This is a genomic window from Paractinoplanes maris, assembly GCF_023544465.1.
In the GTDB taxonomy this organism is placed as follows: Bacteria; Actinomycetota; Actinomycetes; order Mycobacteriales; family Micromonosporaceae; genus Actinoplanes; species Actinoplanes maris.
Map to the genome: position 1 here is coordinate 56,810 of NZ_JALPVL010000018.1, position 56,577 is coordinate 113,386.

The window sequence follows — 56,577 nt, forward strand, 5'->3', positions numbered from 1 at the left end:
ACGGATGGCGTGACCGGGGGCGGCGGCGCGCTGGAGGGTGGCGTGGTCGATGGCGGATCGCTCGGGAGCGCCGAGGACGGCGGAGCGAGGCTCGGCGTCCGGCTCACCACGGGGGCCGGCCCGGGGCCGCTGCCGGTCGGCGGCGACGCCGACTGCCCGCCGTCCGCGTTCGTCACCGCCCACCCGGCGCCGAGCGCGGCCGCGACGAGCACCGCGGTGGCCGTCGCGGTCAGCCCGGCCCGGCGGGACCGGCGGCGCTCGGCCTGGTATCGCAACTCGGGTCCGGTCAGCAGCAGGCCGCGCTCGCTGTCCGACGAGAGCGCCGCGAAGGCGCGCTGCAGGTCGTCGGGCACCGGTCAGCCTCGCCAGTCCCCGAGCCGGGTCGCGGCCCGGCCGGCCAGCTGCTTGGTGAAGTCGGCCCGGCTGGCCCCCCAGCCCTCGTAGCCCTGACCGTCGACCAGGGTGACCGCGTCGCCGACCCGGATCGCCGCGATGTACGTGTGGTTGCGCGACCCGTTGTTCATGGGCTCGCCCGCATCGTCGCGGGCCTCGTAGGAGCGGTCGATCAGGATCGACTCGTCGCCCACGCCCAGCGACCCGAGCGAGTCGAACTCCGCCTCGGAGTCACCGGTCTTGCCGGTCGGGCAGGCCTGGACCGCCTTCCGCAGCTCGGCCAGGTAGCTCTCGGCCCCGTCGCCGCGATAGACGGTGACGGTGTTGCGGACCGAGTCGTCCGGAACCGAGCTGGGTTCCGACTCGGGTCCGCGGTAGAACATCCGCACCGTCGACCGCACCCCCACCTTGTCCTCGCTCGGGAACTTCGCCTTCGAGCAGAACTCGAGCTGCCGGAAGGGGTCCTCGACCGGGGCCACATCCGAGATGCCGGCGTCGGCGTCGGAGAGCAGCGCCCGGGCCGGGATCGATTTCGGGATGGCCGGCGGCCGGCTGGTCGGCGGCGTGGACGACGGGGTGGTGGTCGGCGGGGTCGTGGTGGGCGCCGAGGACGGAACGGGCGCGCTCGTCACCGGGCCACCCAGGTAAGCCGAGCCGGACGGCGTGCCGGGGCCACTGGCGGCGGGCGGCAGCACCGACGGCTGACCGTCGCCGGCCATCGCCCAGCCGGTGCCGATGGCCGCCACGACCAGCACGGCCGCGGCCGAGACGGTCACCGCGACGCGGCGGGAGTGGCGGCGGGCGGCCTGGTGGCGCAGCTCGGGACCGGAGAGCAGCAGGCCCCGCTCGGTGTCGGCGGAGAGGGCGTCGAAACTCCGCTCGATCTCATTCGGCATTCTTGACCTCCGGCGTGCGGGACGCGGGGGTGAGCATCGCGGCCAGCTCGGTGCGGCCGCGGGACAGCCGCGAGGTGACCGTGCCGACGGGGGCGCCGGTCTCGGCCGAGATGGCCGCCACCGGCAGGTCGAAGAGGTAGTGCAGCGCGACCGCCTGCCGGACGGGCGCGGGCAGCCGGCGCAGCGCCGCGGTCAGCCAGACGGCGTCCTCGCTGGGCGGGCCGACCGGTTCGGGTGGTCCGGCCCGGCGTACGGCCGCCCGCCACCCACTCAGCCGGCGCCACCGGTCAGTGGCCAGGCGCGAGACGGTGAGCCGCAGCCACCCCTCGGGCGTCGGGTGGGCCGCCACCGTCCGCCAGTGGCGCCACGCTCTCGTGTACGCCTCCTGCACCACATCCTGAGCTTCGGCGAGATCCCCGGTCAGCGCGTAGCCGTAGCGCAACATCCTGGCGGACGTGTCCCGGTAGAACTCGTCGAAGCTGTCCGCATCGCGCATCCGCGAACTCCCCGCTCGTCTTCGTTGTGCACCGGTAACGTCCGGCGCCGCAAGAATGCTGCATGAGCGGAAAACTTTCTTCCCCGATTCAGGCCAAGTGCCCGAACAGCCCGCAGACGGCGGAAGGCCGGCACCCCCTCGACGGGAGTACCGGCCTTCGTGAGCCGCAGGATCAGGCGCTCTGCTCGACCTGCTCGGCGTCCAGCAGATAGAGCAGCGTGTCACGGTGCATCGAGGCGATCGGCTCGAGCAGGTCGGGGTGGCGCAGCAGCACCGCCGCGTCCAGGTCACGGGCGTCCGGCTCGAGCAAGCGGCGGAACTCGGCCGGCGCCGTCCCGGCCCGCGGGTAGGGCAGCGGCCGGTCCTGGGCCAGCGGCACCGCCGCGATCACGGCGTCGACCCCGCGCCGGGCCAGCTCCGGGTCGGCCAGCAGGCAGGCGGCCCAGCTGACCACGACCTCGTCGACCCAGGTGCGCCAGCCCTCGTCCTCGGCCTCCTCGTCCTCGGGCTCGCTGCCGGCCCGCCAGTCGAGGACCGCCGAGCCACCCGGGCCGGCGATGGCGACCAGCGCCGCGTCGACCTCGGTCGGGTAGCGCAGCCACGCCGCGACCGTCACGGCCTGACGGGCCTGCAGCTCCGACAGGGTGTGCGCGATGGTGTCGGCGCTCCCCGAGGGGTAAGCACGCGACAGCCAGTGCGTGCTCGCCGCGATGACAGGCGACAGCTCGACAGACGGTCCGGCCACGTGGGTACTCCTCCGCTTCGGCGCGGCACCAGGTCGGCCCGCGTCACACCGGATCACTCGGCGGCCGGGGAGGGGTATCTGAGAAGGGTCACCGAGATGGGACCGCCGAGCAACCGACACGCTCCCGTGCACGCTGCCGGGCCGCCGGACGGGAAACATTATTTTGCCGACCGGTAACGTTCCGATGATCAGACTCGGTAATCATGAACGGATGATCGTCGCGGCCGAATTGGCGGATTTCGCCGGGGGCGCACCGCCTCGCCTGGATGAGCCCGGCTGACCGGACTCCGGTAGGTTGAGCGCATCGGCACGCCATCGTTTGCGGCGCCTCCACAGCGGAGAAGTATGCCCTGACGGCGGTCTGTATTCGCCGAACCCGTCCGCGCCCTCAGATTACGGTGGAGATCATGACCGGTCGCTTTCCCATCGAAGACGTGACGCCCTCGGTGTCGTGTGGCCGCTATCCGGCAAAGGCGGTCGTCGGCGAATTGGTGCCGGTTTCCGCGGTGTCCTATCGAGAAGGACACGACGCCCTCGGCGTCAACGTGGTATGGCGCGGTCCCGACGGCGAATCCGAGCCGTTCACCCGCCTGCGACCCGGTGAGCCCGGCCTCGACCAGTGGCACGGCGTGATCCGTCCCGACCGGGTCGGCCGGTGGACGTTCACGGTGGAGGCGTTCGACGATCCGTACCGGACCTGGCGCAACGCGGTGGTCAAGAAGATCGGCGCCGGCCAGGGCCTGGAGGACCTGGCCAACGACCTGGCCGAGGGCGCCGAGGTGCTCGACCTGGCGGCCAAGATCGTGCTGCAGCACGATGAGGAGCGGGTCCGCTCCGCCGCCGCCGCCCTGCGTGACGAGCAGCGGTCACTGTTCGCCCGGGTCTCCCCCGCGCTCGACCTGGAGGAGCTGCTCTGGCACCACCCGGTGCGCCAGCTCGTGACCACCACCCGGTCGTACGCGATCTGGGTCGACCGCGAGCGGGCGCTCTACTCGGCGTGGTACGAGTTCTTCCCGCGCTCGGAGGGCGCCGAGATCGGCCCCGAGGCGACCCCGATCAAGCACGGCACGTTCGCCACCGCCGCCCAGCGCATCCCGGCCGTCGCCGGCATGGGCTTCAACGTCCTCTACCTGCCGCCGATCCACCCGATCGGCAAGATCAACCGCAAGGGCCGGAACAACACGCTGGTGGCCCGGCCCGAGGATGTCGGCTCGCCGTGGGCGATCGGCTCCGAGGAGGGCGGCCACGACGCGATCCACCCCGAGCTGGGCACGCTGGAGGACTTCAAGACCTTCATCGCCACCGCCGAGGAGCACGGCCTCGAGGTCGCCATGGACCTGGCCCTGCAGGCCGCACCCGACCACCCGTGGGTCAAGTCGAACCCCGAGTTCTTCACCCGGCGGGCCGACGGCAGCATCGCCTACGCCGAGAACCCGCCCAAGAAGTACCAGGACATCTACCCGATCAACTGGGACAACGACTACAAGAAGCTGCGTGAGGAGGTCTACCGCGTCGTCATGCACTGGGTCGGCACCGGCGTCAAGATCTTCCGCGTCGACAACCCGCACACCAAGGCGATGAACTTCTGGCAGTGGCTGATCGCCAAGGTCAAGGAGACCAACCCCGAGGTGCTCTTCCTGGCCGAGGCGTTCACCCGGCCGGCCGTCATGAACGGGCTCGGCAAGGTCGGCTTCACCCAGTCGTACACGTATTTCACCTGGCGCACCACGGCCTGGGAGATGCGTGAATACATGGAGACGCTGCTGACCACGATCGACTGGATGCGGCCCAACTTCTGGCCCAACACGCCCGACATCCTGCACGAGTCGCTGCAGCACGGCGGCCCGCCGATGTTCAAGATTCGCGCCGTCCTGGCAAGCATGCTCACGCCGTCCTGGGGCATGTACTCCGGATACGAGCTCTTCGAGCACGTCCCGCGGCCGGGCGCCGAGGAGTACATCGACAACGAGAAGTTCGAGCTCAAGCCGCGGGACTGGGCCACGGCCGAGCGGACCGGCCGGTCGCTGGCGCCGTACATCACCCGGCTCAACCAGATCCGCGACGAGAATCCCGCTCTGCACTGGCTCCGGAACCTGAGATTCCACGACATCGACAACTCGTCCCTGCTGTGCTTCTCGAAGCGTGACCCCGACACGGGTAACACGGTTCTTGTCGTCGTCAGCTTCGACTCGACGAGCGTGCAGTGGGGCAACACCGTGCTGAACATGCCGGAGCTCGGCATGGACTGGCACGAACGGTTCACGGTGACCGATCAGATCACCGGGGCCACGTACGAGTGGGGACAGCACAACGCCGTGCGGATCGATCCGTACGTCGAGCCGGCGCACGTGTTCGTGATCCAGCCGGCTAGTTAACAAGTACCTGCGGGTGGGTAGGTGGGGAACCTGATGGACCAGAACGAACTCAGCGTCGATCCCGCGGAGGGCAGCCACGTCGAGCAGGGCGTGGTCGAGCACCCGAACGCGGAGGACTTCGAGCACGCCCGGACCCTGCCGGCCGACCGGACGTGGTTCCAGCGAGCCGTCTTCTACGAGGTTCTGGTCCGGGCGTTCTACGACTCCGGCACGGACGGCTCGGGCGACCTCCGCGGCCTGATCGAACGCCTCGACTATCTGCAGTGGCTCGGCGTCGACTGCCTGTGGCTGCCGCCGTTCTACGAGTCGCCGCTGCGCGACGGCGGCTACGACATCAGCGACTTCTACAAGGTGCTGCCCGAGTTCGGCACGGTCGAGGACTTCGTAGCCCTGCTCGACGCGGCTCACAAGCGCGGCATCCGGGTGATCACCGACCTGGTCATGAACCACACCTCGGACCAGCACCTGTGGTTCCAGGAGTCGCGGCGCGACCCCGAGGGGCCGTACGGCGACTTCTACGTCTGGAGCGACACCTCCGAGAAGTACGAGGACGCCCGGGTCATCTTCGTCGACACCGAGGAGTCGAACTGGACGTTCGACCCGGTGCGCCGGCAGTTCTTCTGGCACCGCTTCTTCTCGCACCAGCCCGACCTCAACTACGACAACCCGGCCGTGCAGAACGCGATGCTCGACGTGCTGCGCTTCTGGCTCGACCTGGGCATCGACGGCTTCCGGCTGGACGCGGTGCCCTACCTGTTCGAGCGCGAGGGCACCAACGGCGAGAACCTGCCCGAGACGCACGCCTTCCTCAAGCACTGCCGCAAGGTGATCGACGACGAGTTCCCCGGGCGCGTGCTGCTGGCCGAGGCCAACCAGTGGCCGGCCGACGTGGTCGAGTATTTCGGTGACTCGAAAGCCGGCGGCGACGAGTGCCACATGGCGTTCCACTTCCCGCTGATGCCGCGGATCTTCATGGCGGTGCGCCGCGAGTCCCGCTTCCCGATCTCCGAGATCATGGCGCAGACGCCGGCCATCCCGGACAACTGCCAATGGGGCATCTTCCTGCGTAACCACGACGAGCTCACGCTCGAGATGGTCACCGACGAAGAGCGCGACTACATGTACTCGGAGTACGCCAAGGACCCGCGGATGAAGGCGAACGTCGGCATCCGCCGGCGGCTGGCCCCGCTGCTCGAGAACGACCGCAATCAGATCGAGCTGTTCACCGCCATGCTGCTGTCGCTGCCGGGCTCGCCGGTGCTCTACTACGGCGACGAGATCGGCATGGGCGACAACATCTGGCTCGGTGACCGCGACGGCGTGCGCACGCCGATGCAGTGGACCCCGGACCGTAACGCCGGCTTCTCGACGGCCCACCCCGGGCGGCTCTACCTGCCGGCCAACCAGGACCCGGTCTACGGCTACCAGGCGGTGAACGTGGAGGCCCAGCGCGACAGCTCCACGTCGCTGCTGAACTGGACGCGTACGATGCTGGCGGTGCGACGCCGCCACGAAGCGTTCGCCGTCGGGACCTTCCGCGAGCTGGGCGGATCCAACCCGTCGGTGCTGGCGTACCTGCGCGAGGACGGCGACGACGTCGTGCTCTGCGTGAACAACCTGTCGCGCTTCCCGCAACCGATCGAGCTGAACCTGCAGCACTGGAACGGGTACACACCCGTCGAACTGACCGGGCACGTGAACTTCCCGCGCATCGGCCAGCTGCCGTACCTGCTCACGCTCCCCGGGCACGGCTTCTACTGGTTCCAGCTGTGCGGGTCCGAGGAGAAGCAATGACGTTGCCTTTCGCCGAATGGCTGCCCCTGCAACGGTGGTACGCCGGCCGATCCCGCACCCTGTCCTCGGTCAAGGAGGCGTCGAGCACCGCGCTCGACGACAACCTCGACCTGGTGCTGATCGACGTGGAGTACACCGACGGCAGCTCCGAGCGGTACCAGGTGGTCGTGGCCTGGGAGTCGGGTCCGATCGTCGAGTACAGCGAGGTGGCGACGATCGGCACCGACGGCGACCGGACCGGCTACGACGCGCTCTACGACACCAACGCCGCCCGCAAGCTGCTCGCGCTGATCGCGGCCGGCGGCACCCGCGGGGACGTCTCCTTCGAGCCCGAGCCGGGGGCGACCTTCCCGATCGAGGCCTGGCCGCGGGTCTTCGACTCCGAGCAGAGCAACACCAGCGTCATCTTCGAGCAGGACGCGATCCTCAAGGTGTTCCGCCGCGTCTCGGCCGGCATCAACCCCGACGTCGAACTCAACCGCGTGCTCGCCCGCCAGGAGAACCCGCACGTGGCCCGGCTGCTCGGCTCGTTCCAGACGACCGAGAGCGGCGAACCGTGTCCGCTGGGCATGGTGACGGCGTACGCGGGGAATTCGGCCGAGGGCTGGGCCATGGCCACCGCCTCGGCGCGTGACCTGTTCGCCGACGCCGAGATGCGCGCCGACCAGGTGGGCGGCGACTTCCAGGGCGAGTCCTACCGGCTGGGCGAGGCGGTCGCGGCGGTGCACGCCGACCTGGCCGCGGCCCTCGGGGCCGGCCCCTCGGTGTTCCCGGTCGACTCCGTCCTGGCCCGGTTGCGCAGCACGGCCCAGGCGGTGGCCGAGATCCAGCAGTACGTCCCGGCCATCGAGGCCCGGTTCCGCGAACTCGACGGCACACCGATCGACGTGCAGCGGGTGCACGGCGACCTGCATCTGGGCCAGGTGCTGCGGGTGCCCGAGGGCTGGCTGCTGATCGACTTCGAGGGCGAACCGGGCCAGCCGCTCGACGAGCGCCGGATGCCCGACTCGCCGCTGCGGGACGTGGCCGGGGTGCTGCGCTCCTACGAGTACGCGGCCTATCAGTTGCTGGTCGACCAGGACGACGACGAGCACCTGGCCGCGCGGGCCCGCGAGTGGGTCGACCGCAACCGGGCCGCGTTCTGCGACGGCTACGCGCACGTCTCCGGCACCGACCCGCGTGAGCAGGGCTCGCTGCTGGCGGCCTACGAGCTCGACAAGGCGGTCTACGAGGCCGCGTACGAATCCCGGCACCGGCCCGGATGGCTGCGCATCCCGTTGCGCTCCATCTCGCGCCTCGTCAGCTAAGAACCCGAAGGAGATCCCCTCGTGATCGGCCACTCCGCCACCCCGCTCGCCGCCGACCAGCGCGCCATGAACAGCGTGGTGGCCGGTGACACCCATGATCCGCACGGCATCCTCGGCGCTCACCCGAGCGGGGGGAACACGATCATCCGGACGCTGCGCAAGGGGGCCAAGGCGGTCACGCTCGTCCACGAGGGTGAGCGCGTCGAGATGACCCCGGTGCACCCGGACGGCCTGTTCGCCGCGGAGGTCCCCGGGCTGGTGCTCGACTACCGCCTCGACGTCGACGGTGATCTGGTCGACGACCCCTACCGGCACCTGCCGACGCTGGGCGAGCTCGACCTGCACCTGATCGGCGAGGGCCGGCACGAGAAGCTGTGGAAGGTGCTCGGCGCGCAGCCGCGGGAGCAGGGCGTCGGGTTCGCCGTGTGGGCCCCGAGCGCCCGCGGCGTGCAGGTGATCGGCGACTTCACCGGCTGGGGACCGTACGACGGCTGGCCGATGCGCTCGCTCGGCTCCAGCGGCGTGTGGGAGATCTACCTGCCCGACGCCGAGGTCGGCAGCAAGTACAAGTTCAAGGTCCTCGGGCGCGACGGGGTGTGGCGCGAGCACGCCGACCCGATCGCCCAGCACACCGAGGTGCCGCCGGCCACCGCGTCGGTCGTCTACCAGTCCTCGTACGAGTGGGCCGACGACGCCTGGATGACCGAGCGGGCGGCCAAGCAGTGGCACCAGGAGCCGATGAGCGCCTACGAGGTGCACCTCGGCTCGTGGCGGCCCGGCCTGTCCTACACCGAGCTGGCCGACCAGCTGGTCGAGTACGTGGTCGAGATGGGCTTCACCCACGTCGAGCTGATGCCGGTCATGGAGCACCCGTTCGGCGGCTCCTGGGGTTACCAGGTCACCGGCTACTACGCGCCGACCTCGCGTTTCGGCTCGCCCGACGAGTTCCGCCACCTGATCGACAAGCTGCACCAGGCCGGCATCGGCGTGATCTTCGACTGGGTGCCGGCGCACTTCCCGAAGGACGCCTGGGCCCTCGCCCGCTTCGACGGCACCCCGCTCTACGAGCACGGTGACTGGCGCCGCGGCGAGCACCCCGACTGGGGTACGTACGTCTTCGACTTCGGCCGCACCGAGGTCCGCAACTTCCTGGTGGCCAACGCGCTCTACTGGTGCGAGGAGTTCCACGCCGACGGCCTGCGGGTCGACGCGGTGGCCTCGATGCTCTACCTGGACTACTCGCGCAAGGACGGCGAGTGGACCCCCAACCAGTACGGCGGCCGGGAGAACCTCGACGCGATCAGCTTCCTGCAGGAGATGAACGCGACCGTCTACAAGAACTACCCCGGCGCGATCACCATCGCCGAGGAGTCGACCGCGTGGCCGGGCGTCACCCGCCCCACCCACCTGGGCGGCCTCGGGTTCGGCTTCAAGTGGAACATGGGCTGGATGAACGACACCTTGTCCTACATGGAGAAGGAGCCGATCCACCGCCAGTGGCACCACCACCAGATGACCTTCGCGACGGTGTACGCCTGGAGCGAGAACTACATCCTGCCGATCAGCCACGACGAGGTCGTGCACGGCAAGGGCTCGCTGACCGGCAAGATGCCCGGCGACCTGTGGCAGAAACTGGCCAACACCCGCGCCCTGCTCGGCTTCATGTGGGCCTTCACCGGCAAGCAGCTGCTGTTCATGGGTGGCGAGATGGGTGACCTGCGCGAGTGGAGCGAGGAGCGCGGGCTCGACTGGGAGCTGCCCGAGGACCCGCAGTTCGGCGGCGTGCAGTCCCTGGTCAAAGACCTCAACCGGGTCTACAAGGACACGCCCGCGCTGTGGACGCAGGACACCTCGGCCAGCGGCTTCCGCTGGATCACCAGCGAGGACTCGCAGCACAACACGTTCTCGTTCGTGCGGTTCGCGCCGAACGGCGACCCGCTGGCCTGTGTGGTGAACTTCGCCGCCGTGCCGCACGAGGGCTACCGCATCGGCCTGCCCCGCCCCGGCCGCTGGGAAGAGGTCATCAACACCGACAGCGAGCTGTACGGCGGCTCCGGGGTCGGCAACCTGGGCGAGGTCCAGACCGACGACCTGGCCTGGCACGGCTTCGACCAGTCGGTGTCGCTGCGGGTGCCGCCGCTCGGTGCGGTCTGGCTCCGCCTCGCCCCGGAGACACCTCTTGAATCGGTCGACATTCGTCAATAGGTTCTAGGAGAGCCCGCCGGGGATTCGTCCCCGGCGGGCCGGAACCCGACGGAGGTGCGCCCATGGAGAGCCCCGCGCTGGAGACCACCGGCCTCGACCAGGCCGACGACGACCTTCTGGCCGAGCTCAGCCCGGCCCTGCGCGCCGCCGTCGAGCGCGTGTACTCCCCGGAGGACCAGGAAGGCCCCGGCGGGTTCACCTCGTTCGTGGACGCCGATCTCTAGTCGCCGCCCCCACCATGGACGTCCGATGGCCCGACGGCCTCGACGTGACGGCGCTGACGGCCGACGGGTGGCAGCCCAAGCGCTTCAACCAGTTCGTCGTCAAGATTCACAGCCGCGAGTGCGCGATCCACGAGGTGTGCGGGGCGGGCAACTACACCCACCGCTTTCACGAGGACACCGGCTTCCTCAACCCCTCCGTCTACTGCGCGGACCTGGCCCTGTTCATCGGCCACATCCAGGACCGCGTGTCCGGCGAGCTGGCGACGATCCGGACAAGGAGGCCGCCGGGTGCAGACCGGGATTGACCCGCTGGTGCGCGATCTCGGCACCGGCTTCGGATCGGCCGAGGGCCTGGCCCGGCTCGCGGCGGGTCAGCGGCAGAAGCGGCGGGTGCTGCTGCGCATGCTCCTGAACGACGCCGGCGGCATCGAACGGTCCGGTCTGGCCGAGGCGGCCCGGCACGTCACCGACGAGATGCTGGACCACCCCAACCTCGGCGTCTGGCTCGTACGCTGCCTGCGGCGGCTCAACCACCCCGGCGGGGAGGTGCCGCTCTGGGCCGACCTCGGCTATCTGGGCTGGTTGCGGGCCGCGCAGTTCATCACGTCGCGACAGGCCGGCAGCGTCGAGGTCGTGGTGCGCGACGGCGCGGTCATGCTGCCGGGGCTCGGCCTGGCCCGGCTCGCCCCGCCCGGCACGCACGGGTTGGCGACGCTGTCGGGACGGTTCGAGTTCACCATGGGTGACACCCGGCTGCTGGTGCGCGACCCGGGCAGCGAGGCCGACGAGCGGTGGCTCCCGCTGCGCAAGCTGGGTGCGACGTATTCAGATCTGCGGACGGTCCTCCTCGACGACCTCGACCCGTTCCGGGACTTCTCCGACCCGTACACGAAAGCGCAGTTGACCGCTCCGCCCCCGCGACTGACCGCGGCGCAGGCGGCGGCCTGGTCCCGGGCCTTCCTCGGCGGGCTCGAGATCCTCCGGCGGCAGTACGAGGACTACTCGGCCGGGATCGACCAGGTGCTGCGGTCAGTGGTGCCGCTGACCGCGGAGCCGGTGGCCAACGGGGTCAGCAACACGTCGCTGTACGCCTACGGCGGGGTGAACATGAGCGCCGCGGGCGGGCCGCACCAGTTCGCGCTGACGCTCATTCACGAATGCCAGCACGCCAAGCTCAACGCGCTCACCGACCAGGTCGAGCTGCAGAAGCCGTCGGGCGTCAAGGATCTGTACGCCCCGTGGCGCGACGACCCGCGGCCGTTGTCCGGTCTGCTGCAGGGCATCTACGCGCACATCGGGGTCACCGACTTCTGGCGCACCTATCGGCACGAGGCCGGAGCCAAGTCGGCCATGGCCGACGTCGAGTTCGCCCGCTGGCGCTCCCAGGTGCGGCAGGCGCTGCTCGTGGCGGCCGCCTCGCCGCTGCTGACCGAGGCCGGGACGGCCTTCGTCGACGCGATGGGCACGGCTGTCCGGCACTGGTCGCACGAGACCGTACCCGGCCGCCTGGAGTCGCTGGCCCGCGAGGCCTCGGCCGGTCACCTGGTCGCGTGGCGGGTCCGCAACATGACCGTCGACGTCTCTGACCTGCACCAACGGCGGCTGGCCGGGCTGAGTGCGGGTCCCCTGCCCGAGTCGGCCGTGGTCCCGGCGCCGACGGTCCCGTCCCGCACCCGGTTGCCGGTCGGCTACCTCAAGATGAACCAGGCGGCCGGGGTGCGACCGGACGCCGCGATCCCGGCCTCCGACCTGGCCTACACCGAGGGCGATCACGAGCGGGCGCTGACGCTCTACACCGCGGAGATCGCCGAGTCGCCGGACAGCCCCGAGTCGTGGGCGGGCCTGGCCCTGAGCCTGCGGCACCTGACCGACGAGGAGTCGGTCAGCGCGCTGTTCCAACGGCCCGAGGTGGTCGTGGCGCTGCACCGAGCCGCGCCGGGCGACATCGTCGAGCTCACCGCCTGGCTCTCCGCTTGATCCTGGCCAACCGGCGCTTCCTCGCCTTGTGGAGCGGCAACGCCCTGCTGCTGATCGGCACCTCCGGTGTCCGGCTTGTCCCCTGCTGGCACCGGCCCTGTTCGACTCGCCGCCGCCGGCCGGGTGTCCGATGAGGACAGCGTGCGTCCGGTGGAGGAACTAGTCTGCGAGGCGCCGGGCTCTCGGGGGCCGGCGGAAAGGGGCGACGGTGCCGCATGTGAGTGGTGGGCGGATCGGGTTCGGGGCGATGCAGTTGCCTACGTCGGCGGGTGAGCGGGCGGCGTCGGTGGCTGTGCTGCGGCGGGCTGTCGAGCTCGGGGTGCCGCTGATCGACACGGCCTACCTCTACGGCGGCGGCGCCAACGAGGAGCTCATCGCCGAGGCCCTCCACCCGTACCCGTCGACCGTGACGATCACGACCAAGGTCGGCGTCACCGGCTCGGGGGACCTGAGCGACTGGCGGCTCGACGGCCGGCCCGACTCGTTACGCCGTCAGGTGGACGGCTGCCTGAGCCGCCTGCGCGTCGAGCAGATCGCGCTGCTGCAGCTCCACCGGATCGACCCCGACGTGCCCCTGGCCGACCAGGTCGGCACGCTGGGCGAGCTGGTCGCCGAAGGCAAGGCGGCCCGGATCGGCCTGTCCGAGGTCTCGGTCGCACAGCTGGACGAAGCCCGCGCCATCACCGACGTCGCCACTGTCCAGAACCGCTACAACATTGCCGACCGCACCCACGAGCCGGTCCTGCGGGCGTGCACCCGGCTGGGCATCGTCTTCCTGCCGTGGCGCCCGCTGGCCCACGCCGGGGGCGAGGTCGAGACCGTCGCGGCCGAGCTCGGCGCCACCCCCGCCCAGGTCGCGCTGGCCTGGTTGCTGGCCCGCTCCCCCGTCATGCTGCCCATCCCCGGCACCGCCCAGCTCGCCCACCTGGAGCAGAACCAGGCCGCCGAGCGGCTGAGCCTCACCGCCGGCCAGAAGTCCCGCATCGACTAGCTCGCGCCTTCCGTCATCATGGACGACATGGACACCCCTCCCGCCGAGCTGACCGCGGCCGCCGAGGCCTTGCGCCAGGATCTGGGCACCGAGCACCAAGGCCTGCTCAAGATCGTGTCGGAGTTCGACGGCCGCCTGATGATCGTCAAGGGTTGGTCGGTCACCCTGTCCCTGGCCGGGCTCGGGCTCGGCTTCCAGACGGGGCATTACGCGCTCTTCGCCATAGCGGCGGCCACCGCGCTGGGGTTCTGGTTCATCGACGCGCAGGTGAAGCGCCACCAGATGCACTATTACGCCCGGATGCGCGACATCGAGGTCGCGGCCTACCACCTCAACCATCAGACCGTCGACGGCGTGGGAGTGTCGGCCCCGCTGGTCGACTGGTACTGGGGTTACACCGGCGCCGGACCGGACTTCCGGCTCGACCCTCCACAGCGGAGGACGCCGGAGGAGGTCCGAAAGATGCTGGCGCAGGCGCCGTGGATGCCCCACGTCTTCCTCCCGCACGCGGTGGCGGTGCTGCTGGGGATCGTGCTCTTCTTCGGTGCCCTGATGGATGTCGACGGACTGTCGACGCTGACGCCGTAGGCCGGGTGGGCACGCAGCTGACACTGTGTGGGCATGAGCGAGTTGCCGCCCGTCACGTTGGTGCCGTTCACCGAGGACCTGCTGCCCGCCGTGCAGGTGTGGTTCGCCCACGCCGAGGTGCAGCGGTGGCTCGGCGGCCCGGACTGGCCGGCCCGGGCGTTACGGCTGCGGGGCCACGGCATCGGCGAAATCTTCCGCGGCCGGCGAGTGCTGCGCGACCACACGTGGGTGGCCCTCGACACCGACGGCAAGCCGGTGGCCCTGATCGGCGGCGACGTCTACACCTCCGGACCCGAGCTGGGCCCCGCCCACGCCGCCGGCAACGGGTCCGAGATGGGCTTCGCCTACGTCGTCGACCCCGGGCGGTGGCGGCAGGGATACGGCACCGCGACGCTGCTCGCGCTGATCGCGCACCCCGCGGTGGCCGACGTCGTGCTCTTCACGGCCGGCATCGAACCGGAGAACGCGGCCAGCACCCGCTGCGCCGCGGCCGCCGGCTTCCACCCCGACGACCCCGCGCCCGACGAGGAGGGCATCGTCCACCACCTGCTGCGTCGCGGCTAACCCCAGCTGGTGGCCAGTCGGTCGAAGGTCTCGTCGTCGCTGTGCCGGGGGATCACGCAGGCCAGCTGACCACCCGGGACGCGCAGGATGTGGCAGTCGAGCCACTGGTCGATCTGCTCGGCGCCAAGCGCGATCAGCCGCGCGGTCTCGGCCTCGACGTCGTCGGTCTCGAAGTCGAAGTGATAACGAGCCGTGCCGTCGATCGACTGGATGGCCAGACTGAGCCCGGGCAGCACGCCAGGCAACGACGTGAACTGCGGCTCGTCGGGCACCGGTTTCGCCTCCACACCCAGCGCACCCGACCAGAACGCGGCCGCGCGGCCGGTCTCCTCCGCCGGTACGTCGATCAGAATGGTGGACAGGCGACTGCGATGGGCCACGCTCAACACTCCTCCGTGCTCGAATCTCTCCGGCGCCGACTCAACCACACCGGTACGACATCGTCGTCACGGTGCCGGGATCAGCCACTCCGCGGACAGCAGGCCGTAGAGAAGGTCGTCGGTCCACTCACCCTTGATGTAGGTCTGCTGCCGCAGCAGGCCCTCGCGGGTGAAGCCGAGCCGCTCGAGCAGGCCGGCCGACGCCACGTTGCGGGCGTCGCACTCCCCCGCCACCTTGTGCAGCCCCTGCACCCGGAACAGCCGATCCAGCACGGCGCTGACCGCCTCGAAGGCGTACCCCTGCTTCTGGTGCTCCTTGGCCAGGGTGAAGCCGATCTCGGCCTGCATCAGGTTGTCGTGCAGGTGGACGGCCACGTCACCGACGAGCGCGCGGTCGGCGGTACGTTCGATCGCGTACTGGAACCAGCCGGGTTTGCCGGGATCGGAGGCGATGAAGTTCGCCACCGCGGTCTCGGCCCGCAGCAGCGGGAACGGGGCGTCCCACGACTGGTAACGGGCGATCTCGGGGTCCGATCGGTACTCGGCCAGCCGCCCGGCGTCGGCCTGGCGGAAGCGCCGCAGCACCAGCCGCTCGGTCGCGATCAACATTCGCCGAGGATAAACCCCGACAGTGACAGCGAACGCCGGGACACCACCCGATACAGTGACGGCTTCTTATTTCTCCGGGACTGGGGGCGGTCATGCGTCCGGAGCCACTACGTTCGCACGATCCGGCCCGGCTGGGCTCCTACGAGCTTGTCGGCCGGCTCGGCGAGGGCGGCATGGGCACCGTCTATCTGGCCAGGACGGCGGCCGGCACGCAGGTGGCTGTCAAAGTCGTGCGGGCCGACCTGGCGCCGGACGACGAGTTCCGCCGCCGGTTCCGCAGTGAGGTGGCCCGGGCCCGGCAGGTGCCGCCGTTCTGCACGGCCGAGGTGCTCGACGCCGACCCCGACGCGGAGCACCCCTATCTGGTCGTCGAGTACGTCGACGGTCCCACGCTGGCCGAGGTGGTCGACGAGCGCGGCCCGCTGACCGCGGCCAATCTGCACAGTGTCGCCATCGGCGTGGCGACCGCGCTCACCGCGATCCACGGCGCGGGCGTCATCCACCGCGATCTCAAGCCGCGCAACGTGCTGCTCGCGCCGGGCACGCCCAAGGTGATCGATTTCGGTATTGCGCGGGCGGTCGGGAGCACCGCCACCGGCAACACGTCGCCCGAGTTCATGATGGGCACGGTCGCCTACATGGCGCCGGAGCGGTTCGGCGAGGCCGACGTCCCGCTCACCGCGGCGGCCGACATCTTCGCGTGGGGCGGCGTCGTCATGTATGCGGGCACCGGCCGCACCCCCTTCGAGGGCGACTCGCCGCTGGCCACCGCCGGTCGCATCCTCACCCAGGATCCCGATCTGTCCGGCCTGGCCGATCCCTTGCGCGAGCTGGTCTCGTCCGCGCTGAGCAAGGAGCCGGCCGACCGGCCCTCGGCCCGTGAGCTGCTGGATCGGCTGGTCGCCGGTCCGTCCCGGCCCGCCGCCACCGCCGCCGCGCTGGCCGGTCAGCCCGATCTGCGGGCCGCCGCCAGCCGGGCCCAGTCGGTGACCGGTCTGGTGGCCGTGCCACCGTCCGACGATCCGATCGTGGAAGTGCCGGCCATCCCGGGCATGGACGAGCCCGACTCTCCGAGCCGTCGCCGCCGCTGGTTCCTGCCGGTCGCGATCGCTCTGCTCGTGCTGGCCGTGATCACCGGCTCCATGATGATCGTTTTCGGTCCGCCGCCGGCCACGACGACGGCCGAGGCGGGTCAGTCGTCACCGGTGGCCACCCCGGCCACCTCGACCGCTCCGCCGGGCCCGCTGCTGCTCGCCGACGACCTCGACAAGGACCGGCTGTGGCTGGCCAAGACCGAGCCCGACGGCCGCTCGTCCTGCGTCTTCACCGGCGGTCAGCTGCACGTGCGCATCGACGCCAAGCCCCTCTACAAGTGCCGCGGCCCGCAGGACACACTGCCCGACGACCTGAACATCGAGGTCGGCGTGCGGCTGATCAGCGCGGGCGCCTGCGCCGCCGTCTGGTTCCACTTCAAGCTGCCGCGCGGCGGTCACCTGATCCGGGTCTGCCAGGGCAACATCTTCGTCGGCACGCACCAGAGTGCCGACGTCTCGGTCAGCCGCACGCTGCCGCTCGACAACCCGATCGCGGTCGGCGGCCCACCCGTCCGCATCGGCCTGCGCGTCCTGGGCGACATGGTGACCGTGAGCCGCGACGGCGTGCCGCTCGGCGACGCGCCCCTGGGCGAGGCCGAGATCAGCGGAAACCGGGTGCTGCTGGGCGTCTTCCTCGACCGGGACGCGCTCGACACCGGGAGCGCCGAGGTCGCGTTCGACCACATCGAGGTGCGGGGGCCGGCGACCGCCGGCCCCCGCTGAGTCCCGATCAGTCCTTGGTCAGGCCGGCCCGGCGCAGCGCGTCGGCCATCGCGCCCCCGTTGAAGCTCGACTGAGACTGCGACTGCTGCCGCTGCTGACCGCCCTGCCGCTGCTGACCGCCACTCTGACGCTGCTGACCACCGCCCTGACGCTGCTGACCACCCTGGCGCGGCTGGCCACCACCCTGGCGCAGCTGACCACCACCGCCCTGGCCACCACCACCCTGGCCACCACCGCCCTGGCCACCACCACCCTGGCGCGGCCGGCCGCCCTGGCCACCCTCACCCGGCGCCCCCGGCCCACGGTCCTCGCGCGGCTTGCGCACCGGCTCGTCGGTCAGCCGCATGGTCAGCGAGATCCGCTTGCGCGCCTCGTCGACCTCGACCACCCGCACCTTCACCACGTCACCCGACTTCACGACCTCGCGCGGGTCCTTGACGAAGGTGTTCGACAGCGCCGACACGTGCACCAGGCCGTCCTGGTGGACGCCGACGTCGACGAACGCGCCGAACGCGGCCACGTTGGTCACCACCCCCTCGAGCACCATGCCCGGCTTGAGGTGGCCGATCTTCTCGATGCCCTCGGCGAACGTGGCCGTGGTGAACTCGGGGCGCGGGTCCCGGCCCGGCTTGTCGAGCTCGCGCAGGATGTCGGTCACCGTGAGCACGCCGACCGTGTCGGTGACGAACTGCTCCGGCCGCAGCGCGCGCAGCAGCGGGCTGTTGCCGATCAGCGCCTTGATGTCGGTCTTGGCCTCGGCCAGGATCGTCCGGACCACCGGGTACGACTCCGGGTGCACCGCCGACGAGTCGAGCGGATCGTCACCGTCCGGGATGCGCAGGAAGCCCGCGCACTGCTCGAACGCCTTCGGCCCGAGCCGGGCCACCTTCTTGATCTCGTTGCGGTTCTTGAACGGGCCGTTCCCGTCGCGGTGCAGCACGATGTTCTCGGCCAGGCCGGTGGTGATGCCGGAGACCCGGGACAGCAGCGGTGCCGAGGCGGTGTTGATGTCGACGCCGACCGCGTTCACACAGTCCTCGACCACCGCGTCGAGCGACTTCGACAGCTTCGACTCGGACAGGTCGTGCTGGTACTGCCCGACGCCGATGGAGCGCGGGTCGATCTTGACCAGCTCGGCCAGCGGGTCCTGCAGGCGGCGGGCGATCGACACCGCACCGCGCAGCGACACGTCCATGCCGGGCAGCTCCTGGGCCGCGTAGGCCGAGGCGCTGTAGACCGACGCGCCCGCCTCCGACACCATGACCTTGGTCAGGTTGGCCTCGGGGTGCCGCTTGATCAGGTCGGCCGCCAGCTTGTCGGTCTCGCGCGAGGCCGTGCCGTTGCCGATCGCGATCAGGTCGACATTGTGCTTGCTGGCCAGGGCGGCCAGCCGGTGGATCGACTCGTCCCATTTGTTCTGCGGCACGTGCGGATAGATCACGTCGGTGGCGACGACCTTGCCGGTCGGGTCGACCACGGCCACCTTCACCCCCGTACGGAAACCGGGGTCGAGGCCCATGGTGGCCCGCGTGCCGGCCGGGGCGGCGAGGAGCAGATCGCGCAGGTTGGCCGCGAAGACCCGGACGGCCTCCTCCTCGGCCGCCTGCCACAGCCGGACCCGCAGGTCGGCGCCGAGGTGGATGAGGATCCGGGTCCGCCAGGCCCAGCGCACCGTGTCGAGCAGCCAGCGGTCGCCGGGGCGCCCGTGATCCGAGATGTCGAAACGCCCGGCGACCCGCGGCTCGAAGGTCGACTCGTCCTCCGGCTCGGGCTCCATGGTCAGGTCGAGCACGTTCTCCTTCTCGCCGCGGAACATGGCCAGGATCCGGTGCGAGGGCAGCTTGGCGAACGGCTCGGCGAAGTCGAAGTAGTCGGCGAACTTGGCGCCCTCGGTCTGCTTGCCCTCGCTGACCTTGGCGATGAGGCGGCCGCGGGTCCACATCCGCTCGCGCAGCTCACCGATCAGGTCGGCGTCCTCGGCGAAGCGCTCGATGAGGATCGACCGGGCCCCGTCGAGAGCGGCCTGCACGTCGGCCACGGACTCGTTGACGAAGGCGGCCGCGGTCTCCTTGGGGTCGAGCGCGGGGTCGCCGAGCAGCTGATCGGCCAGCGGCTCGAGGCCGGCCTCGCGGGCGATCTGCGCCTTGGTCCGCCGCTTGGGCTTGTAGGGCAGATAGATGTCCTCGAGGCGGGCCTTGGAGTCGGCGGCCAGGATGGCCTGCTCCAGAGCGTCGTCGAGCTTGCCCTGCGTACGGATCGACTCCAGCACGGCGGCCCGCCGGTCCTCGAGCTCCCGGAGGTAGCCGAGCCGCTCCTCGAGCGTGCGCAGCTGCGTGTCGTCGAGCGCGCCGGTCACCTCCTTGCGGTACCGGGCGATGAACGGCACCGTGGCCCCGCCGTCGAGGAGGTCCACCGTCGCGGTGACCTGGCCCTCACGGACGCCGAGTTCGGTGGCAATGCGCTGATGGATGGCAGTCGTCACGGCAACGATTGTCACCGACGCGCCCGCGGCTTGTCCCGCCGCCCCGCGCGAGGTAGTCCTCCGGTGTGGCGCCGCCCTGGTCTTTGCCCAGTTCCTGACGTTCCGACCACTTGTAACACAAACTCGTGAGCGCACTACCTAGGAGGTACTAGAGACATCTGATCGGGGCTTTGGCAGTCTTGTCACATGACGCTTGTTGTCCGGGCGGTCGCCGCCACCGATCAGGGCCTGGTCCGGTCCAACAACGAGGACGCGGTCTTCGTCGGGAACCGGCTCCTCGTGGTCGCGGACGGCATGGGCGGTCTGCCCGCCGGTGAGCTCGCGAGCGACATCCTGGTGCAGGCGCTGAGCGTCGTCGACACGAAGCCCGACACCGGCGAGCCGCTGCAGGACCTGATCGCCGCGCTGGGGACGGCGAACGAGCGCATCGAGGCGGCGGTGGCCGACGACGACGCCCGCGACGGCATGGGCACGACGGTCACCGCGATCATGCTGGCCGACGACCGGGTGGCCGCGCTCAACGTGGGCGACTCCCGCTGCTATCTCGTCCGCGACGGCGAGCTGACCCAGCTGACCAGGGACGACACGTACGTCCAGGCCTTGGTCGACCAGGGTGTGCTGAGCGCCGCCGACGCCCGCCGCCACCCCCAGCGGGCGCTGGTCACCCAGGCCGTGCAGGGCGGCCCGTTCCGCCCGGCCGGCCGCATGATCCCGGTCCGGCCCGGCGACCGTTTCCTGCTGTGCAGCGACGGCCTCTCCGACTACGTCGAGGACAGCGTCATCGCCGAGACCCTGCTGGCCAACGCCGACCGCAAGACCGCCGCCGCCGAGCTGGTCCACCGCACCCTGGAGAACGGCGCCCCCGACAACGTGACCGTCATAGTCGCCGACATCACGGAGAGCTGACCGCCTCGGGCAGTTCCCGCATCGTGCGGATCGGGGAGAACCACACCCACAGCGTGCCCAGCACCGCCCCGACGGTGGCGATCCACAGGGACGGGCGGACGCCGATGGTGGCGCCCAGGGCACCGCCGAGCAGGGCGCCGATCGGGCGGATGCCGTAGTTGACGGTGCGTTTGAACCCGGACACCACGGCCAGCATCGACGGCGGGGTGGCCGCGGTCTGGACGGAACCCACGGTGATGTCCAGGACCATCACGCCCAGGGCGGCGAAGAACTCCGCGGTGACCAGGGCGGTGAAGATCAGCCACTGCGGGCCGGAGGCCCACGGGATCAGGATCAACGGGGCCGGGAAGAGCACGAAGCCGACGATCACCGACGGGCCGATGCCGATGCGGCGGCTGAGCGGTCCGGTCACCGCGGCGCCGAGGAGGCCGCCGATCGAGCCGAGGCCGATGACCAGGCCCAGCGAGCCCGCGGAGAGGTGCAGCTCGGTGGTCACGTAGAGGACGAACAGCGCGGCGAAGATGTAGTTGAACAGGTTGAGCGTGGTCGCGCCGAGCAGGGCCGCGCGGAGGACGGCGGAACGAGCGACATACCGTACGCCGGCGGTCATGCCCTTGATCTCCTCGCCGGTCCCGGCGGGGGCTTCGGGGACGCCCACGCGGGTCAGGAAGAGCGCCGACACCAGGTACGTCACGACGTCGGCGAGCAGGGCGACCGGGGCGGTCAGCCACTGCACGAGGACACCGCCGAGACTCGGGCCGGCCACGAACGACGCGGCCCGGCTGCCGTTGAGCAGGGTGTTGGCGTCGACGTAGTCGGCCCGGCGCACCAGCGTGGCGAAGAGGCTGGCATGCGCCACCTCGAACAGCAGCGAGAACGAGCCGACCAGGAACGCCACGGCGCACAGCAGCGGCAGGGTCAGCGCGCCGGCCCACCACAGCATCGGCACGGTGAGCAGCAGGACCGCCCGGCTGACGTCGGCCACGACCATGACGAGGCGCTTGTCGCGGCGGCGATCGGCCCAGGCCCCGGCGGGCAGCGACAGGAAGAGGTTGGGCAGCAGGGAGGCCGCGGTCAGATAGCCCATCTGCGCGGGGCCGGCCCCGACGGCGAGAACGGCCAGCAACGGTACGGCGATGAGGGTGACCTGGTCGCCGACGAGCGACACGGTCTGGGCCGACCAGTAACGCCGGAACGCCGCCTCGCGCAGCAGCCGCACCGGCCCGCCGCCCCGGGTGCCGACGGCGGCGGTCATCGCGAACCCATCGGACCGCGCGGTATCGCCAGCTGGATCAGCTGGACCGGGCGGGAGCCCGCGGGGCGCGCCGCGGGGTCGGTGCCCCGGTCGGCGAACCGGGCCGTCAGGGCCTCCATCTGCTCGACCAGCTCGCGCAGCTCGGCCGCCGTGACGTGGACCAGCGCGTCGCCGAAGCCGGCGGCCGCGCGCCACTCGGTGGGCTCGTCACCACGGGACGCCAGATAGTCCTGGGCGCGCTGGGTGAAGACGCCGAGCAGGACGCTGTTGAGCTGGTCGGTGGCGGCCCGCATGGCCGGGTCGTCACTGTCGTCGTCCCACGCGGTCATCCGGGCGGTGGCGCGCCAGGGCCGCTCGCGGGCGTCCGCCCCGGGCACCCGTTCGGCGAAGCCGTACTTGGCCAGCTGGCGCAGGTGGAACGAGCAGTTCGGCACGTTGTCGCCGAGCGCGGCGGCGGCCCGGGTCGCCGTCATCGGCCCCTCGGAGCGCAACAGCCCGATCAGCCGGATGCGCAGCGGATGGGCGTAGGCCCGGAGGGTCCGCGGATCGGAGACCTTCAGCACGTGCGGCGTCGTCATTCCTAGAGAATGCTTTAGAAAGAGTTCTCTAGCAACCCCGTCGCCGGGGCCGAGCCTCAGGGTCGGTGGATCAGGGTCGAGCCAGGGCAGATCCCGATGCCGCGGGGCGGGCGGACCGCCGACCATTGATGCATCAGGCCGAACGAGCCAGAAGGAATGAGAGAGACACCCATGAACGCCGTGCACGACAGCATGTCCCGCCAGGGCCTCACCCGGCCGCGCGAGGGCCGGCTCATCGCCGGTGTCTGCGCGGGGCTGGCCCGCCGCTTCGGGATCGACCCGTGGCTGGCCCGTCTGCTCTTCGTCGTGATCCTGCTGGCCATCCCGGGCAGCCAGATCCTCGTCTATCCGGTCCTCTGGATCCTGATGCCGTCGGAGAAGCCGGCGTTCGCCGCCACTCCGTACCCGCCGGCCGTCTGACCCGCTACGTCGCCTGAGGCGGCCGGCCGCCCACCGACTGCCCGGCGACTTCGCCCGAGACCCTTTCGCTGGAGAGCGGCCCGCCTGGTGCGGGCCGCTTTCGCGTGAGCACGACCAGGGCCGCCACCACGACGACCGCGAACGGGATCGCGCCGGCCGACGACACCGCGTCGCTGAGCCAGCGCTGGGCGACCGCGGCCGCGTTGATCACCGGGTCGGTGCCGGCCAGGCGCAGGTTGCCGGCCAGCCGCAGCTCGTACCAGCCGTAATAGGCCACGTAGACGCCGCAGAGCACCAGGATCGCGCCCCCGGCGCGCGGCACCACGCCCAGGAGCCGCCGCACCCGGCCGAGCAGCGAGAACCGCACGAGCGCGACGGCCACGGCGGTGGCACTGACGACCAGGGCCATTCCCCCGGCGTACGCGAGAAAGAGCGCGACACCCGAGGCGAGCGACCCGGCCCGCAGGCTCGAGACGACCAGCGCCAGGAACGGGCCCACCGCGCAGCCGAGGGAGGCCACGGCGTACGCCATGCCGAAGAGGACTGTGGACCCGGTCGTGCCAGTGAGCGCGGGCGCCCGGACGGCCGGCGTCGGCAGCGAGCGGCCCGCGACCAGCCAGACCCCCAGGGCGGCCAGCGCCACCCCGAGGACGACGGTCAGCCAGGGCAGCCGCGGTTGCAGCACGCCGGCGATCGGGGTGAGCACCAGACCGAACACGCCGAACACCACCGCGTAGCCCAGCGCCAGCGCCGCTCCGGCCTTCAGCGCCCGACCGACCGCCCGAGTGGTGCCGGCCCGCCGGCTCGCCGCCGGGGCCGGGTCGGTCGCGACGAGCACCGAGAGGTACGCCGGGAGGAGCGCGAAACCGCACGGGTTGACCGCGCCCAGCATGCCCGCGGTCAGCGCCAGCAGCAGTTCCCCGCCCATGTCAGGCGACCAGCGACTTCACCTGCGAGGTGAGCTGGAGGTCGTCCAGATAGCCGGTGGTGACGACCCGGCCCGTGCGGTCGAGGACGACGTACAGGCTCTGCTCGGTGATCTTGAATTTCTTCCAGATCCGGCCGGCCTGGTCGTCCAGGTGCGTCACGTTGCCGACCTCGAGGTCCTTGACGAACTGGTGCATGTCCTTGTTGCCGCCCATGCCGGCGATGCCCAGGAAGTTCAGGCGACTGCCGTACTCGTCCTGCAGGTCACGGATGCTCTGCGCCTCGCTTGCGCAGGTGGCACACCACGGCGCCCAGAACCACAGGATGGTCGGCTTGCCGGCCAGGGTGGTCGCGTCGAACGCCGCACCGTCGAGGGTCCGGCCGCTGAACTTCAGCGTGGCGGGCACGGTGACCGGGGCGAGCGACTCCGCGGCCGATGGTGGAACGGCCGGTGAGGACGCGGCCGCGGAGGGCGGCGGGTCGACGAAGGCGGCCGGCTCGGAGGGCGCGCTGCCGCAGCCGGCCAGGAGCAGCACGGCGGCCAGCAGCGCACGCCTCACTTCGTGACCTCTTCGGTCAGGCGCAGGGCCAGCGCCGGGCAGACGTTGACCGCCTTGCGGGCACCGTTCTCGAGCCACGGCGGCAGCGGGGTCTGCGGGAACGCCGGGAAGCCGTTCGCGTCGAGCCGGATGATCTCGGGCGCGACCGCCGAGCACAGGCCGTGGCCGTCGCAGCGCGACCAGTCCACCGCGAGCCGCCGGGCGCCCTGCTCGGCCGTGTAGGGCAGCGGGAGGATGCCGCGGACGCTCTTGCCGCAGCCCTCACCGTTGGTGTGCGCCTCGACGTCCTTGGCGAAGACCTCGAGCGCCGACAGCGCGAACCGGGCCGTGCCGTCGGGGTGGCTGCACGCGCCGCGACCCTTGACCACACCGGCCGCCTGCCGCACGTTTTCGACCGCGTTGCCGCCCAGCGAGACCAGGGTGACCGCGCGGGCCAGGTCGGGCAGGCCGAGCCGGCACGGGCCGCACTGACCGGCCGACTCGCCGGCCAGGTATTGCACGACCTGGGAGACCTCGCCCAGCGGGCAGGTCTTGGAGCCGATCGGGATCAGCATGCCCGCGCCGAGCGTGCCACCGACCCCGGCGAAGCCCTTGCGCGAGATCGTGACGGTCTGCGCGGCCTCGGCGGTGATCCACTTGCCGTGGTAGCCACCGACCAGCAGGCCGGGGCCGATGTCGGCGCCACACATGGTGAGCACGTCCATCAGCGGGGTGCCGGTCGGTGCCTCGACCACGGCCGGGCTGCTGGCCGAGCCGCCGACGGTCAGCATGACCGTGCCCGGCTCCTCGGGGATGCCGACCGCGTTGTACTCCCACGGGCCGAGCCGGGCCGCGATGGCCAGCTGCGAATACGTCTCGGCGTTGGACAGCAGGGTGGGCAGGCCCATCACGCCGTTGTCGCTGGAGCGCACCTTGCGGCCGGGCGGGATGTGCGCCTCACCGTTGATGCCACGCACCAGCGCGCCGCCCTCACCGGAGATGAACCGGTGGGGCACGGTGACGATGCGGGTCGGGCAGGGCATCCGGCGCTCGGCCAGGGCGGCCGTGATCGAGCTCTGGCCGATGCCGTCGTCGGCGATGCCGATCACGATCTCCTCGGCGTCGAGCGCGGCCGCGGCCAGGGCGGCGCCGTCCAGGATGAGGTGCGGCGCCCGGGTCAGGATCGCCTTGTCCTTCCAGGACGGCGGCTCACCCTCGGTCGCGTTGACCACGATGACCGGTGGCAGCTCCTGGCGGCGGCACGAGTCGAGCACGGCACGCACCTTGCGGGCGAACGGGAAGCCCGCGCCGCCGCGGCCGCGCAGCTCGATGCGGTCGGCCAGCCCGATCAGCTCACCGGAGGACAGCGCCGCGAAGCCGCCGTGCACCTCCTGGTGCGCGAGCAGGTCGAGACGGCCGTACTCGTCGAAGCCCGCGGTGATCCGCGGAGTGCCGATCGAGGTGACCGGCGGAACCTGAGACGCGCTCAATTCGCTTCCCCTCGCAACTGCGACCAGTAACCGTCGTCAGCCGCCTCGTCGTCCCGGCCCCGGCCACCACGGCGGCCCCGCGGGACGGCGTCGACCCGCTCGGGGTCCGGCCCACCGCGCCGCGAGCGGCGCGGAGCCGCGTCGACCAGGGTGGGCGTGTCGTCCGGCTCGATGTAACCGGTCCCGTCGACGAACCCGGCGCGGCTGTGCCGTCCCGAGTCGTCCGCGCGCCGGCCGCGGGGAGCGTCCTCGTACTCGTCCTCGTAGCGGGCCTCGGGGTACCGGCCGCCGCGCGGGCCGGCCGGCACGTCGTAGTCGTCCCGGGTGACCCGCGGCGGCTCGTCGTAGAGCGGCATGTCGCCACCGCGGCGGGAGCGGGGCGCGGGCGGCTCCTCCTCGGCGTACCGGCCGCGGCGGGGGGCCGGCTCCTCGTACGGCTCCATCTGAGCCCGGCGCATGCGAGTGCCGGTGTCCTCGAGGTCGGGGCGGCGCATCCGCGTGCCGGTGCTCTCGATCTCGTCGCGGCGCATCCGCGAGCCGGTGTCCTCGAGGTCGGGGCGGCGCATCCGGGTGCTCGTGTCCTCGAGATCGGGGCGGCGCATCCGCGTGCCGGTGCTCTCGATCTCGTCGCGGCGCATCCGCGAGCCGGTGTCCTCGAGATCGGGGCGGCGCATCCGGGTGCTCGTGTCCTCGAGATCGGGGCGGCGCATCCGGGTGCTGGTGTCCTCGCCCGGGTAGCGGCGGCCGCGCGGCTCGTCGAACTCGATCTCTTCCTCGACCCGGCGGCCGCGCCGCGGACGCTCCTCGTCGTACTGCGGCATCATGCCGGTGGGCTCGTCGTACATCTCCTCGGCGCGGGCCCGGCGCTGACGCGGGGCGGCCGGGGCGACCAGGTCGTCGGCGAGCCGCGGGTCGATGGCCGGCGGCGGAGCCACCGGCGGCGCGGTGACCGGGCCGGCGGCCGGGCGGAAGGGCCCGGTCACGGCGACCGGGCCGAGGGTCTCGGGCTCGATCCGAGCCGGCTTCTCGCGGCGGTTCGGCCGCTTCATGCCGGGCGACGTGGTGGGCACCAGCGAGCCGACCGGCTTCAGGCCGCCCGACGCGGCGGTCGAGGAGAAGTCCTTGCGGCGGTTGAGCGACACCGAGAGGCGGACGGCGAGACCGACGAGCACGCCCAGCACGCAGACGAGGTAGCTCACGGTGACCCAGGTGGCGGCGGGCCGGCCGGCGCTCAGGCCGTGCATCAGGGCGATCGGCCACATCAGGTAGGAGATGGCATGGATGCCCCGCCACATCCACGGGCTGCCGCGGCCGACGAACCGGGACCGGGCGATGCCGGTCCACATGACGAGCACCATGATCAAGCCGGACAGCGTGCCGAAGCCGACATACATCCGGTTGGGGCCCGCGTAGAGGAACGGGACGAAGGCGTCGATGATCGAGATGTGCTTCTCGACGATCTTGGTCCAGACGTGCACGAAGAGGGCGGCGACCGCGATCACGCCGGTGGTGCGGTGTGCCGACTGCAGCAGCACGCGCTGCCGGATCGACAGGACCAGCCGGTCGGTGGCGACCAGCCCGACCATGATCGTGATCGAGAGCGACACCAGGGCGACGACGCCCATGTAGTACTCGGCGTAGATGAAGAAGTAGTAATAGCCGACCTTACCGGGGGCGGTCATCATCGCCACTGCCCAGATCGCCGCCAGCACGCTCACGACGAGAACCATGACGGCTCCCCGGGAGGGCGGGCGGGTACCGGTAGCTCCGACATCGACGGCCACACGATTGGCGGATCGCTGGTTGTTCTTCGTCCGGGCCATTGACTCCTCGTTCTCCGCAGTGGTCACGTCCCGGTGGGCGGTGGGACGCAGGCATTCGTGGGGAATGCCCCCTGCTTCTGTTGTTGCCGGGCAGCGACCGGCGCTCGGCCGGTCTCTGCCCATCCCCCAACTACGTGCTGCGAGCGGGTTCGGATGAACGCTCGGGGCGACTTTTGTCGGCAACTTTCCAGCGGGCGCCGTCGAACCGACCCTGAGCAGCACGGATACGCCGAAGATTTCTCGGCCGGAGCGAAAATTGAGGCGTCACGATTCAGTGACCCAGCGCACGCGGTGAACCTTTCGCGCCCGCGGTACGAACCACCCGGTGTGCGGGCCCATCGACTGCCGTGCGAGAAGGAGATGATCGGCATGCGACACCCGACCCGGGCCGGCGGCCGCATAAGCGCTGTCCTGGTCGTCACGGCGCTGGTGCTGGCGGGCACGATCACGCCCGCGCCGGCCGACGTGCCGGGCTTCGAGGTGAAGGTCGGCCAGGCCCCCTCGACGTTCACGATCGGCAAGGCGGGCACGCTCACCGCCGTCGCCTCCACCGATCGGGGCCGCCGCTGCCTCAAGGTGCGCTGGGCGCTGTCCGTCGAGACCAAGGGCGTCAGCCTCGACCAGGTCCGGGTGACCCGGGTCGAGAACGGCCAGTCCTTTCCCGTACGGGCCGGGGTGCAGGGCGAGGCGGCCACCGTGGTCGACGAGCGCCTGGACCCGGGCCAGCTCTGCCGGGACCGCACCGTCACCGGCCGCTGGGACATCTCCTTCACCGGCCCGGACGACGGCGAGGTGATCTTCGGGGCCCAGGCCTTCGACGGCACCGGCCGGCTGCTCAGCTCGACCGGCACCGAGGCCCGCGTGATCAGTCCGGTCGCGGCCAAGCCCAGCCCGAGCGCGACCCCGTCGCCCACGCCGACCGAGACCGCGCCCGCCGCCGAGGAGGAGACCGAGGAGGCCGTCGCCGACGAGCCCCCGGCCGGCGAGACCTCGACCGACGCGGCCGCCCTGACCCCCGCGTCCAGCACCTCCAACGTGCTGGGCATCGGCCTGATCGTCGGCGCCGTCATGGTCTTCCTCGGCGTCGGCATGCTGCTGCGGCTGCGCGTCCGCAACCGCCGCCAGCCGGCCCTGCAGGCCGAGACCCAATCGCTGCCGACCGGCTTCTACAGCATGCCGGACCGCCGGCGCCGCTAATCCACCGAGCGCTCGACGCGGATGACCACCGCGGTGGCGTTGTCGTCGCCGCCCGCAGTGAGGGTGTCCTCCAGCAGGGTGTGGGTGGCGGCGGCCGGGTCGTCGGTGGCCAGGATGCGGGTCAGGCGCTCGTAGGTGAGCTGGTCGGAGACGCCGTCGGTGCAGAGCAGGTAGACGTCGCCGGGTCGCAGGGTGACGTTGAGCAGGTCGGGCTCGGGGTCGTCGGGGTGGCCGACGTATCGGGTCAGGCGGTAACGGGCCGCCTTGGCCTCGTCGGACTCGGCCGCGAACCAGCCGTGCAGCACGCCCAGCCAGGCGATCGAGTGGTCGACGGTCAGCAGTTCGAGCAGGCCGTCACGCAGGCGGTAGACCCGCGAGTCGCCCAGCTGGACGATCCAGGCGGCCGCGTTCTCACCGTCGTGCTCGGCCACGAAGGCGGTCAACGTGCTCCCGGTCAGCTCGTCGAGGTTGCTGCCGGCCTTGCGGACGGCGTCCTGAGCCGCGGAGACGGCGGCCCGCAACGCGCCCGGGGTCTCGCCGACCATCACCTCGCGCAGGAACACCTCGACAGCCGTGTGACCGGCGACGGTGCTGCCCGGGCCGGAGCCCATGCCGTCGGCCACCAGCGCCAGCGGACTGCCCGGCTCGAGGTGCACCACGTCGTAGTTGTCCTGGTAGCGCTCCCCGGCAACGCTGCCGGCCGCCGCGGTGAGGCGACGGCCGGGTGCGTTCCAGGCGACTTTGCTGATGTCCACCTGTCCTTTTTACCGCTTTTTAATACACCGGACCCCGCTCCTCGTGGGTTAGAGCGGGGTCCGGCGGTCCTATCTACCCGTCCGCGTCAGGAGAGCGCCGGGTAAGCGTTGGCCATCAGCTGGCGGAACTGGGCCGAGAACCAGGCACCGGAGATCGGCGCGCCGGGCAGGGCACCGCTGAGGCTGTTGCCGTTGCGGGCGTTACCGGTGTAGGTCGGGTCGCACATCCGGTCGAAGCCCTTGCCCTCGTCGTTCGGGATCAGCGAGGACGAGCCGTCCGACTCACCCGGGGGCTTGACCCAGACGTAGGCGTCGATGCCGGCGGCCGGAGCCGCGGTCGGGCGCTCGCCGAGGCCGGCGCCGGACTGGTTGCACCAGTTGCCGGCGTGGATCCGGCGGTCGATGCGCGACTCGTTGACGTAGGTGTCGATGACCGTGGAGGTGCTGGCCGCGGCCGGGCGGGCCGAGCCACCCCAGCCGTTGCGGCTGGTGTCGATCAGCATGCCGATGTTGGAGTTGAAGCCGACCGAGACCAGCTTCTGGCGGAACGCCTGGGCGAAGGTCAGCTCGTCGGTGTACTGGTTCCAGTCCACCCACTTCGACTGCCGGACGCTCTGGCCGCCGACCGTGGTGGTCGGCTGGACGAACGGCTCTCGCAGGGCGGAGTAGTTCGCCGTGTTGGTGATGAAGCCGGTGACGTTGTTGACGCTGCCCGAGGCCTGGGCGGCCGCGAGCATGATGTCGGCGGTGGGGCCGAAGTTCGAGTCCCAGCCGATCCAGCCGTGGTGCGCCGCGTCGACGTAGTTGTAGCCGTTGGGCAGGGCGCCCAGCTTGTTCAGGGCGTAACCGACACCCTGGACGTAACCGCCGTTGGCCTTCATCGTGTCGCAGGTCGCGGTGCCGCCGGCCTGACCCGAGGTGTTGGTGATCAGGTTCGGCAGCGAGTCGATCTCGATGACGTTGATGATCCGCAGACTGCGGTACTTCGCGTCGGCCTGGATCGCGGCGATCGGGTCGATGTACTCCGTCTTGTAGCGGGGCAGCTCGTTCGGGCCGAGCTCACCGTTGGAGGCCAGCGCGGCGCAGTCCCGGCCGGGCAGGTTGTAGATCACGAACTGGATGTAGCCGGCACCCTGGGCGAGGGCCGTGTCCAGGTGGTCGCGGACGCCCATCGAGCCGTTCGAGCTGCTGTCGTCGGTGCCCTCGATCGCGGCGATCCGGTCGAGCCAGACGGCGGTCGGGTTGCTCGAGACCCGGTTGCCACCGGGCTCGGCGTCGGCTTTGGCCTTCCACTCCGGGTTCACGTAGCCCTGGACCCCGGCGTACGGGTTGTCGACCTTGGCGCCGGCCGGCGGCGGCGTCGTGGGCGGGGTGGTCGGCGGCGTGGTCGGTGGCGTCGTCGGCGGGGTGGTCGGTGGCGTCGTCGGGCCGGTCGCGCCGGTGCAGGCCGTGCCGTTCAGCGAGAACGTGGCGGGCGCGGTGTTCGTGCCGGAGTAGCTGGCGTTGAAGCCGAAGGTGGCGTTGCCGTTGGTGGGCAGCGAGCCCGCCCACGACGGGTTGGTCGCCGTGACCGCCTGGCCGGACTGGGTGATGGTGGCACTCCAGCCCTGCGTGATCTGCTGGTTCCCAGGGAAGGCCCAGGTCAGCCGCCAGCCACCGGAGATCGGGTCGCCGAGGTTGGTCACGCTGACCGACCCGGTGAACCCGTTGCTCCAGCTGTTGGCGGTGTAGTCGACCCGGCAGCCGGCCGCGGCGCTCGCACTGGTCGCGGCGAACACGCCGAGACCAGAGATGAGCGACGCGGCGGCTACCGCGGTCAGACCGCGGATGAGGACAGGTCTCATGTGGTGGCTCCTCGAGACATGCGGCGGCGCCCGTAGCGCCCGGGGATGAGCCGGGATATCGAGGGGCATCGCTCCCCGGCTGTTTCGACAGCATGACATGGGAGCGCTCCCACCGCAATCGTCTGTTAACAACGGGCTCAACTTGGCGGCATCGCGTATAACAGACGCGTGCAGGTATGGGAGCTCACCGAGGCGCTGGCCGAGGTTCCGGGGGTCGAGGTCAGCGTTCGCCGGGGGCTCCTGGCGATTCACATCCCCGCGCTGGGCGACACGGCGCGGCTCGATCCGGACGAGATCCTGGCGGCCGAGCCGGTCTTCGTGCCGACCAAGGCCGAGGCGGTGCAGCTCGACATCCGCAGCGGCCGGGCGGTGCTGCCGCTCATCGTGACCGTCGGCGACCTGGTGTTCAATCCCGCCTACGCCGACGATCTGGTCGAGCCGGGCGCGCACCGCCGGCTGCCCGCGCTGCCCAACCTCATCTCCTACTCCGAGATGCACCGCGACGTGCGGGCGCTGGGCAAGGCGATCGACGACGCGACACTCGATCTGGAGCCGGAGATCCTGGCCGCGACCCTGCTCGCGCATCGCTGCTTTCTGGCGGGGGCGATGCGGGTCGGGCTCTGGCCGGTACGCGTGGCCGCGTGGTGGGAGTATGCCAACGCCCGCGTCGGCGGCCCGGTCGGCGCCGCCCCGCTGCGGGCCGACCCGGACTGGGACGACCTGATGGCCGACGTGGCCGAGGCCCGCCGGCAGACCACACCCGCGCCGGCCCCCGGAGGAGCCGGCGCGGCCCGCTGACCTACTGGGTCCGCTCGTCTGCACCCGAACTGCGACCGCCTGGCCGTCAAGCGGGCCGGGCTTGTGCCGACCTTCATGGCATGAGCGTGAGCAGCGGTACGGGACCGGCGGGAGCCGTCCTCGGGGCAGACCCCCAGGACGCACTGCTGGCCGACCTGGTCTCGTTCATGACCAAGGACACGCCCTCGGTGCAGCACGTGCTGGACCTGTGCGTGCCGCATCTACGCGAAGCCGCCGACCTGACCGCGGCCACGGTGTTCGAGCTCGACTCGGAGACCGGTCTGCTCATGACGGCCGCCCAGGTCGGCCCGCCGGGCACGCGCGACCAACTGACCGCGGGCAAGATCTTCCGCATGGCGGCCGGTGCCAAACCGCTGGTCACCGGCGAGCAGATGGCCGTCCGGCTGCGCATCGGCGGGCAGACCGTGGGCGTGCTGCTGTTCACCGGCGCCAACCTGGCCGCGCTGCGGGCCGAGGTGCTCGCGCCGCTCGCCCTGCACTTCGCGGCCACGCTGCAGGGCCTGGCGGCCGAGAAGCAGCGCCAGTTCGTCTCGCACTCGGCCGGCACCATCCGCGAGCTCTTCGAGCAGGGCATGGCCGCCACCAGCGTCGAGGCCGCCGGCCGGGTCCTGGCCGCCACGTCGGCCGAGGGTTTCCGCACCGAGCACGCCGCCGTCATCCTGGTCGACCCGGACAGCACGGTCCGCTACGTGCACAGCGTCGGGCTGCCCGAGGGCGATGCGACGATCGCCGAGGTGGTCGGCAAGGCGGCGAGCGAGTCGCCGGTGTGGCAGGCGATCAAGGACGGCAAGGTCGCGCTGGCCAACGACTCGGCCACCTCCGTCGTACGCCCGTGCGACCTCGCCCTGCTGATGAAGCTCAAGTCGTTCGTGGCCATGCCGCTGCTGTCCGCCCAGGGCACGGTCGGCATGATCATGTGCGGCGACTCCAGCGCGACCCGGGAGTGGACCTTCCGCGACCGCATCCTGGCCGATCAGCTCTCGATCGAGGGCGGCCTGATCGTGGACAGCGCCGGCATGCGCCAAGCGGCCCAGGCCCACGTCGCCGAGCTCAGCCACCAGGCCTTCCACGACTCACTGACCGGCCTGCCCAACCGCACCCACCTGATCGACCGGGCCTCCCAGGCGGTCGCCGAGGCCGCGGCCACCCGCAGCCGGGTGGCGCTGATGGTGCTCGACCTCAACGGCTTCAAGCAGGTCAACGACACCGCCGGTCACCAGGCCGGCGACGCGCTGCTGCAGCAGGTGGCCAAGCGGCTGCTGGGTGCCGTGCGGGACAACGACGTGGTGTCGCGGCTGGGCGGCGACGAGTTCGCGATCCTGCTGACCAACGACGCCGACGAGGCGGTGGCCGGCGTCGTCGCCGGCCGCATCTGCGACCGGCTGCGCCGGCCCTTCGCCATCGACGGCGAGCAGGTGTCGATCGGCGGCAGCGTGGGTATCGCGCTCTACCCGGACGACGCCACCGACTACGAGGCGCTCATGCGGGGGGCCGACGCCGCGATGTACGAGGCCAAGCGGGCCACCAAGGGCAGCGGCGGCGGTTATCGCCGGGCCCGGGCCGGATCCTAGGAGGCGAGCTGCTCGGTGGTGGGCTGGTTGATCTCGGCCCACACGACGTCGAGGGAGAGGCCGAGGACGTCGGCGATCGCCGCGATGGTCGGGAAGGCCGGGGTGGCCACGCGGCCCGACTCGATCTTGCGGAGGGTCTCCGGCGAGACGCCCGCCGCCAGTGCGGTGTGCAGCATCGAGCGCTCGCCCCGGGCCCGGCGCAGGAGTGCGCCGAGCCGCTGGCCGCGCTCGACCTCGGTCGGCGTGAGCGGGAATCTGACCATGCAGCCGATTCTAATACCGGGATACTATGGCCGGGATAGTTATTGGCCCGGCCCCGCTGGTTGACGAGGAAGACCCAACATGATCGAGATGTTCGACCCCACCGACCTGCCCCGCGCGCGGGCCGCCGGCGCCCTGGTCGCCGACATCCTGCAGACGCTCAAGGGCCGCAGCGCGGTCGGCGTGAACCTGCTGGAGATCGACCGGTGGGCCGAGAAGATGATCGCCGACGCCGGGGCGCTGTCCTGCTACGTCGACTACGAGCCGTCCTTCGGGCGCGGGCCGTTCGGCCACTACATCTGCACGTCGGTCAACGACGCTGTGCTGCACGGGAAGCCGCACGACTACACGCTGGCCGACGGCGATCTGCTCTCCCTCGACCTCGCCGTCTCGCTGAGCGGGATCGTGACCGACTCGGCCATCAGCTTCGTCGTGGGCGACTCGCAGCCGGCCGAGAGCCTGGCCCTGATCAGCGCGACCGAGCGCGCCCTGCAGGCCGGGATCGCCGCGGCCGGCCCCGGAGCCCGCATCGGCGACCTGTCGCACGCCATCGGCTCGGTGCTCAAGGAGGCCGGATACTCGGTCAACACGGAGTTCGGCGGTCACGGCGTCGGCACGACGATGCACCAGGACCCGCACATCTCCAACACCGGCAAGGCCGGCCGCGGCTACAAGCTGCGTCCCGGGCTGTTGCTGGCGCTGGAGCCCTGGGTCATGGCCGACACCGACAAGCTGGTCACCGACGCCGACGGCTGGACTCTGCGCAGCGTGACCGGCTGCCGGACGGCACACAGCGAGCACACGATCGCCATCACCAGCGACGGGGCGGAGATCCTCACCCGTTCCTGAGCTCCGCCGGGCTGGTGGCGGTCGACCAGCCGGCCAGCCGGTCGGCCCACTCGCGGACGTGAACGCGGAGTTCGGCCGGCTCCAGGACGACGAAGGGCAGTCCCAGCCCGGCCAGGACGGCGGGAAGCCAGTCGAGGCGCTCCGCCCGGAGGCGTACGAGAAGCCAGCCGTCGTCCGGACCGGGTTCGATCCCGGCCAAGCCGGGTGGCAGCCGGGCCCGCACCTGGTCGGCCGGGCCACGCACGGCGACGGTGACCGGGTGGCGCCACGGTGTCCCGGCGCGGACCGCCTCGGCCGGCTCGAAACCTTCGGGTACGGCGAAGGTGCCGTCGGCCAGGCGGGCCGAGCCGATCCGGTCGAGGCGGAAAGTCCGCAGCTCCGCGTCGGCAGCGGCCGACAGATACCAGTGGCGGGAGTGGGCGACGAGACCGTACGGATGGACGGTGCGCTCGGTGTGCCGGCCGGTCCGATCGATGTAGGTGATCGTGGCCGGCCGGCGCCGGGTCGTCGCCTCGGCCAGGGTCAGCAGGACGGCCGCGCGGGGCGCCGGCACCTCGGGGGCCAGGAAGTCGGCACTGGCCGCGAGCGCATCGAGGCGGGCGGCCACCTTTCTCGGAAGCACCCGGCGCACTTTGGCGGCCGCGGAGCCGGCCGCCTCCGACGACGTGGCCACCAGACCCAGGACGACCGCGAGGGCCTCCTCGTCGGTCAGCATGAGCGGCGGCATCCGCAGCCCGGGGCCGAGCCGATAGCCGCCGTAACGGCCGCGCACCGACTCCACCGGCAGGTCGAGGTCGAGCAGGTGTTCGACGTAGCGCCGCAGGGTGCGCTCATCGACGCCGAGACGGCGGGCCAGATCAGCGGCGGTGTGGATGCCGCCGGTCTGCAGAATTTCGAGGAGTGCCAGAACGCGTACGGTCGGCCTGCTCATACTGATTCTTTATACCGGGCCGATCCTGCCCGGTATTGCTTCTAACGTGGTGGACATGAACTTCGCATCGGTACGCATCATCACCGCCCAGGTCAGCCGGCTGACCGACTTCTACGAACTGGTCACCGGAGTGGCGGCCCGGCGGCACACGCCCGACTTCGCCGAGATCCCCGTGCCCGGCGCGACGCTCGCGATCGGCGGCACCGCCACCGTCGAGCTCTTCGGCGCGGGGTCGGCCGAGCCCGCCGCCAACCGGTCGGCGATCGTCGAGTTCCGGGTGGACGACGTGGACGCCGAGTTCGCCCGGCTGCGCGACGTGCTCGGCGAGGTCGTCCAGGAGCCGGCGACGATGCCGTGGGGAAACCGCTCCCTGCTGTTCCGCGACCCCGACGGCACGCTGGTCAACCTGTTCACGCCGCCGGTCCGCTGAGGTCAGGAGAAGACCCAGGCGACCAGGACGCCGATCACGGCGCCGCTGGCCAGCAGGCCGGCGCCGAAGCGACGGGTCTCCGGACGCCAGACCGAGCCGACGCCGATGGCCAGGTAGAGCGGGACCCAGGCCCAGAACGGCCCGGACCAGCCGGCCATCGACGGGAAGAGCCTGATCGACCCGATGGCCGCGCACGGGCCGAGGCAGCCCAGCGCCAGGCCGCCCAGCAGACCGGCCAGCAGCGGCGGGTCGATCAGGCGGGCCTGTTGCGGCGGGGAGGCCACGGTGAGCACCGGGTCGTCGCCCGGGTGCTGGGTCAGGGTGATCACATAGCCGGCCGGGTCGTGGACGACCAGGACGCGACCGTCGCGCGGCCCGGTCTCCTCGACCCGGCAGCCGGAATGCTGCCAGAGCTCGCGCGTCGCCTCGTACACCTCGGGGGTGTGCTCGCCCAGGCCGGGCAGGCGCCCGCCGCGCAGGATCCGGGTGGCCGGCGGCGGCGACTTCAGCAGGGCCGCGGGGATCGGTTCGAGGCGCAACCCAGGGAAGGCGTGCAGCGTCGTCTCCAGCCGCTGCTCGACACCGCGGATCAGCTCGGCCCGGCTGCTCTGGCTCACCCTTGAGAGCCTCGTCCAGCCGGCGGCGCCCCACCCGGACTATCGGGAAATCCACCGCCGGGATCAGGTCGCGCCGTCGGCCACCCGGGACACCTTCACCCGCAGGTCGTCGCCGGGCTCGGGGCGGCCCGTCATGTTGGTCAGGTCCTCGCGCAGGCCGTCGAGCCAGGCACGCAGGTCGGCGACGATGTAGAGATCCTGCCCGAGGTTGTCGGGCCACTCCATCGGGGCCGGGTGGGCGCCCGGAGGCGACGGGGACTCGCCGAGCAGCAGGCGTTCGGCGGAGCGGTCGTACCAGGTGGCCACGTCGCCGGAGAGCGCGGTCAACTGCGTCACGCAGGGCAGCAGACCGCCGGAGGGACATGAGCGTACGAGGGCCTCGGCCCCCCGGACGGCGTGATGACCGGCGACCAGGGTGGCCTGCCAGTCGAGGGCCGCCGCGGGGTGCCGCTCGCTCTGATAGAGCGCGAACGACGCCTCGGCCAGCTGCCCGGCGCGGCGGGCCCGGGCCAGCGCGGTGCCGGGCTCGGCGCCGTCGGCCATGACGGCCACCGTCTCGCGGACGACCTCGGCCGCCGAGGCCAGGAACGTGCCGGTCGCGCGGTGCAGTTCGCCGGCGCCGCCGCGCGGCCAGGCGAACAGGCCGATCAGCACGCCGATGGCCGCGCCCAGCAGCACGTCGGTCACCCGCTGCTCGGCCAGCCGCCAGTCGACCGGCGTGAACTGGGCGAACACCAGCGTGATGACCAGCGTGAACAGGGCTTGCGACCAGCCCAGGCCGAGCAGCGGGCCGGCCGCGAAACCGGCGATCATCACAACCGGCAGCGCGACCGCGAAGACCACCGGGTCGAGGCCCAGCAGCAGGAGCAGCGCCGCGACGACCGAGCCGGCGACCGTGCCGACCAGGGCCGGCCGCAGGGTGGAGCGGGTCTCGGCGGCCGACGTGCGCAGCACGGTCAGGATCGTCAGCAGCACCCAGAAGCCGTGCGACAGGTCGAGCGCGCCGGCCAGCAGCCGGGCCACCGCCAGGGCCGCGGCCAGGCGCAGAGCGCCTTGGAAGGCCACCGAGCGAGGTGTCAGGTTCTCCTTGAGGCGGTGCCAATACAGGGCCGGGGTACGACGGTAGGCGTACCAGAACTGACCGGGCCGGGCCGTCTCGGGCGTCGGATCGGCGTGCTGGGGCGGCTCCCCGGCGGCGATCCGCACCGCCACGACCAGCGTCTTGGTCCACTCCCCGAGGGCCAGGGCGAGCGCACCCAGCCGCAGGCGCTCGGGTGGCAGGCCGTCCGGGTCGGTGTTCATCCGGGCCGCGCGGAAGTCGGTGATCGCCGCCGAGACCAGGTTGGTGTCGGGCAGTGGCCCGTCGCCGCGCAGCCAGGCGCCGGTGGCGTCGACACAGCCGGCGGTGGTGCTGAGCAGCTTGATCGCGGCGGGCCGGGTGATCGCCTCGCGGTCGGCCGAGAAGTAGAGGTCGACCACGCGGCCGAGCAGGAGCCGGGCGGTGCCGGCGGCCGAGGAGAGCGCCCGGTCGCGGCGGCCGGCCGAGGCGGGACGATCCATCAGCTGCAGCCGGGAGGGGCGCAGCGCGTCGGCCGCCTCGGTCGCCTCGGGCACCAGCGCGGCCAGCCGGTCACGCCCGGTCTTGTCGCCCGACCAGTCGTCGGCGAGCGCCTCGAGGCATGCGGCGAGCGCCGTGACGGCGTCGGCCAGGCGGTGCCGGTAGGGCGTCGGTGCCGGGTCGGGCCAGAAATACCGCTCGGCGGTGGCCAGCAGCACCACGGCCAGCGTGAATCCGCCGAGCCGTTCCGGGAGCGAACCGGGATCGTACGGCGGGAAACACGGCAGGATGTAGAGCAGTTGCATGCCGGCGGCCAGCCCCACCAGCCGCGGCCCGCCCACGCCGACGAAGCTCACGGCGAAACCGAGCACGAACATCCCGGCCGCGGCCGCCCAGTCGTTCACCGACAACAGGGTGCCCAGCGAGATCAGCGCCCAGCCGACCGGCAGCACCAGGATCAGGGTGCGGGCACGCTGCCGGGGCGACCCGGGGATCTGCGACAGCGCCCCGAGGGCCACGGCGCCGAACAACGCGTAGGGCGCGGCGCTCGCGCTGCCGAGCACATAACGGCAGAGGTAGAACCCCAGGCACGCGACCAGCGTGACCCGGACAGCCCGTCGCACAACGACCAGCTGCGGGTCCCGTCGGCGCACCCACCCCCACACGCCCATGATTCTCAGACGAAAGCACTCTCGCCGGTTATGGCGCGGCCCACGATCAGGGTGTTGATCTCGCGGGTGCCCTCGTAGGAGTAGAGCGCCTCGGCGTCGGCCACGAACCGGCCGATGTTGTAGTCGAGGACGATGCCGTTGCCGGCCAGCAGCTCGCGGGCCCAGCCGACCACCTCGCGCATGCGGGTGGTGCAGTAGGCCTTGGCCAGCGCCGAGTGCTCGTCGCGGTACTGACCCGCGTCCTGCAGCTGGGCCAGGCGCACGCACATGCCGAGCGAGCCGGTCACGTGGCCCAGCATGCGGACCAGCAGATCCTGGACGAGCTGGAACTTGGCGATCGGACGGCCGAACTGCTCGCGCTCCTTGGAGTAGTTCAAGGCGATCTCGTACGCGGCGAGCATGACGCCCACCGCCTCCCAGGCGACGCCGCTGCGGGTCTGCCGCAGCACCTTCGCGGTGTCCTTGAACGTGTTCGCGTTCTGCAGCCGGTCGGCCTCGGGGACGCGCACGCCGGTCAGCCGGATGTCGGCGTTCTGCACGGTGCGCAGGGCGATCTTGTTCTCGATCTTCGTCGCCTCGAAGCCGGGCGCGTCGCCGCGTACGACAAAGCCTTTGACCTGGTTGTCGGTCTCGTCGCGGGCCCAGACGACGATCAGGTCGGCGAACGTGGCGTTGCCGATCCAGCGCTTCTCGCCGTCGAGCACCCACTCGTCGCCCTCGCGGCGGGCCGTCGTGCGCAGACCGGCCGCCACGTCCGACCCGCCGGTCGGCTCGGTCAGCGCGAACGCGCCCACCTGGTCGAACGCGGTCATCGCGGGCAGCCAGCGCTCCCGCTGCTCGGGCGAGCCGCACATGGTGATGCTGCCCATCGCGAGCCCGGCGTGCACGCCGTAGAAGGTGGCCATCGACGCGTCGGCCCGGGCCATCTCGAGCGCGAGCCACCCGTTGAGCAGCGACGACGAGCCCTCCCGACCGGCGATGCCGAGGTCGGCGTACTTCTTGATCAGTGGGGTCGGGAAGTCGGCGCGCTGCCAGCAGTCGTTGGCGATCGGCACGACCTCCTCGTCGAGGAAGGCGCGAACCCGCTCGACAACCGCGGCCTCGTCCTCCGAAAGCAGGTCCTGAAAGGCGTAAAGATCTCCGGCGAGCATATTGCGTACCTACCCGCGAGGGGCCCGCCCTAGACTTCCAAGCCATGCTCACCATGCAGGACGCACTGGCCCGGTTGACCGCGTACTGGACGGCTCAGGGATGCCTGACCGTCCAGCCGATGAACACCGAGGTCGGTGCGGGGACGCTGAACCCGGCGACCTTCCTGCGGGTGCTGGGTCCGGAGCCGTGGCGGGTCGTCTACGTCGAACCGTCCGTGCGCCCCGACGACTCGCGCTACGGCGAGAACCCGAACCGGCTGCAGACCCACACCCAGCTGCAGGTGATCCTCAAGCCCGACCCGGGCAACCCGCAGGAGCTCTACCTGGGCAGCCTCGAGGCCATCGGCATCGACGTCAAGGCGCACGACGTGCGGTTCGTCGAGGACAACTGGGCGTCGCCGGCGCTGGGCGCGTGGGGGCTGGGCTGGGAGGTCTGGCTCGACGGGCTGGAGATCACCCAGTTCACCTACTTCCAGCAGGCCGGTGGCCTCAATCTCGACCCGGTATCGGTCGAGATCACCTATGGCATCGAGCGCATTCTCATGGCTCTGCAGGACAAGACCCATTTCAAGAACATCGAGTACGCCGACGGGATCTCCTACGGCGAGGTGTTCGGTCAGAGCGAGTACGAGATGTCGCGGTACTACCTGGACGATGCCGACGTGGCGGCGAACCGGCAGCTGCTGGAGATCTACGCGGCCGAGGCACAGCGGCTGATCGACGCCGGGCTGCCGGTGCCGGCTCACACGTACGTGTTGAAGTGCTCGCAGGCGTTCAACGTGCTCGACTCGCGCGGTGCCGTCTCCACCGCCGACCGGGCGGCCGAGTTCGCGCGCATGCGGCGCCTGGCCGGCGACGTGGCCCGGCTGTGGGTCGCCCGACGCGACGAGCAGGGCCATCCGCTCGGCCTGGTCGAGGCGCTGCCGCCGGCCACCGCGCCGGCTGCCCCGGTGGCCAAGTCCAGCCCCCGTACGCTGATCTTCGAGATCGGCACCGAGGAGCTGCCGCCGTCCGAGGCCCGCGCGACCCGTGACCACGTGCGGCGCGCGCTGACCGAGGGTCTGGCCGGCACCCGGCTCGAGCACGACGAGGTGCGGGTCTTCGCGACCCCCCGGCGGCTGGTCGCGCTGGTCCCGTCGGTCGCGGCCCAGGAGCCCGACCACGTACGCCAGGTCCGCGGCCCCAAGGTCGGGGCGCCGGCCAAGGCGGTCGAGGGGTTCGCGCGCGGCCAGGGGGTCACCGTCGACGATCTCGCGGTCGGGGAGTTCAACGGCGCGCAGCACCACATGGTGGAGAAGCAGGAGGCCGGCGGCCCCGCGGCCGAGGTGCTGGCGCCCGTGCTGGCCAAGGTGGTCAGCGGCCTGCGCGCGGCCAAGAACATGCGGTGGAACGACCCGCAGCTGTCGTTCAGCCGGCCGATCCGCTGGCTGACCGCGCTGTGGGGCGACGACGTGGTGCCGGTCGCGGTCGGCACCCTCTCGGCCGGCCGGCAGACCCGACTGCTGCGCACGGCCGCCGAGCCGACTGTGCAGATCGCCTCGGCCGAGACGTTCATGGAGACGCTCGCCCTGGCCGGCATCGTGGCCGACCCCGAGGACCGGCACGACCTGATCGTCACCGGCGCCCAGGACGAGGTGTATCCCGAGGGCCGCATCGACGTGGCCGGTGAGGCGGCGCTGATCGACCAGATCACCTACCTCGTCGAGGCCCCGACGCCGCTGCTGGGCACGTTCGACGAGAGCTACCTGTCGCTGCCCGACGCCGTGCTGACCACGGTGATGCGCAAACACCAGCGCTACCTGCCGGTCCGCTCGGCCGACGGGTCGCTGCTGCCGATGTTCGTGACCGTGGCCAACGGCCCGGTCGACGTGGAGCTGGTGCGCACCGGCAACGAGGCCGTCCTGCGGGCCCGCTACGAGGACGCGGCGTTCTTCTACCGGGCCGACCGCAACACCCCGCTGCCGGACATGCGCGAGCGTCTGACCCGGCTCACGTTCACCGACAAGCTGGGCTCGATGGCCGACCGGTCGGCCCGCATCGCCGCGCTGGCCACGTCGCTGGCCGAGTCGCTCGGCCTGTCGTCGGCCACGCTGGGCCGGGCCGCGCGCCTGGTCAAGTTCGACCTCGGCTCCCAGCTGGTCACCGAGATGACCAGCCTGGCCGGCGTGATGGCCCGCGACTACGCGCTGCACGCGGGCGAGCCGCGCGACGTGGCCCAGGCCGTCTACGAGGCCGAGCTGCCCCGCAACACCGGCGACGACCTGCCGGCCTCGATCCCCGGTGCCCTGCTCTCGCTGGCCGACCGCCTCGACCTGGTGGCCGGGCTGGCGGCCACGGTCGGCCTGCCCACCGGCAGCAGCGACCCCTTCGCCGTACGCCGGGCCGTGCTGGGCCTGCTGGCGGTGCACCGGGCCCACCCGGCGCTGTCCGGCCTCTCCCTGCTCGACGGCCTGCGCGCGGCCGCGGCCCAGCAGCCCGTGCCGGTCGCGCCCGCGGTGATCGACAGCGCGGCCGAGTTCCTGGCCCGCCGCCTCGAGCAGGCCCTGACCGAGGAGGGCCGGCCGGTCGACCGCGTCCGGGCCGCCATCCCCCACTACGCCCGGCCGTCGGTCGTCGACACGCTGCTCAGCCAGCTCGACACGCTGGTCGGCAACCCGGACTTCGTGGCCGTGGCCGCGGCCATCCAGCGGGCCCGCCGCATCCTGCCGCCGGACACCAGCGCGGGCTACGACCCGGCGGTGCTGACCGAGCCGGCCGAGCTGGCCCTGCACGAGGCGGTCACGGGCGTGAAGGCCGACTACGGACCCGACCTGGTCGCCTTCACCGCGGCGGTGGAGCCCTTGGTCGAGCCCCTCACCCGCTTCTTCGACGAAGTGTTCGTGATGGCCGAGGAGCCGGCGTTGCGAGCGGCCCGCCTGGGTTTGCTGGCCACGGTCCGGGACCTGGGGGCGGGGCTGCTCGACTGGCCGGAACTGCGCCTCTGAGGCTCAGGACGACGGGCCTGCCCACCGAGTGGTGGTCAACAGTGTTGTCTTCTCGATGGGTGGCAACCCGTCGTCCAGCCCACGGAGGCGTTCGTAGATCTGGCGCATCTCGGCCCGGCTGGCGATGTGGTCGGTGCCGGCGGCACGATCCAGGACAGTGACCGTGCCGGCCAGCTTGATCGACCCCACGGCGCACCCCGTGCTCCGTAGCCTGTCCAAGCGACGGATCTCGGAAGTGGCCATCCGCGCCCCCAGGCCGTCGTCGATGAGCACCAGCACCTCCGCGCCGGCCTCAGCGGCCACGACCGCGTGGGCGAGCACCATCGTTTCGCCCAGATCTTTGGGGTGCTTCAAGCGCGCAGCCAGTGGCTGCTGCGTGAGCCGGTGGACAACCCGGGTCAGGCCGGGCGTCGGTTCGTCGGGAAGTACCTCGATCCAGGTCGGGGTGAGTTTTCTCCAGGCTCTCTCCGCGGGACGGAAACGGGGGTCCAGGGCAGCTTTACGAAGCACCTCATGCTCGACCGCAGCGGGAGCGCTGAGCTTGCCCAAGATCCCGACAAGAAGGCGTTCCCGATGGATCGACAGAAAGTTCAGGCCGGGACCGGCGTCGATGATGGGCCGATGACTCATCGGTCATGGCCTTGTCGTCGTGTCGAAGTCCTCATTCTCGGCATCGAGAGCGTCGTCGAGAGCGCGAAGGTCTACGTGTGCCTCAGGTAGCTCGTCGGGATCCATCCAGTCGGCTTCGGGCTGTAGCGGATATATACCGGCATCGCGAAGTTCCGCCTGAGCACTTTCGAGTGTGGCGCCTCGTACCGTGGCGATCGTCCGCACGGAGACGACGCCCTCCACGTAACCCTGAATGGCGCGGGCCAGCAGCCGTTGCGGCGCTCGCCGCTGGTCTGTTTCGGCCGCGAGCCCGCGGTACTGGTCGATCCACCCGAAACGCGTGGCCAGATCTAGCGTGGAGACCGACATCCAATCGCTCTTCGTCTCGGCACTGATGTATCGGGCCTGCTCGAGAGCAATGGCGGCAACCTGCGGTGACACCAGGTATCTCTGGACGACGGCCGAGAGCATGGCGATGCCGATGTCTCGGGCGTCCGCGAGGAATGATCGCAACCCCTCGACCGGAACCAGAAGGTGCCGCGCGAAGGCGTCGGCCCGCTGCTCCATCGGCGTCCGCGCGCTCCAATCACAGGCGCTGTTGTCCGTCCAGTCACCAAGAACGACGTGGCCGAGCTCGTGTGCGAGGGTGCTGCGCTGCCGCATCGGGTGAGGCGTCCGGGCCACCCCGATGAAAACAGTGTCACGCTGCGGATCCCGCATCGTGAGGCCGTGTTCATCGGGACTCGCGTCCAGGACGGCCACGTCGATGCCGGCCGACTGCTCGATGACGGCGACGAGATCGCCGAGCGGTTGCAGTTCCAAGCTGTGGTCGCGCCGGAAGCGCTCGGCGGCGGCTCGGCCCTCGGTCTCAGGTCTCATGACCGTCACCGACGCCACGTGGTGGGCGGAATAGCCTGCTCATCCAGGTAGTCGTCCAGCTCGAGGAAGTAGAGCAACGCATCGCGCATGCGCTCCATGCCGGAACCGTTCGTGGCCCGGGCCGCGCACTGGACTCGATCCGCCACCGTGCTCGTGCCGGTGAGCTGGGCAACGGTGAACCCCGTGGCCCAGGAGATCGCCACGATCTCCGGTAGCTTCGCCATGCGGTCGCCGGAGATGACCCGCGACAACGTCGGCTGTGACATGCCGGCGGCGTCAGCAAGTGATCGCTGGCTCAATCCCGCCGCGACTCGCGCTTTCTCGATCATTTGACCGACATGCTGGCTGTCCATGACGCCGCCCCCGAGCTTGAATCACTTTCTGATCCGGTGATTCAGTCTATGTGATCGTCTGGCGTGGCACCATCCCAAGCCGCTCACCAGGGGTCGGCCGGTGGCAGAAGGCATGCGGCGCCACCGCGGTGGCGCCGGGTGGGAGCGACCGGAGAAGACCGGACGTTCCGGCGCCGGAGAATGCCGCGGGAGGGGGCGGGCCCCAGCCACGTACGGCACGAAGCTGTCACGATCGGCGCGACGCGCTCGGTGGTGGGGCCGTGCGGGGTGCGGGGACGGCCTAGGCTCGCCGGAATGTTGGTGAAGCGGGTGTGGGACAGGCACCACGAAGCGGCGAAGTTCCTTCTTGTGGGTGGCGTCTGCTTCCTGGTCACGACCGCGATCAACTACGCGCTCAAGCTGACCGTGCTGCACGACAAGCCGGTCACCGCGCTGGCCATCGCCACGACACTGGCCACGGTCCTGAGCTACGGGCTGAACCGGGAGTGGTCGTTCCGGCACCGCGGCGGGCGGGAGCGGCATCACGAGGCGGCCATGTTCTTCACGGTCAGCGCGATCGCCATCGTGCTCAACCTGATCCCGCTCGGCGCGTCGCGCTACCTGCTCGACCTGCGGGTGCCGGACGTGAGCCGGCCGGTCCAGGAGATCGCCGACTTCGTCAGCGGCATCGTGCTCGGCACGCTGGTGGCGATGGTGTTCCGGCTGTGGGCGTTCAAGCGGTTCGTCTTCCCGCAGCCCCAGGTGCGCCCCCGCCGAACGCCGAAGCAACGGGGACCGCGCAGCAGAAGACTGCTCCACAACCGCACCGCGGTCCGGCGCGAACACACCCCGGGCCGACGCGGGTAGACACCGATCCGACGCGGGCAGGCCCAAGTCCGAACGCGGGCAGACTCCAACTCGACACACCGCGCTCCTAGCCTGACGCGGGCAGGCGCTGGCCCCGACGCGGGCAGTCGGTGGCCCTACGCGGGCAGGCGCTGGAACGGCGAGCGTGGGCCGGATGAGTGTGAGCGCGGAAATTGGGCGGCCGGGGCGCTTCGGGACTAGTGCGCCAGGACGACGCGTAGCAGGGTTTCGCCGTCAGGGGCGTACTGGGCGTGCAGCACGAACCACGGGAAGGCCCACTCGTCGGTGGGGCCGGTGGTGTCGTGGTGGGTTCGGTCGGGGTCGGTGCTGGTTGTGGGGCGGCCCAGCGCGGCCCACAGGCTGGTGCGGCGGGCGATCGTGCCGCCGCGGCCGGGGATGGCGCCTCGGTAGGGCTGGAAGCCGGCGTCGTCGGTGAAGTGCAGCATGATCCAGGCCACCCGGTCGTGCTCGTCGACGGCGAGCGACACGCCGTGGTCGCGGGACTCGTATCTGCGGGCGCCCTGGGTGGCCATCAGGCCGTACTCCCGGCTGACCGCCAGGGCCCGCCCTTCCAGCAGGTTCTGTCCGAGCAGCTGGGTCAGGTCGCTTCGCGGGACGACGTTCGGCTGCATGGCGTCACTCCTGGTCAGGGATTCGGGGGTCACTGTAAGCACGGCGAGTTAACTCCACGTGAACCCGTGCAGCCTTCCCGATCCGTTTCCGTGATCGCCACGCCGACGATGCCTCGGCGTCGGTTTTGTCCCTTCGACTGTGCCGGGGACCCCGGGCGACGGACGCCGCGGCGAGTCCCGTGGAGGATCACGTGGCCGACCGACGTCAGGTGCTGCGCATGGGAGCCGTCGCCGCGGCCGCTCCCGCGCTCGCCGGAACGGTTGCCGCCCCGGCGCTCGCGCACGGGCCCCAGCACAGGGAGCCCGAGATCTTCGGGCACCGCGGTGCCTCCGGCTACCGGCCGGAGCACACTCTCGCGTCGTACGAGCTCGCCGCCCGCATGGGCGCCGACTACATGGAGCCCGACCTGGTGTCGACGAAGGACCACGTGCTGGTGTGCCGGCACGAGCCCGAGATCGGCGGCACCACCGACGTCGCCACCAGGCCCGAGTTCGCCGCCCGCAAGAAGACGGTCCTGCTCGACGGCGTCAGCGTGACCGGCTGGTTCACCGAGGACTTCACCTTGGCCGAGCTCAAGACCCTGCGCGCGATCGAGCGACTGCCCGCCGTGCGCCAGGAGAACACCCTGTACGACGGCCTCTTCACGGTGCCGACCTTCCAGGAGGTGCTCGACCTGCGGACGCGCCTGTCCAAGGAGCTCGGCCGGGACATCGGCGTCATCCCCGAGACCAAGCACCCCACGTACTTCCGCCGGCTCGGCCTCGACCTCGAGACCCCGCTCGTGCGGACCCTGCGGAAGAACCGCCTCGATCGGCGTGGGACCAAGGTATGGATCCAGTCGTTCGAGGCGGCCAACCTGAAGGTGCTGCATCAGCAGTACGGGGTGCAGGTCAACCTGGTCTTCCTGACCAGCGCGACCGGCAGCCCGTTCAACGACACCAAGACGTACGCCCAGTATCTGACCCCGGCCGGGCTGAAGGAGCTTTCCTCGTATGTGGACGGTGTGGGCCCCGACAAGAGCCAGGTGATCCCGCGCAACGCCGATGCCACGCTGGGCACGCCGACCACACTGGTCCGGGACGCCCATGCGGCCGGCCTCAAGGTCATCCCGTACACGTTCCGCGCCGAGAACCAGTTCCTCCCGGCGGACTACCGGGTGGGCACCGACCCGAACGCCTACGGCCGGGCCATCGACGAGCAGATCACGTTCCTGAAGACCGGCGTCGACGGCCTCTTCACCGACCAGCCCGACATCGGCGTGCTCTCCCGCACCCTCGCCGGCTGACACCGCCCGGCCGCCGACCCCGCCCTGCCGCTGACCCCGCACGCACCCGCCCGGGGTCAGCGGCGCAGCGCGGGTTCGAGCATGGCGAAAGCCTGCTCGGTCAGCTCCAGCGGATCGACCTGCCCCTCGCTGACCGCCCACCGTTCCAACGCGGTGTTCAGAGCCGCGAAGGCGAGCCGCGTGGCCATCTCCGGATAGAACGCCTCCGCCTCCAGGCCCAGCCGCGCGGCCAGGATCGCGGCCAGGTCGGCCTGCCAGCGGGACTGGCGTTCCAGGGAGCGGGCGTGCAGCACCGGCGTCCGCAGGATCAGGCGGACCACCGCGAGGGTCTTGGCCGCGTCGTGATGACCGGCGCAGAAGTCGATCGCCACGGTGACGGCGTGGCGCAGCGATTCGGCCGGGGGCTCGGCCGGCGGCCGGGCGGTCAGCTCGTCACGCATCTGGTCGCCCAAGTCGGCCAGCAGCTGGATGACCACGTCCTCTTTCGACGCGTAGTAGCGGTGGAACGTGCGCCGGGACATGCCGGCGGCGGCCACGATGTCGTCGACTGTCGTCTCGTCGTAACCGCGGACGGCCAGCAGCTGCAGCGCGGTCTCGCGCAGCTCCTCACTGACCAGGCGGCGTTTGCGCTCGGCCAGGGTCGGAGGCGCTGAAGCGACCGATACGCGACCCAGGAGCGGCGAGGGGTTCGGTGCGCGGGTCGGCGCGGAGCCCGGGACGGACGATGCCATGACGCGGATGCTACAACACGACTCTGTTGACACACTGTGCCACGGAGGGCACGATAGGGCACATGACGACTCACGGGGACATCGCGGGACGCACCTTTGTGGTCACGGGGGCCAGCAACGGGCTCGGACTCGCGACCGCCCAGGCCTTGGCCGAGCGGGGCGGGCACGTCGTTCTCGCCGTACGGGATGAGCGGAAGGGCCGGGAAGCGCAAGCCGCCCTGACCGGCGGCACCAGCGAGGTGCGCCGCGTCGATCTCGCCGACCTCGACGACGTGCGCGCCTTCGCCGCCGGGCTGGACCGGGTCGACGTGCTGATCAACAACGCGGGCGTGATGGCACCGCCGTTCACGCTCAGCAAGCAGGGCTACGAGCTGCAACTGGCCGTGAACCACCTGGCTCACTTCGCCTTGACCGGCTTGCTGCTCGACCGGCTGGCCGCCGGCACCGGTCCGCGGGTCGTGACCGTCAGCTCGGTGCTGCACAAGAACGGCCGGCTCGACTTCGACGACCTCAACGCCGAGCGCCGTTACCGGGCGACCGCCGCCTACAACAACTCCAAGCTGGCCAACGCCGTCTTCGGCCTCGAGCTGCACCGCCGCCTGACCGCGGCCGGTTCGCCGGTCCGCAGCATCCTGGCCCACCCGGGTTACGCGGTGACGGGTCTGCAGGCCGGCGTGCAACCCGGGCTCTATCGCACATTGCTGACCAGGATCGGCAACCCGTTGATCGCCGTGAGCGCCGAGCAGGGCGCTCGCCCCACGGTGCATGCGGCGACCGCCCCCGGCGTGGAGAGCGGCCAGTTCATCGGCCCGGGCGGTCCCGGCGGGATGCGGGGCGCGCCCGCCGTGGTGCGGCCCGCCCCGGTCGCTACCGATCCCGGGACGGGTCACCGCTTGTGGAGCGTGTCGGAGGAGCTGACCGGCGTCCGGTTCCCCCTCCCCCAGCCCACCGCTTAGCCGGACACGGCCACTCGCCCAGCGCACCGGGGAGCCGGCCACGCCACTCGCCCAGCCCCACCTGGCAGCCGGCCACGGCCGCCGGCCCTACTTGTCGACGATCGCCGGCCAGACGTGGTCGAAGCTGATCGTCTTGCCGAAACCGCTCGCCACGATGTAGGTCAGTCCGAGCAGCACGCCGAGCACAACGATCGCGAAGAGCGTGCCCGCCATCACCTTGCCGGCCGGGCGGGGCTGCGCGCCCTCGCCACCCGCGCCGTGGGCCAGCGACCGGATGCCCAGCGCGAAGAGCACCGGCAGCCCCGCACCGAGGATCAACCCGGCCAGCAGCACCTTCCACGCGCCCTCGAGGGCGAAGCCCAGATTGCTCATCAGTGCGTGGCCCCCGCCGGGACGCGCTCGGCCGCGGCCGCGGGCTCGTCCCACTCGTCGTTGACGTTGGTGTGGTCGACCGGCGCCAGCCGGGAGCGCAGCCACATGCCGCCCGCGGCGACCAGCAGCAGCGCGAAGATCACGATCGCGCCGGCGACACCGCCGACGAAGTCCCCGAGATACCACATCAGGGCGCCGACCATGGCGGCCGCGGGCAGGGTGATCAGCCAGGTCGCGGCCATCCGGCCGGCCACCCGCCAGCGCACCTGGGCGCCGGGCCGGCCCACCCCGGAGCCGAGGATCGAGCCGGTCGCGACATGCGTGGTGGACAGGGCGAACCCGAGGTGGCTGGAAGCCAGGATGACCGCGGCCGACGCGGACTCGGCCGCCATACCCTGCGGGGGCGCGATCTCGACGAGACCCTTCCCGAGCGTACGGATGATCCGCCAGCCACCGAGATAGGTGCCCAGCGCGATCGCCAGCGCACAAGCCGCCTTCACCCAGAACGGGATGCTCTTGGTGTCGGTCCATTCACCGGAGGCGATCAGCGCCAGCGTGATGACACCCATCGTCTTCTGCGCGTCGTTGGTGCCGTGCGCGAGCGAGACCAGCGAGGCGCTGCCGATCTGGCCCCAGCGGAAGCCGTTCTCGGTGAAGCGCGCGGCCACCCCGACCGTGACCTTGTAGATCAGCCAGGTGCCGACCGCCGCCACCACCCCGGCGATGACCGGCGAGATCAACGCCGGGAGGATCACCTTGCCGACCACGCCGTCCAGCTTCGAGCCGTTGCCGTTCCAGTTCACCCCGGCCCAGCCCAGGCCCGCGATGGTCGCGCCCACCAGCCCGCCGAACAACGCGTGCGACGAGCTGGAGGGCAGGCCCAGCAGCCAGGTCAGCAGGTTCCAGACGATGCCGCCGATCAGGCCGGCCAGCACGATCAGCAACAGGGCCGTTCCGCCGTCGCTGGTGAGCGACTCCTTGGGCGTACCGTCCGCGTTCTGGATGCGGACGACCGCGTTGCTGACCGTCAGGGCCACTTCGACCGAGAGGAACGCGCCGATCAGGTTGAGGATGCCGGAGAGCGCGACGGCCACCTTGGGCCGGAGGGCGCGGGTGGCGATGGAGGTGGCCATCGCGTTCGCCGTGTCGTGGAACCCGTTGGTGAAGTCGAAGCCGAGGGCCGTGACCACCACGAGAACCAGGATCACCGATGTCTCTGTCACACGGCTAGGGTCGCCTCCGGAAGAGGGGGACGACAGAGTTCAGCAACTGTGAATTTGATATTTCGCGGTCGTTACCCGTCCGATCATGGATAGTTCACCGGAAGTTCAACTGGCGGGTGATGTGCGTAACGAACGCGGCCCAGCTCAGTCGATCGGCGGATCGGCGAGGGGCCAGCCGCCGGCCGCCAGCCGCGCCGATACCCGCACCACATCCTCGGGGGTGGCGTGCTGCAGCATCGAGTCCTTGATCATCGTTTCGATGTCCTGCGCGTTGATCGGGTCCGGGCTCTGCAGCGACTGCTCGGCGAGGTCGTTCGCGATCTTGCGGACCTCTTCCTCGGTCAGCTTGCGGCGCAGCACCCCGAGCAGGGCCACGTAATCCCGGCGGGGAACGCCTGTGGGGTAGCCGGCGCGCAGCCAGTCGACCGCACGGACGAGGAAGTTCGAACGATTGTCGGTCACAGCCTCTCCCTACTTGTCGACGATCGTCGGATAAATGTGCTCGAAGCTCAGCGCCTTGCCGAAACCACCGGCCACGATGAACGTAATACCCAGGACGACGGCCAGCAGAACGACGGCGAAGAGCAGGTAGGCCCCGATCCGGCCGACCGGGTGCGGCGGGGCGTGGTCGACCTCGGCGTCACCGCCGGCGCCGAACGCCATCGAGCGGATCCCGAGCGCGAAGATCGCGGGCAGACCGGCTCCGAGGAGCAGGCCGGCGAGCAGGACCTTCCAGGCGCCTTCCAGAGCGAATCCCAGGTTGCTCACCTATGCCGCCGTTCCCGCGGGCTCGCGGCGCTCGGCCGTCTCGTCCCACTCGTCGTTGACGTTGTTGTGGTCGACCGGCGTCTTGCGCGAGTGCCAGTACATGTAGCCGGCCGCGGCCAGCAGGACCAGGAAGATCACCAGCGCTCCGCCCAGACCGCCGATGGCGTCGCCCAGGAACCACATCAGGGCGCCCACGACCGCCGCCGACGGCAGCGTGATCAGCCAGGCGGCGACCATCCGGCCGGCCACCCGCCAGCGCACCTGGGCGCCGGGCTTGCCCACCCCGGAGCCGAGGATCGAGCCGGTCGCCACGTGCGTGGTGGACAGGGCGAACCCGAGGTGGCTGGAGGCCAGGATGACCGCGGCCGAGGACGACTCGGCCGCCATGCCCTGCGGAGGCGCGATCTCGACGAGGCCCTTGCCCAGCGTACGGATGATCCGCCAGCCGCCGAGGTAGGTGCCCGCGGCGATGGCCAGGGCGCAGGACGCCTTCACCCAGAACGGGATGCTCTTGGTGTCGGTCCACTCCCCCGAGGCGATCAGCGCCAGCGTGATGACACCCATCGTCTTCTGCGCGTCGTTGGTGCCGTGGGCCAGCGAGACCAGCGAGGCGCTGCCGATCTGGCCCCAGCGGAAACCGTTGTCGGTGAAGCGCGCGGCCACGCCGACCGTGATCTTGTAGATCAGCCAGGTGCCGACGGCCGCCACGACACCGGCGATGACCGGGGAGAGCAGGGCCGGGAGGATCACTTTGCCGACCACGCCGTCGAGCTTGGACCCGTCACCGTTCCAGTTCACCCCGGCCCAGCCGAGGCCCGCGATGGTGGCGCCGATGAGGCCGCCGAACAGCGCGTGCGACGAGCTGGAGGGCAGACCCAGCAGCCAGGTGAACAGGTTCCAGACGATGCTGCCGACCAGGCCGGCCAGCACGATCAGCAGGAGTGCCGTCCCGCCGTCGGAGGTCAGCGAATCCTTGGGGGTGCCGTCGGAGTTCTGGATCCGGACGACGGCATTGCTGACGGTCAGGGCGACCTCGACGGAGAGGAACGCGCCGATCAGGTTGAGGATGCCGGAGAGGGCCACGGCCACCTTGGGCCGGAGTGCTCCGGTGGCGATGGACGTGGCCATCGCGTTCGCCGTGTCGTGGAACCCGTTGGTGAAGTCGAAGCCGAGGGCCGTGACCACCACCAGGACCAGAATGACCGTTGTCTCTGTCACCCGGTCAGCGTCGCCCGGAAAAGTCAGACCTGAAAGAGCCCTGTGAGCACGAATTCAAAGTTCGGCCGGGGTTGGGAGAACACCCATTCAGCGTTTGCCGGATCGTCAACGAGCGACATGTTTGACCGGTCGAAGACGGGCGAACGGGAAAGGGCCGGACCCAGGGGTCCGGCCCTTCCTGATCAGGACTGTCAGTTACTGGGTTCCAGTACGACGGTCGCCGTCCCGGTCTGAGCCGGGGTGCCCGTGTCGGTGTACGACGCGACGAACACCGCGGTCAGGTTGTCCGCCCCGGCGTGCCCGGGGTCGAGGAACGTGGTGATCGAGCCGGTGCAGCCGGACGCCGTGGACTGCGGGTGCCCGTGCTGGTCGTGCCCGAGCACGTAGGTCACGGTCACCCGGGCGCAGTCGACCGGCGCGTCGTCGGTCACCGCCACCTGGAAGTTCACCGTGTCACCGAACTGGAAGGGCTGGCCCTCCTGGGGTGTGGTGAACGTGACGACCGGGGCCGCCGTGCCGACCGGCAGCCGCACCTCGGCCGACGACGACCGGCCGGTGCTGTCGGTGACCTTCAGCGTCGGACGGTAGTTGCCGTTCTCGGTGAAGGTGTACGTCGGGTTCGGCGAGCGCGAGTCGACCCGGTTGTCGTTGTTCAGGTACCACTCGTACCGCAGGGCGTCACCGTCCGGGTCGACCGTGCCGGCACTGGAGAACTGCACTGTCAGCGGCGCCTGGCCCAAGGTCGGCGTCGCCGCCATCTTGGCGATCGGCGTGCGGTTGCCCCGGACGTAGTCGAACCGGGAGAGCTGGGCGTCGGGGTTCTCGGCGAAGTAACCGTCGCCGTACTCGAGGACGTAGAGCGCGCCGTCCGGGCCGAACTCGAGGTCCATCGGGTTGTCGAAGACGAGCTCGGGCAGGACCGACTCGATCTTCGTGACCTGGTTGCGCCGGTCGAGGGTGAGGGCCTTGACCCAGTCGCGGGTCCACTCGGCGAACAGCGGCTTGCCGTCGAACGCGGCCGGCCACTTGAACGGCGAACGCGAGCGCTTGTCGTAGTCGTAGGCCGGGCCACCCATCGGGCCGATGCCACCGGTGCCGAGCTCGGGGAACTGGGCGCTGGCGCCGTACGAGTAGGCGATCTCGGCCTTCTCGACCGGCGGCAGGTTGCGCAGGCCGGTGTTGTTGGGCGACTCGTTGACCGGCGCCGCGCAGTTGAACGCCGCGCCCGACGTGCCGGTGGCGAAGTCGTAGTCGACGTACGGCTTGTCGGCGTCGGCGCAGTACGGCCAGCCGTAGTTGGCCGGCTTGTCGATCGCCAGCCAGCGCCCGTGCCCCGCCGGACCGCGGGCCGGGTTCGGGTTCTGCGCGTCCGGCGAGTAGTCGCCCAGGTAGAGGACGTCGGTCTCCGGGTCGATGGTGAACCGGAACGGGTTGCGCAGGCCCATCGCGTAGATCTCGGCCTTGGTCTTCGCCGTGCCCGGTTTGAAGAGGTTGCCCCGGGGGATCGTGTAGCGGCCGTTCGAGCCGACCTTGATGCGCAGAACCTTGCCCCGCAGGTCGTTGGTGTTGGCCGCGGAGCGCTGGGCGTCGAAGACCGGGTTGCGGTTGGCCCGCTCGTCGATCGGCGCGTAACCGTCGGAGGAGAACGGGTTGGAGTCGTCACCGGTCGACAGGTACAGGTTGCCCTTGCTGTCGAAGTCGATCTTGCCACCGACGTGGCAGCACTGGCCGCGGTCGACCGGAACCTGCAGGATCTTCTGCTCGGTGTCGAGCCGCAGCGTGCTGCCGGCCAGCTTGTACCGCGACAGCTGCAGGTGCCCCTTGTAGCGGGCGAAGTCGGCCGCCGTGCCCTCGTTGGGGGCGTCGCCCTCGTTGACCTGCGGGGTCAGCGGGTCGTCCTTCGGCGTGTCGAGCGGCGGTGAGTAGTAGACGTAGACCCACTTGTTGCGCGCGAAGTCGTTGTCGATGGCGATGCCCTGCACGCCCTCCTCGTCGTGCAGGTAGACCGGAATCGTCGCGGCCAGCACGTTGCGCCCGGTGGCGGGCTCGTGGATGCGCACCTCGCCACCGCGGGCGGTGTGCAGCACGCGGCGGTCGGGCAGCACGGCGAGCGCGATCGGCTCACCGGGGAAGTCGTTGAGGGTGACCTTCTGGAAGTCGGAGGACGGCGGCAGCGGCTGGGACGACGAGCCCCCGCCGGCGATGGCCGCGGACGGCGTGACCAGCAAGGCCGCGCCGACAACGCTGAGGGTTGCGAGCCTACGCATCATCAGAAACGGAGCCCCTCCAGGTAGGTGTACGCACGCTGGGCGGTGACGAGCGCGTCGGCCGGGGTGCGCGGGGGCGAACCGGCGTCATCACGCTCCACGATGTACTCGATCAGGCCGGCCTCGCGGGCGTGCTCGAAGATGCGGCCGAAGTCGATCAGGCCGTCTCCCGCGTCGGCGAAGTTGGCGTTGATATCGAGGTCCTTGACGTGGACCTGCTTGATCCGGCCGCGGTTCTCGTGGATCAGGTCGACCGGGTCGTGCGCCCCGCGGAAGGCCCAGAACAGGTCGACCTCGAAGTGCACGTAACGGTTGTCGGTCTCGTTGAACAGGATGTCCATGCCGGTCAGCTTGGTGCCGGTCTGCCGGAAGAACTCGGCGTGGTGATTGTGGTAGCCGAACGAAAGCCCGGCCCGCCGGGCCAGCCGGCCGGCCTTGTTGAGGTCGGCCGCGAACGCGCGGTAGACGGCCGCGTCGCGGATCGGGCCGTTGGCGCCCTGCCCGAAGAACGGGTGGACGATGAACTTGTTGCCGACGATGTTCGCGTCCTCGAGAGCAGCCTCCCAGGTGGACGCGTTGAACGGCTGCGGGATGCCGACGTGGCCCGAGGTGGCGCGCAGGCCGGCGGCGTCGAGGGCGGCCCGGAACTGGGCGGCGGTGCGGCCGACGAAACCGGCGTGCTCGACCCGGGTGTAGCCGATCTCGGCCAGCTCGGCCAGGCTTGCCTCGAGGTTGATGTTCAGCTGATTACGCAAGGTGTAGAGCTGCACGCTGATCTGGTCGCGCGGGACTCGGCGAGACGAATGCGAACCGCCCGCCTGCGCGGCGCCGGGGACAGCGAGAGTGGCGGCGGCGCCGGCGGCAGCCGCGGCGCCCAGAAGCTGGCGACGGTTCAGGGATTGCGGCATTGCTTCTCCTTCGAACGACATCGTTCGATGAGGTTACCGATGTGTTTCGTGCGATGGGAAGGGAACTTTGATCGAAAGAATCAAAAGTTTTCATCATGGATGCAAAACGC

At 71.0% G+C, this 56,577-nt stretch carries 54 protein-coding genes (1 of these 54 running past the window's edge); 22 read left to right on the top strand and 32 right to left on the bottom strand.

All coding sequences use genetic code 11. The annotated features are described in order from the left end of the window. The 4 genes from NAG42_RS40975 to NAG42_RS40990 all read right to left on the bottom strand — a co-directional run. Positions 1-353: the 5' portion of a hypothetical protein gene (locus tag NAG42_RS40975; protein ID WP_250037923.1), read on the bottom strand. The gene continues 610 nt to the left of window position 1, outside the view; only the first 353 of its 963 coding nucleotides appear in the window; the start codon lies at positions 351-353; its stop codon lies beyond the left edge, outside the window. A gap of 3 nt (positions 354-356) precedes the next feature. Beyond that, positions 357-1,289: a hypothetical protein gene (locus NAG42_RS40980; RefSeq protein ID WP_250037924.1), complete on the bottom strand. Its 933-nt coding sequence runs from the start codon at positions 1,287-1,289 to the stop codon at positions 357-359. After that, entirely contained in the window at positions 1,279-1,785 is a 507-nt protein-coding gene (locus NAG42_RS40985) for a SigE family RNA polymerase sigma factor (protein WP_250037925.1), read from the bottom strand. Before NAG42_RS40985 ends, NAG42_RS40980 begins: the two co-directional genes overlap by 11 nt. A gap of 172 nt (positions 1,786-1,957) precedes the next feature. After that, entirely contained in the window at positions 1,958-2,530 is a 573-nt protein-coding gene (locus tag NAG42_RS40990) for a hypothetical protein (RefSeq protein ID WP_250037926.1), read from the bottom strand. A gap of 407 nt (positions 2,531-2,937) precedes the next feature. On the opposite strand from NAG42_RS40990, the gene NAG42_RS40995 reads away from it, so the two are divergent. From NAG42_RS40995 to NAG42_RS41040, 10 genes are all read left to right on the top strand, one after another. Further along, positions 2,938-4,905: an alpha-1,4-glucan--maltose-1-phosphate maltosyltransferase gene (locus NAG42_RS40995; RefSeq protein ID WP_250037927.1), complete on the top strand. Its 1,968-nt coding sequence runs from the start codon at positions 2,938-2,940 to the stop codon at positions 4,903-4,905. A 33-nt stretch (positions 4,906-4,938) separates the two neighbouring features. Beyond that, on the top strand, positions 4,939-6,699 hold the full coding sequence (gene treS, locus NAG42_RS41000; protein WP_250037928.1) for a maltose alpha-D-glucosyltransferase: 1,761 nt from the start codon (positions 4,939-4,941) through the stop codon (positions 6,697-6,699). Next, the gene (locus NAG42_RS41005; protein ID WP_250037929.1) at positions 6,696-8,006 is read left to right on the top strand and encodes a maltokinase N-terminal cap-like domain-containing protein; all 1,311 of its coding nucleotides are present in this window, start codon (positions 6,696-6,698) and stop codon (positions 8,004-8,006) included. Before treS ends, NAG42_RS41005 begins: the two co-directional genes overlap by 4 nt. 66 nt (positions 8,007-8,072) lie before the next feature. Beyond that, positions 8,073-10,211, top strand: coding sequence for a 1,4-alpha-glucan branching protein GlgB (gene glgB / locus NAG42_RS41010; RefSeq protein ID WP_250038066.1), 2,139 nt, complete (start codon positions 8,073-8,075; stop codon positions 10,209-10,211). A gap of 62 nt (positions 10,212-10,273) precedes the next feature. Beyond that, entirely contained in the window at positions 10,274-10,435 is a 162-nt protein-coding gene (locus tag NAG42_RS41015; protein ID WP_250037930.1) for a hypothetical protein, read from the top strand. Between the two features lie 14 nt (positions 10,436-10,449). Then, positions 10,450-10,740, top strand: coding sequence for a hypothetical protein (locus tag NAG42_RS41020; protein WP_250037931.1), 291 nt, complete (start codon positions 10,450-10,452; stop codon positions 10,738-10,740). Continuing rightward, positions 10,724-12,412 (top strand): HEXXH motif domain-containing protein, encoded by a 1,689-nt coding sequence (locus NAG42_RS41025; protein WP_250037932.1) that lies wholly within the window; start codon positions 10,724-10,726, stop codon positions 12,410-12,412. The genes NAG42_RS41020 and NAG42_RS41025 overlap by 17 nt, the downstream gene beginning before the upstream one ends. Before the next feature lie 208 nt (positions 12,413-12,620). Next, positions 12,621-13,403: an aldo/keto reductase gene (locus tag NAG42_RS41030; RefSeq protein ID WP_250037933.1), complete on the top strand. Its 783-nt coding sequence runs from the start codon at positions 12,621-12,623 to the stop codon at positions 13,401-13,403. 27 nt (positions 13,404-13,430) lie between these two features. Beyond that, positions 13,431-13,991, top strand: a complete 561-nt coding sequence (locus NAG42_RS41035) for a hypothetical protein (RefSeq protein WP_250037934.1) — start codon at positions 13,431-13,433, stop codon at positions 13,989-13,991. A gap of 33 nt (positions 13,992-14,024) precedes the next feature. After that, positions 14,025-14,555: a GNAT family N-acetyltransferase gene (locus NAG42_RS41040; RefSeq protein WP_250037935.1), complete on the top strand. Its 531-nt coding sequence runs from the start codon at positions 14,025-14,027 to the stop codon at positions 14,553-14,555. Here NAG42_RS41040 and NAG42_RS41045 read toward each other — a convergent pair. Both NAG42_RS41045 and NAG42_RS41050 read right to left on the bottom strand, forming a co-directional pair. Next, positions 14,552-14,935 (bottom strand): VOC family protein, encoded by a 384-nt coding sequence (locus NAG42_RS41045; protein ID WP_250037936.1) that lies wholly within the window; start codon positions 14,933-14,935, stop codon positions 14,552-14,554. The two genes, NAG42_RS41040 and NAG42_RS41045, sit on opposite strands and share 4 nt — an antisense overlap. A gap of 66 nt (positions 14,936-15,001) precedes the next feature. Next, on the bottom strand, positions 15,002-15,544 hold the full coding sequence (locus tag NAG42_RS41050) for a GNAT family N-acetyltransferase (protein WP_250037937.1): 543 nt from the start codon (positions 15,542-15,544) through the stop codon (positions 15,002-15,004). Positions 15,545-15,636: 92 nt separating this feature from the next. Here NAG42_RS41050 and NAG42_RS41055 point away from each other — a divergent pair, with 92 nt between their 5' ends. Continuing rightward, on the top strand, positions 15,637-17,361 hold the full coding sequence (locus tag NAG42_RS41055) for a serine/threonine-protein kinase (RefSeq protein WP_250037938.1): 1,725 nt from the start codon (positions 15,637-15,639) through the stop codon (positions 17,359-17,361). A 7-nt stretch (positions 17,362-17,368) separates the two neighbouring features. On the opposite strand, the gene NAG42_RS41060 is transcribed toward NAG42_RS41055, so the two are convergent. Then, complete coding sequence (locus NAG42_RS41060; RefSeq protein ID WP_250037939.1) at positions 17,369-19,843, bottom strand: Tex family protein; 2,475 nt, start codon at positions 19,841-19,843, stop codon at positions 17,369-17,371. A 186-nt stretch (positions 19,844-20,029) separates the two neighbouring features. Here NAG42_RS41060 and NAG42_RS41065 point away from each other — a divergent pair, with 186 nt between their 5' ends. Further along, the gene (locus tag NAG42_RS41065) at positions 20,030-20,749 is read left to right on the top strand and encodes a PP2C family protein-serine/threonine phosphatase (RefSeq protein WP_250037940.1); all 720 of its coding nucleotides are present in this window, start codon (positions 20,030-20,032) and stop codon (positions 20,747-20,749) included. Here NAG42_RS41065 and NAG42_RS41070 read toward each other — a convergent pair. Together NAG42_RS41070 and NAG42_RS41075 are read right to left on the bottom strand one after the other, a co-directional pair. After that, positions 20,736-22,004: an MFS transporter gene (locus NAG42_RS41070; RefSeq protein WP_250037941.1), complete on the bottom strand. Its 1,269-nt coding sequence runs from the start codon at positions 22,002-22,004 to the stop codon at positions 20,736-20,738. The two genes, NAG42_RS41065 and NAG42_RS41070, sit on opposite strands and share 14 nt — an antisense overlap. Beyond that, entirely contained in the window at positions 22,001-22,582 is a 582-nt protein-coding gene (locus NAG42_RS41075; RefSeq protein ID WP_250037942.1) for a helix-turn-helix domain-containing protein, read from the bottom strand. Before NAG42_RS41075 ends, NAG42_RS41070 begins: the two co-directional genes overlap by 4 nt. A gap of 171 nt (positions 22,583-22,753) precedes the next feature. Here NAG42_RS41075 and NAG42_RS41080 point away from each other — a divergent pair, with 171 nt between their 5' ends. Further along, complete coding sequence (locus NAG42_RS41080; protein WP_250037943.1) at positions 22,754-23,002, top strand: PspC domain-containing protein; 249 nt, start codon at positions 22,754-22,756, stop codon at positions 23,000-23,002. Between the two features lie 4 nt (positions 23,003-23,006). Here NAG42_RS41080 and NAG42_RS41085 read toward each other — a convergent pair whose 3' ends face one another. Genes NAG42_RS41085 through NAG42_RS41100 form a run of 4 tightly spaced genes read right to left on the bottom strand, consistent with a single transcriptional unit; the run spans position 23,007 to position 27,688 of the window. Beyond that, the gene (locus NAG42_RS41085; protein ID WP_250037944.1) at positions 23,007-23,930 is read right to left on the bottom strand and encodes a cytochrome c biogenesis CcdA family protein; all 924 of its coding nucleotides are present in this window, start codon (positions 23,928-23,930) and stop codon (positions 23,007-23,009) included. A gap of 1 nt (position 23,931) precedes the next feature. Continuing rightward, the gene (locus NAG42_RS41090) at positions 23,932-24,489 is read right to left on the bottom strand and encodes a TlpA family protein disulfide reductase (RefSeq protein WP_250037945.1); all 558 of its coding nucleotides are present in this window, start codon (positions 24,487-24,489) and stop codon (positions 23,932-23,934) included. Further along, positions 24,486-25,958 carry an NADH-quinone oxidoreductase subunit NuoF family protein gene (locus NAG42_RS41095; RefSeq protein ID WP_250037946.1) on the bottom strand — a complete coding sequence of 491 codons (1,473 nt, stop codon included), beginning with the start codon at positions 25,956-25,958 and terminating at the stop codon, positions 24,486-24,488. The genes NAG42_RS41090 and NAG42_RS41095 overlap by 4 nt, the downstream gene beginning before the upstream one ends. Then, positions 25,955-27,688, bottom strand: a complete 1,734-nt coding sequence (locus NAG42_RS41100; protein WP_250037947.1) for a translation initiation factor III — start codon at positions 27,686-27,688, stop codon at positions 25,955-25,957. Before NAG42_RS41100 ends, NAG42_RS41095 begins: the two co-directional genes overlap by 4 nt. 462 nt (positions 27,689-28,150) lie before the next feature. On the opposite strand from NAG42_RS41100, the gene NAG42_RS41105 reads away from it, so the two are divergent. Continuing rightward, positions 28,151-28,978, top strand: coding sequence for a hypothetical protein (locus tag NAG42_RS41105; RefSeq protein ID WP_250037948.1), 828 nt, complete (start codon positions 28,151-28,153; stop codon positions 28,976-28,978). Here NAG42_RS41105 and NAG42_RS41110 read toward each other — a convergent pair. Together NAG42_RS41110 and NAG42_RS41115 are read right to left on the bottom strand one after the other, a co-directional pair. Next, positions 28,975-29,733 carry a PP2C family protein-serine/threonine phosphatase gene (locus tag NAG42_RS41110; protein ID WP_250037949.1) on the bottom strand — a complete coding sequence of 253 codons (759 nt, stop codon included), beginning with the start codon at positions 29,731-29,733 and terminating at the stop codon, positions 28,975-28,977. The two genes, NAG42_RS41105 and NAG42_RS41110, sit on opposite strands and share 4 nt — an antisense overlap. Positions 29,734-29,819: 86 nt before the next feature. Next, a complete protein-coding gene (locus NAG42_RS41115) occupies positions 29,820-31,577 on the bottom strand; it encodes a glycoside hydrolase family 6 protein (RefSeq protein WP_250037950.1) in 1,758 nt (585 codons plus the stop codon). A gap of 168 nt (positions 31,578-31,745) precedes the next feature. On the opposite strand from NAG42_RS41115, the gene NAG42_RS41120 reads away from it, so the two are divergent. Both NAG42_RS41120 and NAG42_RS41125 read left to right on the top strand, forming a co-directional pair. Continuing rightward, the gene (locus tag NAG42_RS41120; RefSeq protein WP_250037951.1) at positions 31,746-32,375 is read left to right on the top strand and encodes a hypothetical protein; all 630 of its coding nucleotides are present in this window, start codon (positions 31,746-31,748) and stop codon (positions 32,373-32,375) included. An 80-nt stretch (positions 32,376-32,455) separates the two neighbouring features. Beyond that, entirely contained in the window at positions 32,456-33,967 is a 1,512-nt protein-coding gene (locus NAG42_RS41125) for a sensor domain-containing diguanylate cyclase (RefSeq protein ID WP_250037952.1), read from the top strand. Here NAG42_RS41125 and NAG42_RS41130 read toward each other — a convergent pair. Continuing rightward, on the bottom strand, positions 33,964-34,230 hold the full coding sequence (locus NAG42_RS41130) for a helix-turn-helix domain-containing protein (RefSeq protein ID WP_250037953.1): 267 nt from the start codon (positions 34,228-34,230) through the stop codon (positions 33,964-33,966). The genes NAG42_RS41125 and NAG42_RS41130 overlap by 4 nt on opposite strands. A 79-nt stretch (positions 34,231-34,309) precedes the next feature. Between NAG42_RS41130 and map the strand changes: the two genes are divergently transcribed. Next, positions 34,310-35,077 carry a type I methionyl aminopeptidase gene (gene map, locus NAG42_RS41135; RefSeq protein WP_250037954.1) on the top strand — a complete coding sequence of 256 codons (768 nt, stop codon included), beginning with the start codon at positions 34,310-34,312 and terminating at the stop codon, positions 35,075-35,077. Here map and NAG42_RS41140 read toward each other — a convergent pair. Continuing rightward, on the bottom strand, positions 35,064-36,008 hold the full coding sequence (locus tag NAG42_RS41140; protein WP_250037955.1) for a helix-turn-helix transcriptional regulator: 945 nt from the start codon (positions 36,006-36,008) through the stop codon (positions 35,064-35,066). The genes map and NAG42_RS41140 overlap by 14 nt on opposite strands. Before the next feature lie 55 nt (positions 36,009-36,063). Between NAG42_RS41140 and NAG42_RS41145 the strand changes: the two genes are divergently transcribed. Beyond that, entirely contained in the window at positions 36,064-36,438 is a 375-nt protein-coding gene (locus NAG42_RS41145) for a VOC family protein (RefSeq protein ID WP_250037956.1), read from the top strand. A gap of 2 nt (positions 36,439-36,440) precedes the next feature. Here the strand turns inward: NAG42_RS41145 and NAG42_RS41150 are convergent, their stop codons facing one another. From NAG42_RS41150 to NAG42_RS41160, 3 genes are all read right to left on the bottom strand, one after another. Next, a complete protein-coding gene (locus NAG42_RS41150; RefSeq protein WP_250037957.1) occupies positions 36,441-37,055 on the bottom strand; it encodes a hypothetical protein in 615 nt (204 codons plus the stop codon). A gap of 63 nt (positions 37,056-37,118) precedes the next feature. Then, complete coding sequence (locus NAG42_RS45250) at positions 37,119-39,236, bottom strand: FUSC family protein (protein ID WP_250037958.1); 2,118 nt, start codon at positions 39,234-39,236, stop codon at positions 37,119-37,121. Positions 39,237-39,289: 53 nt separating this feature from the next. After that, complete coding sequence (locus tag NAG42_RS41160) at positions 39,290-40,435, bottom strand: acyl-CoA dehydrogenase family protein (RefSeq protein ID WP_250037959.1); 1,146 nt, start codon at positions 40,433-40,435, stop codon at positions 39,290-39,292. A 44-nt stretch (positions 40,436-40,479) separates the two neighbouring features. On the opposite strand from NAG42_RS41160, the gene NAG42_RS41165 reads away from it, so the two are divergent. Then, positions 40,480-43,419 carry a glycine--tRNA ligase gene (locus NAG42_RS41165; protein WP_250037960.1) on the top strand — a complete coding sequence of 980 codons (2,940 nt, stop codon included), beginning with the start codon at positions 40,480-40,482 and terminating at the stop codon, positions 43,417-43,419. A 3-nt stretch (positions 43,420-43,422) separates the two neighbouring features. Here the strand turns inward: NAG42_RS41165 and NAG42_RS41170 are convergent, their stop codons facing one another. From NAG42_RS41170 to NAG42_RS41180, 3 genes are all read right to left on the bottom strand, one after another. Continuing rightward, complete coding sequence (locus NAG42_RS41170; RefSeq protein WP_250037961.1) at positions 43,423-44,049, bottom strand: PIN domain-containing protein; 627 nt, start codon at positions 44,047-44,049, stop codon at positions 43,423-43,425. Positions 44,050-44,052: 3 nt separating this feature from the next. Next, positions 44,053-44,850: an ImmA/IrrE family metallo-endopeptidase gene (locus tag NAG42_RS41175; protein ID WP_250037962.1), complete on the bottom strand. Its 798-nt coding sequence runs from the start codon at positions 44,848-44,850 to the stop codon at positions 44,053-44,055. A gap of 62 nt (positions 44,851-44,912) precedes the next feature. Further along, entirely contained in the window at positions 44,913-45,260 is a 348-nt protein-coding gene (locus NAG42_RS41180) for a helix-turn-helix domain-containing protein (RefSeq protein WP_250037963.1), read from the bottom strand. Between the two features lie 294 nt (positions 45,261-45,554). Here NAG42_RS41180 and NAG42_RS41185 point away from each other — a divergent pair, with 294 nt between their 5' ends. Then, positions 45,555-46,106, top strand: a complete 552-nt coding sequence (locus NAG42_RS41185; RefSeq protein WP_250037964.1) for a GtrA family protein — start codon at positions 45,555-45,557, stop codon at positions 46,104-46,106. A gap of 197 nt (positions 46,107-46,303) precedes the next feature. On the opposite strand, the gene NAG42_RS41190 is transcribed toward NAG42_RS41185, so the two are convergent. Continuing rightward, on the bottom strand, positions 46,304-46,738 hold the full coding sequence (locus NAG42_RS41190; protein WP_250037965.1) for a DUF6392 family protein: 435 nt from the start codon (positions 46,736-46,738) through the stop codon (positions 46,304-46,306). A gap of 191 nt (positions 46,739-46,929) precedes the next feature. On the opposite strand from NAG42_RS41190, the gene NAG42_RS41195 reads away from it, so the two are divergent. Beyond that, complete coding sequence (locus tag NAG42_RS41195) at positions 46,930-48,024, top strand: glycerophosphodiester phosphodiesterase (RefSeq protein WP_250037966.1); 1,095 nt, start codon at positions 46,930-46,932, stop codon at positions 48,022-48,024. 56 nt (positions 48,025-48,080) lie between these two features. Here the strand turns inward: NAG42_RS41195 and NAG42_RS41200 are convergent, their stop codons facing one another. Next, positions 48,081-48,755: a TetR family transcriptional regulator gene (locus NAG42_RS41200; protein WP_250037967.1), complete on the bottom strand. Its 675-nt coding sequence runs from the start codon at positions 48,753-48,755 to the stop codon at positions 48,081-48,083. Positions 48,756-48,817: 62 nt separating this feature from the next. Between NAG42_RS41200 and NAG42_RS41205 the strand changes: the two genes are divergently transcribed. Beyond that, on the top strand, positions 48,818-49,711 hold the full coding sequence (locus tag NAG42_RS41205) for an oxidoreductase (RefSeq protein ID WP_250037968.1): 894 nt from the start codon (positions 48,818-48,820) through the stop codon (positions 49,709-49,711). An 87-nt stretch (positions 49,712-49,798) separates the two neighbouring features. On the opposite strand, the gene NAG42_RS41210 is transcribed toward NAG42_RS41205, so the two are convergent. From NAG42_RS41210 to NAG42_RS41240, 7 genes are all read right to left on the bottom strand, one after another. Further along, positions 49,799-50,083, bottom strand: a complete 285-nt coding sequence (locus NAG42_RS41210) for a hypothetical protein (protein ID WP_250037969.1) — start codon at positions 50,081-50,083, stop codon at positions 49,799-49,801. Continuing rightward, positions 50,083-51,306, bottom strand: coding sequence for an inorganic phosphate transporter (locus tag NAG42_RS41215; protein WP_250037970.1), 1,224 nt, complete (start codon positions 51,304-51,306; stop codon positions 50,083-50,085). The genes NAG42_RS41210 and NAG42_RS41215 overlap by 1 nt, the downstream gene beginning before the upstream one ends. A gap of 144 nt (positions 51,307-51,450) precedes the next feature. Then, a complete protein-coding gene (locus tag NAG42_RS41220; RefSeq protein WP_250037971.1) occupies positions 51,451-51,768 on the bottom strand; it encodes a DUF3349 domain-containing protein in 318 nt (105 codons plus the stop codon). Positions 51,769-51,777: 9 nt separating this feature from the next. Then, on the bottom strand, positions 51,778-52,074 hold the full coding sequence (locus tag NAG42_RS41225) for a hypothetical protein (RefSeq protein ID WP_250037972.1): 297 nt from the start codon (positions 52,072-52,074) through the stop codon (positions 51,778-51,780). Continuing rightward, on the bottom strand, positions 52,075-53,292 hold the full coding sequence (locus NAG42_RS41230) for an inorganic phosphate transporter (RefSeq protein ID WP_250037973.1): 1,218 nt from the start codon (positions 53,290-53,292) through the stop codon (positions 52,075-52,077). A 191-nt stretch (positions 53,293-53,483) separates the two neighbouring features. Next, positions 53,484-55,559, bottom strand: coding sequence for a PQQ-dependent sugar dehydrogenase (locus NAG42_RS41235; protein WP_250037974.1), 2,076 nt, complete (start codon positions 55,557-55,559; stop codon positions 53,484-53,486). Positions 55,560-55,561: 2 nt separating this feature from the next. After that, complete coding sequence (locus NAG42_RS41240) at positions 55,562-56,467, bottom strand: sugar phosphate isomerase/epimerase family protein (RefSeq protein ID WP_250037975.1); 906 nt, start codon at positions 56,465-56,467, stop codon at positions 55,562-55,564. Positions 56,468-56,577 lie beyond the last annotated feature (110 nt).

Bases quoted from the DNA above. Each gene is read 5' to 3' on its own strand.
- NAG42_RS40980 (WP_250037924.1), bottom strand. From the start codon at position 1,289: ATGCCGAATGAGATCGAGCGGAGTTTCGACGCCCTCTCCGCCGACACC.
- NAG42_RS40985 (WP_250037925.1), bottom strand. From the start codon at position 1,785: ATGCGCGATGCGGACAGCTTCGACGAGTTCTACCGGGACACGTCCGCC.
- NAG42_RS40995 (WP_250037927.1), top strand. From the start codon at position 2,938: ATGACCGGTCGCTTTCCCATCGAAGACGTGACGCCCTCGGTGTCGTGT.
- treS (WP_250037928.1), top strand. From the start codon at position 4,939: ATGGACCAGAACGAACTCAGCGTCGATCCCGCGGAGGGCAGCCACGTC.
- NAG42_RS41005 (WP_250037929.1), top strand. From the start codon at position 6,696: ATGACGTTGCCTTTCGCCGAATGGCTGCCCCTGCAACGGTGGTACGCC.
- glgB (WP_250038066.1), top strand. From the start codon at position 8,073: ATGAACAGCGTGGTGGCCGGTGACACCCATGATCCGCACGGCATCCTC.
- NAG42_RS41015 (WP_250037930.1), top strand. From the start codon at position 10,274: ATGGAGAGCCCCGCGCTGGAGACCACCGGCCTCGACCAGGCCGACGAC.
- NAG42_RS41020 (WP_250037931.1), top strand. From the start codon at position 10,450: ATGGACGTCCGATGGCCCGACGGCCTCGACGTGACGGCGCTGACGGCC.
- NAG42_RS41035 (WP_250037934.1), top strand. From the start codon at position 13,431: ATGGACACCCCTCCCGCCGAGCTGACCGCGGCCGCCGAGGCCTTGCGC.
- NAG42_RS41040 (WP_250037935.1), top strand. From the start codon at position 14,025: ATGAGCGAGTTGCCGCCCGTCACGTTGGTGCCGTTCACCGAGGACCTG.
- NAG42_RS41050 (WP_250037937.1), bottom strand. From the start codon at position 15,544: ATGTTGATCGCGACCGAGCGGCTGGTGCTGCGGCGCTTCCGCCAGGCC.
- NAG42_RS41055 (WP_250037938.1), top strand. From the start codon at position 15,637: ATGCGTCCGGAGCCACTACGTTCGCACGATCCGGCCCGGCTGGGCTCC.
- NAG42_RS41065 (WP_250037940.1), top strand. From the start codon at position 20,030: ATGACGCTTGTTGTCCGGGCGGTCGCCGCCACCGATCAGGGCCTGGTC.
- NAG42_RS41070 (WP_250037941.1), bottom strand. From the start codon at position 22,004: ATGACCGCCGCCGTCGGCACCCGGGGCGGCGGGCCGGTGCGGCTGCTG.
- NAG42_RS41075 (WP_250037942.1), bottom strand. From the start codon at position 22,582: ATGACGACGCCGCACGTGCTGAAGGTCTCCGATCCGCGGACCCTCCGG.
- NAG42_RS41080 (WP_250037943.1), top strand. From the start codon at position 22,754: ATGAACGCCGTGCACGACAGCATGTCCCGCCAGGGCCTCACCCGGCCG.
- NAG42_RS41085 (WP_250037944.1), bottom strand. From the start codon at position 23,930: ATGGGCGGGGAACTGCTGCTGGCGCTGACCGCGGGCATGCTGGGCGCG.
- NAG42_RS41100 (WP_250037947.1), bottom strand. From the start codon at position 27,688: ATGGTTCTCGTCGTGAGCGTGCTGGCGGCGATCTGGGCAGTGGCGATG.
- NAG42_RS41105 (WP_250037948.1), top strand. From the start codon at position 28,151: ATGCGACACCCGACCCGGGCCGGCGGCCGCATAAGCGCTGTCCTGGTC.
- NAG42_RS41115 (WP_250037950.1), bottom strand. From the start codon at position 31,577: ATGAGACCTGTCCTCATCCGCGGTCTGACCGCGGTAGCCGCCGCGTCG.
- NAG42_RS41125 (WP_250037952.1), top strand. From the start codon at position 32,456: ATGAGCGTGAGCAGCGGTACGGGACCGGCGGGAGCCGTCCTCGGGGCA.
- NAG42_RS41130 (WP_250037953.1), bottom strand. From the start codon at position 34,230: ATGGTCAGATTCCCGCTCACGCCGACCGAGGTCGAGCGCGGCCAGCGG.
- map (WP_250037954.1), top strand. From the start codon at position 34,310: ATGATCGAGATGTTCGACCCCACCGACCTGCCCCGCGCGCGGGCCGCC.
- NAG42_RS41140 (WP_250037955.1), bottom strand. From the start codon at position 36,008: ATGAGCAGGCCGACCGTACGCGTTCTGGCACTCCTCGAAATTCTGCAG.
- NAG42_RS41145 (WP_250037956.1), top strand. From the start codon at position 36,064: ATGAACTTCGCATCGGTACGCATCATCACCGCCCAGGTCAGCCGGCTG.
- NAG42_RS41160 (WP_250037959.1), bottom strand. From the start codon at position 40,435: ATGCTCGCCGGAGATCTTTACGCCTTTCAGGACCTGCTTTCGGAGGAC.
- NAG42_RS41165 (WP_250037960.1), top strand. From the start codon at position 40,480: ATGCTCACCATGCAGGACGCACTGGCCCGGTTGACCGCGTACTGGACG.
- NAG42_RS41170 (WP_250037961.1), bottom strand. From the start codon at position 44,049: ATGAGTCATCGGCCCATCATCGACGCCGGTCCCGGCCTGAACTTTCTG.
- NAG42_RS41180 (WP_250037963.1), bottom strand. From the start codon at position 45,260: ATGGACAGCCAGCATGTCGGTCAAATGATCGAGAAAGCGCGAGTCGCG.
- NAG42_RS41185 (WP_250037964.1), top strand. From the start codon at position 45,555: ATGTTGGTGAAGCGGGTGTGGGACAGGCACCACGAAGCGGCGAAGTTC.
- NAG42_RS41190 (WP_250037965.1), bottom strand. From the start codon at position 46,738: ATGCAGCCGAACGTCGTCCCGCGAAGCGACCTGACCCAGCTGCTCGGA.
- NAG42_RS41200 (WP_250037967.1), bottom strand. From the start codon at position 48,755: ATGGCATCGTCCGTCCCGGGCTCCGCGCCGACCCGCGCACCGAACCCC.
- NAG42_RS41205 (WP_250037968.1), top strand. From the start codon at position 48,818: ATGACGACTCACGGGGACATCGCGGGACGCACCTTTGTGGTCACGGGG.
- NAG42_RS41210 (WP_250037969.1), bottom strand. From the start codon at position 50,083: ATGAGCAATCTGGGCTTCGCCCTCGAGGGCGCGTGGAAGGTGCTGCTG.
- NAG42_RS41235 (WP_250037974.1), bottom strand. From the start codon at position 55,559: ATGCGTAGGCTCGCAACCCTCAGCGTTGTCGGCGCGGCCTTGCTGGTC.
- NAG42_RS41240 (WP_250037975.1), bottom strand. From the start codon at position 56,467: ATGCCGCAATCCCTGAACCGTCGCCAGCTTCTGGGCGCCGCGGCTGCC.